The organism is Rhodococcus sp. P4_C10, assembly GCF_056402135.1.
Genome location: NZ_JBFUHZ010000005.1, coordinates 111,941 through 167,929, shown reverse-complemented (window position 1 = coordinate 167,929; position 55,989 = coordinate 111,941). Strand labels below are relative to the sequence as shown.

Sequence of the window (55,989 nt, the reverse complement as noted above, 5' to 3'; positions counted from 1 at the left end):
GATGTCGCGCATGTCCGGGATGCCGTTGCGGAACTGCAGGGTGCGCTCGAGGCCCATGCCGAACGCGAAGCCCGAGTACTCCTCGGGGTCGATTCCGCTGGCGCGCAGCACCTTCGGGTTGACCATGCCGCAGCCGCCCCACTCCACCCAGCCGGCGCCGCCCTTCTTGCCGGGGAACCACACGTCCACCTCGGCGGACGGCTCGGTGAACGGGAAGTAGTTGGGCCGCATCCGGGTCCGGGTCTCGGGCCCGAACAGGGCCCGCGCGAAGGCGTCGAGGGTGCCACGCAGGTGCGCCATGGTCAGACCCTTGTCCACGGCCAGGCCCTCCACCTGGGAGAAGACCGGGGTGTGCGTGGCGTCGAGTTCGTCGGTCCGGAAGGTCCGCCCCGGGCACACCACGTAGATCGGCACCTCGCGCGAGAGCATCGTGCGGACCTGCACCGGGGAGGTGTGGGTCCGCAGCACCTGACGCGAGCCCTCGGGCGCGACGTGGAAGGTGTCCTGCATGGTGCGGGCCGGGTGGTCCGGCAGGAAGTTCAGCGCGTCGAAGTTGAAATGCTCGGTCTCGACCTCGGGACCCTCCGCCACCTCCCAGCCCATCGCGACGAACACGTCCGAGACCTGCTCGGAGATGATCGTGATCGGGTGCCGGGCGCCCACCGGCCGGCGGCCGGCCGGCAGCGTCACGTCGATCGCCTCCGCGACGAGGACGGCGGCGTCACGCTCGGCCAGCAGCACCTCGCGGCGCGCATCGTACGCGGCCGTGGCCCGGGTACGGGCGGCGTTGACGCGCTTGCCCGCCTCGGCCTTCTCCTTGCCGGGCAGCGCACCGAGCGCCCGCCGGACCAGCGAGAGCGGCGCCTTGTCGCCGAGGAACTCGATCTTGGCCTTGGCCAGGGCATCGAGATCCGCGGCCGCGGCGAACCCCTGCTCCGCCTGCGCGGCGGACGCGTCGAGCGCCGCCTCGGTGAGTGCGTCGGCGTCGATGGACGCTGAACTGTCGGGCTCGTTCTTTGCCACGGCTTGTGAATCTCCTCGTCGATGGTCAGTGCGTCGCGGGTTGCAACGATCCTAGGTTGCGGGCCCGACAGGTCGGTGCTGCACCCGGGCGCTGGCGTACAGACAGATGGCGGCGGCGGTGGCCAGGTTGAGGCTCTCGGCGCGGCCACGGATGGGAATCCGGACGCGGTGGTCCGCGCGGGCCGCGATCGCCGGGTCGAGCCCGTGCGCCTCGTTGCCGAACAGCCACGCGGTCGGGCGGGCCAACAACTCGTCCGCCTCGTCGAGGTCCACCTCGCCGTCGGCGGCGGTCGCCAGGATCTGCACCCCGGCCGCGGCCACCCGTTCGAGCACGAGGTCCACGTCCCGCTCGCGGGCGACCGGCAGGTGGAACACGCTGCCCGCCGACGACCGCACGCACTTGCCGTTGTGCGGATCGACGCTGTCGCCGGCCAGGATCGCGGCGTCCGCACCGACCGCGTCCGCGACCCGGATTACGGTGCCCGCGTTGCCCGGCTCCGACACCGCCACCGGCACGGCCAGCAGCCGCGGACTCGGCCCGAGCGCGACTTCCAGCGGCACGTCGAGCAGTCCGCACACCGCGACGAGCCCGGGCGGCGTGACGGTGTCGCTGAGCGCGCGGGCCGCGCGCTCGGTGATCGGCGAGGTACGGACGCCCGCGGCCTCCGCGGCGGCCAACAGGTCGCCGTACCGGCTCGCCGCGTCCTCGGTGACGAACAGCTCCTGGACCCGCCCGGTGGCCAGCGCCTCGGTCACCGAGTTGGACCCCTCGGCGAGGAACCGGCCGGTCTTCCTGCGCTCGGCGCCGCGCAGCAGCTTGACAGCAGAAACGACCCGTGGCGTCCGCTCGGTGAACGGGTCCACGGGTCGTTCCTGGAACAACTTGCTCAGGCTGCGTCCCCGGCAGGGGCGTTCACGTCGGCCGGCAGTGCGGCCTTCGCGATGGCCACCAGGCCGGCAAACGCCTCGGCGTCGGAGACGGCCAGCTCGGCGAGGATCTTGCGGTCGACCTCGACACCCGCGGCGCCCAGGCCCTGGATGAAGCGGTTGTAGGTCATGTCGTTCGCGCGGGCGGCAGCGTTGATACGCGTGATCCACAGCTTGCGGAAGTCACCCTTGCGCGCGCGGCGGTCCCGGTACGCGTAGCTGAGCGAGTGGAGCTGCTGCTCCTTGGCCTTGGTGTAGAGGCGCGAGCGCTGTCCACGGTAGCCCTTGGAGGCCTCGAGAATTGAACGACGCTTCTTCTGGGCGTTGACCGCCCTCTTTACGCGTGCCACTGGGAAATCCTGTCGATCTCGGGGCGCGACGCGCGCCCCTGGTTGGTCAAATAGTGCAGGTCAACGATCAGATGCCGAGCAGGCGCTTGATGCGGGGAACGTCCGCCTTGGCGACAACCGCAACACCGTCGAGGCGACGGGTCACCTTGCTGGCCTTGTGCTCGAGCAGGTGGCGACGGCCGGCCTTCTGGCGCAGGATCTTCCCGCTGCCGGACACCTTGAATCGCTTCGAGGTGCCGCTGTGGCTCTTCATCTTGGGCATGGAGTCCTCAGTTCTGTGTTCTTCGATACTGCGTACGGTCGTGCTGATCTGGTGGCCGGTGACGGCTAGCTTGCCGGCGTCTCCGGGGCAGAGCCCTCGGTCGGTGCCGGGGTGGGCTCCGCAGGCGCAGGTGCCGGTGCCGGCGCAGCCGGGGCCGGCGCCGAGGCGGGCCTCGGGACGACGACCGCGGGGGCCTGCGCGCTCTCCTGAGCCTTGACGCGGGTCTTCGCGCCCTTGTGCGGGGCGAGGACCATCGTCATGTTGCGGCCGTCCTGCTTGGCAGAGGTCTCGACGAAGCCGAGATCGGCGACATCCGCACCCAGGCGCTGCAGCAGACGGAATCCCAGCTCGGGGCGGGACTGCTCACGTCCACGGAACATGATCGTGACCTTGACCTTGGACCCGGCCTCGAGGAAGCGAACGACGTTGCGCTTCTTGGTCTCGTAGTCGTGGGCGTCGATCTTCGGCCGGAGCTTCTGCTCCTTGATCACGGTCAGCTGCTGGTTCTTGCGCGATTCGCGCGCCTTCTGCGCGTTCTCGTACTTGAACTTGCCGTAGTCCATGATCTTGCACACCGGCGGGCGGGCGTCCGGCGCCACCTCGACGAGGTCGAGATCGGCTTCGAGCGCCAAGCGGAGTGCATCTTCAACACGCACGATCCCGACCTGCTCACCGCCTGGTCCGACGAGTCGGACCTCGGGTACGCGGATGCGATCGTTGATGCGGGTCTCAGTGCTGATGGGGCCTCCTAGGTTGAGCGGCAGGTCGTCCTGACCGCCGGCAGCCCGTAGCCCGTTTCCCCAACAAAAGAACCCCGCGACGGTGAACATTCACCATGCGGGGTCCGATGCCGACCGATACGATGTCGACGCGACCACGTCGCGACACATCCCCTCAACAAAGAGGGAGCCGGCCCTCGGATGACCTCGGAGCATCAACTGCTCGTCCGTGCATCACCAGAACCGGCGACCGGGACCGTCTACCAGCGGTTTTGATGCGCCGAGAAACGGTGGGAGTCGGACTCCACTTGCTGCCCCCAACATCGTCGGGGGCGGTCGTGTATGGAAGTCTAGCAGGCATGACAGAGGATGCCCACACGGACGACGTTCGAGAGCTCGCCGACGTTCCGGCGGTCGAGGTCATCAGCCGCGCCGCAGTGATGTTGATGAGTTCCGCCGCAGAGAAGCTCGGGCTCGGCGACCCCAACCCCGACGAGAGTGACCACCTCGACCTGGACGAGGCCCGCCGGGTGATCACCGCCCTCGCGGGCCTGGTCACCGCGTCGGTGGAGTACCTGGGCCCGCATGCCGGCCCGATCCGCGAGGGGCTGCAGGCCCTGCAGCCCCCCCCCCCCCCCCCCCCCACGGTGCCGACGCCCCGGCGTCCGGCCATACTGACCCGATGGCGACCAAGACCGGCCCGACCGATGCCAGCGTCGACGAGTTCCTCGGCGCGCTCACCGACCCGGCCAAGCGCGCGGACAGTGAACGACTGGTCGAGCTGATGCGAGCCGCCACCGGCGAACCACCGGTGCTGTGGGGCTCGAGCATCGTCGGCTTCGGCAGCAGGCACTACCGCTACGCGAGCGGACACGAGGGCGACACCGCACTGATCGGGTTCTCCCCCCGGGCCGCGGCGCTGACCCTGTACCTGTCGCTCGACCACGACGAGTTCGCCGCAACGTTCGACCGACTCGGCAAACACAAGCTCGGCAAGGGCTGCCTGTACGTCAAGCGCCTCGCCGACGTCGACGAGACCGTCCTCGGCGCGCTGATCGAGGCGTCGGTCGCCGCGGCCCGCGCGCTGGAGTCGCAGCCCTGAACCGGCCGAACCCCGCCCTGGAGGTGCGTCGGCGGGAATCCTGAAGCAGGCTGGAGACGTGCCTGTACACATTCTCCTGGTTCCCGGATTCTGGCTCGGCGCCTGGGCGTGGGACGACGTCGCCGCCGAACTGACCCGCCTCGGCGACGACTGCACCGCGCTGACGCTGCCCGGACTCGACTCCCCCGACACCGACCGCTCGTCGATCAGCCTCGCCGACCACGCCCGGGCGATCGTCGCGGCCGCCCACACCACCGCCGACGAACACGCCACCGTCCTGGTGGCGCACAGCGGTGCCTGTGCTGCGGCGTACGCCGCCACCGACCTGGACCCGGGCCTGTTCGCCCGGGTCGTCTACGTCGACAGCGGGCCGGTCGCCGACGGACATGCGCTGCTCGGCGACCTCCCCCGATCGACGATGGAGATCCCGCTCCCCGACTGGGCGGGCCTCGAGGCCGAGGGCAACAGCCTCGAGGGCCTCGACGACGACGCGCTGGCCCGGTTCCGCCGGCGCGCGGTGCCGCAACCGGCCGGCCCCGCCCGCGATCGCATGCAGTTGACGGACCCGGCACGGCTGCGGATTCCCACCACGGTGATCAGCAGCAGCTTCCCGGCCGAGGCGGTCGCGCAGTTGGCGGCGTCGGGTCATCCGATGGCCGCCGAGCTGACGAAGCTACCCGCCGACTACGTCGACCTGCCGACCGGCCACTGGCCGATGTGGTCGCGCCCCGTCGAACTCGCTGCCGCGATCCATTCCGCGGCTGCTCGCTGAGCCGCCGCACCGGAAACACCGCCGCCCGCAGTCATGTGAGGCACATCACTGTCGCGGGCTCGAGATCAATTCGTGATTCCCGGACGCTCGACTCGCGCGCTCGTGTACAAAGGTCCCGACTGCAGTGATTGGCAACACACCGGATCCGGCCACCTGCGATGCAGCAAGGGCGGGCGGTCTCGGCGGGGGTCGCACTGCAATCGGGGGATCAACATCCTGCCGGGGCCGCCCGCGGCCCCGGTTTGCCAGAACACTCGACACAAGGAGATTCACATGCCTGCACCCGGCGACATCGACAGCCGGCCGGGGCCCCCCCCCCCCCCCGGCCCTCCTTTGCGCTGCCGTCGCAGCGTGCGGCCGTCGGGCCTGTCCGGATGCCACCACCCGGCACACCCGCCTCACGTCAGACGGCAGCGGCGGCCTTACGAGGCGCCCGCTTGCGCTTGGCCGTCCCACCGACGACCGCCTTCGGTTCGGCGACTGACTGTGCCAGCACCTCACGCAGGAACCGACCGGTGTAGCTCTCCGGCGCCGCCGCAATCACCTCCGGCGTGCCCTCCGCGACGACGGTGCCGCCGCCGGACCCGCCCTCCGGGCCCATGTCGACGATCCAGTCCGAGGTCTTGATGACGTCGAGGTTGTGCTCGATCACGATCACCGTGTTGCCCTTGTCCACCAGCCCGTTGACCACACCGAGCAGCTTGCGGATGTCCTCGAAGTGCAGACCCGTCGTCGGCTCGTCGAGCACGTAGACCGTCCGGCCCGTCGACCGCTTCTGCAGCTCCGCCGCCAGCTTGACGCGCTGCGCCTCGCCGCCGGACAGCGTCGGCGCCGGCTGGCCCAGCCGCACGTAGCCGAGGCCCACCTCGACCAGGGTCTTGAGGTAGCGGTGGATGGAGGTGATCGCCTCGAAGAAGCCGGCGGCCTCCTCGATCGACATGTCCAGCACCTCGGCGATGGTCTTGCCCTTGTAGTGCACCTCGAGGGTCTCCCGGTTGTACCGGGCGCCGTGGCACACCTCGCACGGGACGTACACGTCGGGCAGGAAGTTCATCTCGATCTTGAGGGTGCCGTCGCCGGAGCAGGCCTCGCACCGGCCGCCCTTGACGTTGAACGAGAACCGTCCCGGCTGGTAGCCGCGCACCTTGGCCTCGGTCGTCGCCGCGAACAGGGTGCGGATCTTGTCGAACACGCCGGTGTACGTGGCGGCGTTGGACCGCGGCGTGCGACCGATCGGCGACTGGTCCACCTGCACCAGCTTGTCGAGCTGGTCGAGCCCGTTGATCCGGGTGTGCCGGCCGGGCACCTGACGCGCCCCGTTCAGCTTGTTCGCCATCACCGTCGCGAGGATGTCGTTGACCAGCGTGGACTTGCCGGAACCGGACACACCGGTGACCGAGGTGAGCACCCCCAGCGGGAAGCTCACGTCGATGCCGGCGAGGTTGTTCTCCTTGGCCCCGACCACGGTGACCTGGCGCTTCTTGTCCACCGTCCGGCGAACCGCCGGGACGGGAATCGACGCGCGGCCGGACAGGTAGGCCCCCGTCAGGGACTCCTCGCAGGTGAGCAGTTCCTGGTAGGGGCCGCTGTGGACCACCCTGCCGCCGTGCTCACCGGCGAGCGGACCGATGTCCACCACCCAGTCGGAGGTACGGATGGTGTCCTCGTCGTGCTCGACGACGATGAGGGTGTTGCCCAGGTCGCGCAGCCGGGTCAGCGTCTCGATGAGCCGCCGGTTGTCGCGCTGGTGCAGCCCGATGGACGGCTCGTCGAGCACGTACAGGACGCCGACGAGGCCGGACCCGATCTGGGTGGCCAGCCGGATCCGCTGCGCCTCGCCGCCGGAGAGCGTGCCGGCCGCCCGGGAGAGCGAGAGGTACTCGAGGCCGACGTCGAGCAGGAAGCCGAGCCGGGCCTGCACCTCCTTGAGCACCTGACCCGCGATCGCCTCCTCGCGGCTGCCGAGGGTCAGGCTGTTCAGGAACCGGGCGCAGTCCGCGATGGACAGCTCTGCCACCTCGGCGATCGACTTCTTGCCGTGCGTGCCGGCCGAGATCGTCACCGAGAGGATCTCGGGGCGCAGGCGGGCGCCGTTGCAGGCCGGGCAGGGCACGTCGCGCATGTACCCGTCGTAGCGTTCCTTCATCTGCTCCGACTCGGTCTGCTCGAGCCGACGGTGCAGGAACGGCATGACGCCCTCGAACTCGGCGTAGTAGGAGCGGGTGCGCCCGTACCGGTTCTTGTACTTGACGTGGACCTGGTCGGCGCTGCCCTCGAGCACCGCCTTGCGCACCTTGGCCGGCAGCTTCTGCCAGGGCGTCGCCATGTCGAAGCCCATGATGTCGGCGAGGCCGGAGAGGAGGCGGCCGAAGTACTCGGCGGTCTGCCCCATCGACCAGGGGGCGATGGCGCCGTCCGCGAGGCTCAGCTCCGGGTCCGGCACCACCAGGTCGGGGTCGACCTCCTTGCGGATCCCGAGTCCGGTGCACTCCGGGCAGGCGCCGTACGGCGAGTTGAACGAGAACGCCCGCGGCTCGAGGTCGTCGATGGACAGGGCGTGCCCGTTGGGGCAGGCCAGCGACTCGGAGAAGCGGCGTTCCCGGTCGGCCGCGGACTCCTCCCGGTCGACGAAGTCGAGGACCACGATGCCGTCGGCGAGCCGCAGCGCGGTCTCCACCGAGTCGGTGAGGCGCTGCTTCGAACTCGCCTTCACCGTCAGCCGGTCGATCACGACCTCGATGTCGTGCTTCTCCTGCTTCTTCAGCGTCGGGGGGTCGGTGAGCTGGTGGACCACCCCGTCCACCCGCACCCGGGCGTAGCCCTGGGAGTTGAGCTGCTCGAACAGGTCGACGAACTCGCCCTTGCGGGTGCGCACCACGGGCGCGAGCACCTGGAAACGGGTGCCCTCCTCCATCGCGAGGACCTGGTCGACGATCTGCTGCGGGCTCTGCTTCGCGATCTGCTCCCCGCAGACCGGGCAGTGCGGCGTGCCGGCGCGGGCGTAGAGCAGACGCAGGTAGTCGTACACCTCGGTGATGGTGCCGACGGTCGAGCGCGGATTGCGGTTGGTCGACTTCTGGTCGATGGACACCGCGGGCGAGAGTCCCTCGATGAAGTCGACGTCGGGCTTGTCCATCTGGCCGAGGAACTGGCGCGCGTAGGCCGAGAGGGACTCGACGTAGCGGCGCTGGCCCTCGGCGAAGATGGTGTCGAACGCGAGCGAGGACTTTCCTGAACCGGACAACCCGGTGAAGACGATGAGGCTGTCCCGCGGCAGATCGATGTCGATGCCCCGCAGGTTGTGCTCACGCGCTCCGCGCACGATCAGGCGGTCCGCCACTGATTGTCCCTTCTCGGCTGTTCTCGGGGAAACGTCCCCGGACGCAGCACATGGTATGTCGGGGCTCCGACACGTTCGGTGGACACGACTGCGTCCAACCCGTCACGAGCCCCCATTCGACGGTAGCGTCCCAGTAATGGACGGGCAGCAGATGACAATCGACGACCACTACACCGGCGAGCTGAAGCAGGGGTCCGCCCCGCAACGCCGCACCATTGCCGGCGCCACGATCACCAAGATCTCGGTCGGCCCGATGGACAACAACTCCTACCTGGTGGTGTGTTCCGAGACGGGCAAGTCCCTGCTCATCGACGCGGCGAACGAGGCCGACCGACTGGCGCTGCTGCTGGAGGCCGGCGCTCCGACGTTGGCGTCGATCGTCACCACCCACCAGCACCCCGATCACTGGCTGGCACTCGCGGACGTGGTCAAGCTCACCGGTGTGCCGACGCTCGCACACCCGCTCGACGCCGAGAAGCTGCCGGTCACCCCGGACCGCACGGTCACCGACGGCGACCTCGTCGAGGTGGGCCGGCTCACACTGGAGGTCATCCACCTGGCCGGCCACACCCCGGGCTCCATCGCGCTCGCGCTGACCGACCCCGCGTCCGGGCAGGTGCACCTGTTCACCGGCGACTCCCTGTTCCCGGGCGGCGTCGGCAAGACCGCCGACCCGGAGCAGTTCGCGTCCCTGCTGCGCGACGTGACCACCAAGCTGTTCGAACGCTTCCCCGACGACACCGCGGTCTACCCGGGTCACGGCAAGGACACCACGCTCGGCGCCGAGCGGCCGTTCCTCGCGGAGTGGCAGGAGCGCGGCTGGTGACTTCTCGCGAGGAGTGACGACAGATCCGGCCTGCTGTCGCGGTGAGCGCCGCCCGACGTCCAGCGCCGGCTGCGACCCCGCGCCAGGGACGGCCACCGTCGCCAGGCCCGCTCGGGGCAAAGGCATGAACTTATGCCTGCCCCGAGCGAGCCAGTCCTCACGCCCGCGTCGCCGAGCGCGGCTGATGACCATCAGGACTTCCGTCTCCCGGCCTGCCGCACCAGAGCCTCCTCGTTCACCTCGATGACGCGCACCGCGGCCTGGTGGGCCTCCCGCGCACGGGCCAATGCGGCCAGCACCGCCGGGATGTTGCCGCCCGACTCCAACAGCGTTTCCGCGTCGGCTGCGTGACCGCGCGCCGACCCCGAGTGCTCGAGCACCTTGCGGGTACGCGCATGGGCACGCCGACGGACCCGCTCGGCGGCGGCCGCCACCGCGACCGCCGACGCTCTGGACCGAGTTCCCTTGCGCCCCTTTGCGGTCCGCCGCAGTTCGCGGTCGTACTCACGCTGGATGTTCCTCATCCGCGCCCATTCGCTCGGTTCGGGCGCGGCGCCCGTCTCCGCTTCGATGCACACCCGGGTGTCGTCGATCGACTTGAAGGCTGCGACGAGGGAGTTCGCGCCCGCCCAGCGCCGGCGCCACTCATTGTGCCCACGGTCCGGTCACCGTTGCACGCCGCGGAGCACCAGGCCCACCAGGTACTGCACCAGCTGTTCCTCCTGGCCTGGCGGGCGGGTCAGGGTGTGCATCATGACCGCGCCGCGCAGGGTGTCCATCACCGCGGCCCCGTCCGCGTCGGGCCGCACCTCGCCGTCGGCGATCGCCCGCGCGAACACCTCGCCGTAGTGGGCGCGTACCGGTGCGATGAACCGACGCTCGGCACGCTCCTGCAGTTCCGGCTCGGCCACCATGTCCGCGATCAGGCCGGGCAGGCCGCGCCGGTACTCCGGCCGCGACTGCAGCTCCACCATGTCCCGAACCAGGGCGGTCAGCGTCTCGGCGAACCCCGCGCCCGCCGGCACCCGGGTCGCGGCGCGCGGCGCGCGCCGGAAGAGCGCCTCCTGCACCAGCGCCGCCTTCGATCCCCACCACTGGTAGAGCAGCGGGCGCCCCACCCCCGCCCTGCGCGCCACCACACTGAAAGTGACTCCGTCGTAGCCGAGTTCGACCAGCAACTCGACGGTCGCCGCCAGCACCGCCCGATGCCGACCCGGGTCCCGCGGCCGCCCGCGGCCCGTGCCACTGTCGTCGTCGCCGGTGGCCACCGCATCTCCTCGCCGTCGGATCTCTCATTAGCCGGACACACATACCTTACAGAGTGTATGGATATTGAATGTCGCTGATCGAACTCAGACACCACTCGCCCGCCGTCGCGGTGCTCACGCTCAACCGGCCCGAGCGGCTCAACGCACTGAGCTTCGCCCTCGTCGAGGAGTTGCACGCCGCGCTCGACGCGCTCGAGCGCGACAACGCCTGCCGGGTCGTGGTGCTCACCGGGGCCGGCCGCGGCTTCTGTTCCGGCCTGGACCTCAAGGACGACACCCACGTCGCGCCCACCGCGGCGGGCCTGTCCGGTCCCGCCGCCGCGATGCGCACCCAGGAGTACATCGCCTCGCTGGTCCCGCGGATCCAGCGGCTCCCGCAGACGGTGATCGCCGCCGTCAACGGCCCGGCCTTCGGCGGCGGGCTCGCCCTGGCCGCCGCCTGCGACCTCCGGATCGCCTCGCACTCGGCCCGGTTCGGCGTGCAGTTCATCCGGATCGGCATCTCCGGCTGCGACATCGGGATCAGCTACACCCTCCCCCGGCTGATCGGCACGGGCCGCGCGACCGAACTGATCACCACAGCCCGGGAGTTCGACGCCGCCGAGGCCGAACGGATCGGCCTGGTGACCTGTCTGGTGCCGGACGCCGAGCTGCTCCGCGCCGCAACCGAACTCGCCGAGACGCTGTGTGCCCACAGTCCGTTCGCCCTGGCCATGACGAAACAGGTCCTCATCGCCAACGCGACCGCGGCAACCGTCGACGCCGCCGTCGCCCTCGAGAACCGCACCCAGATCCTCGCCGGCACCGGCGGCGAATTCGCCGAGGCCACCGCCGCTTTCGTCGAACGCCGCACGCCCAACTGGGCCAACTGAGGAGATCCGCGTGAACCGCACCAAGCTCACCGCACTGTTCGACCTGCGCGGCCGGACCGCCGTCGTCACCGGCGGCACCCGCGGCATCGGGCTGGCGATCGCCGAGGGCTTCGCCGCCGCCGGCGCCGACGTGGTGGTCGCGAGCCGCAAGGCCGAGGCCTGCCGGTCCGCCGAAGCACACCTGAGGTCGATGGGCGGAAACGCCGTCGGCGTGCCCACCCACACCGGCGACCTCGGCGACCTCACCACCCTGGTGGACCGGACCGTCGGCGAGTTCGGCGGCATCGACATCCTGGTCAACGCCGCCGCCAACCCGCTGACCCAACCGCTCGGCTCGTTCACCCCCGAGGCCTGGGCCAAGTCCTACGACGTCAACCTGCGTGGCCCGGTGTTCCTCACCCAGGCCGCCCTGCCGCACCTCGACAAGAGCCCGCACGCCGCGGTGCTCAACGTGGTCTCCGTCGGCGCCTTCATGTTCTCGCCCCAGGTGGCGATGTACGCGGCGGGCAAGGCCGCGCTGATGTCGTACACCCGATCCATGGCCGCCGAATTCGCCCCGCGCGGCATCCGGGTGAACGCGCTCGCCCCCGGCTCGGTCGACACCGACATGGTCCGGAACAACCCACCCGAGGTGGTCGACGCGATGGCGCAGATGCCGCTGCAGAGGCGGATCGCCCACCCCGACGAGATGGTCGGGCCCGCGCTGCTGCTCACCTCGGACGCCGGCAGTTACATCACCGGGCAGGTGATCGTCGCCGACGGCGGACTGGTCGCCTACTGATCTGGGCGCCGTCCCGACCGACGCGGCCCCGTCCCGCTGACCTGGCGCTTCTGCACCCGCCGCACCCAGCCACTAGACTCGCTTGGCCCATTTGGACCCATTCCGGCCGAGGAGATCACTTGCCCGACAAGGCACTGCAACACGGCGACCTGGACCGTGAGCAGGAGTACGTGTCGATGCTGTACGACCGGCTAGACGGCCTGCGCTCGTACGCCGCGACCCGGCTGTCGAAGGTTCTGTTGCAGACCGGCGGCACCCCGCAGGCACGCAGCGAGCGCGAGTCGTTCAGCCAGATGTACACCGAAGACATCGCCAAGTACGACGCCGCCGAGAACGGTCTCTGCTTCGGCCGCATCGACCTGGACGGCGAGGCCGCGGACGGAGACGCGCTGCGGTACATCGGCCGGGTCGGCATCCTCGACGAGGCCAACGACTACGAGACGCTGCTGCTCGACTGGCGCGCACCGCTGGCCCGTCCGTTCTACCTGGCCACCCCGGCGCAACCGGAGGGCGTGACGCGACGCCGCCACATCCGTACCCGCAGCCGCCGGGTCACCGGCCTGGGCGACGAGTACCTCGACCTCGCCGCCGCAAAGCGCGCCGGCGTGGTGGACGGCACCGACGGCGTCGCCGGCGAGAGCGCCCTGCTCACCGCGCTCAACGCGGCCCGGACCGGACACATGAACGACATCGTCGAGACCATCCAGTCCGAGCAGGACGCCATCATCCGGTCCAGCCACAAGTCGGTGATGGTGGTGCAGGGCGGACCGGGCACGGGCAAGACGGCCGTCGCGCTGCACCGCGCCGCGTACCTGCTCTACACCTACCGGCAGCAGCTGGCGAAGAGCGGCGTGCTGATCGTCGGCCCCAACGCGACGTTCCTCGACTACATCGGCCAGGTGCTGCCGTCGCTCGGCGAGACCGGGGTGCTGCTCTCCACCATCGGCGACCTGTACCCCGGAGTCATTGCCACCGTGCACGACTCGCTCGAGTGCGGCGAGGTGAAGGGCTCGCTCGAGATGGTGGAGGTGCTCAAGCAGGCAGTGCGCGACCGGCAGCTGACCCCGCCGGAACCGGTCACCATCACCTTCGACACCTACCCGATCACCCTCGACCGCAAGACCGTCACCCGGGCCCGCGGCCGCGCGCGGTCCTCCCGCCGGCCGCACAACCTGGCCCGGCCGATCTTCGTCTCCGCGGTGATCGAGTCCCTCGCCGACCAGTTCGCCGCACGCCTCGGGTCGAACGTCCTCGGCGGCGCGAATCTGCTCAGCCGCGACGACGTCGCCGACATCCGCGACGAGATGCGCGAGGACCCGGACCTGATGGACGCGATCGACGCGCTGTGGCCGCAGCTGACGCCGCAGCGGGTCCTCGCCGACCTGCTGACCTCGCGGTCCCGGCTGGACACCGCGGCCCGCGACCTGACCGAGCGCCAGCGCGCCCTCCTGCACCGCACCAGGATGACCGGGTTCAGCGCGGCCGACGCACCCCTGCTCGACGAGCTGGCCGAACTGCTGGGCGTGGACGACGCCGCGGAACGTGACCGCGCACAACGCGAGTGGCGAGCGCAGATCGCGGACGCGCAGGGTGCGCTCGACATCCTCACCGGCTCCGCGCCGCAGGACCTCGAGGACGAACTCGACCCCGAGATCCTGATGGCGTACGACCTGATCGACGCGGATCAGCTTGCCCAACGCCAGGATCTGGGCCACCGGCTCACCGCCGCGGAGCGGGCGGCGGCCGACCGCACCTGGACCTACGGGCACGTCATCGTCGACGAGGCCCAGGAGCTCTCGGCGATGGCCTGGCGAATGCTGATGCGCCGCATCCCGAATCGGTGGATGACCCTGGTCGGGGACACCGCCCAGACCGGCGACCCGGCCGGCAGCTCGTCCTGGCAGACGGTGCTCGAGCCGTACGTGGCCCGGCGCTGGAAGCTGACCGAGCTGACCGTCAACTACCGCACCCCCGCGGAGATCATGGCCGTGGCGCAGGACGTGCTCGCGGCGATCGACCCGACCCAGACGGCGCCCCGGTCGGTGCGCGAGAGCGGGAACGTGCCCTGGGCACACCGGGTTCCGGCGGCGTCGGTGGCCGACGAGGTCCGTCGGCGGGTGGCATCCCACACCGGGCCCGGGCTCACCGTGGTGATCGCGGCCGAGGAGTCGGTCGGCGAGTTCACGGACCTGGCATCGGATTCGGTGAGCGTGCTGGCCGTCCGGGAGGTGAAGGGGCTCGAGTTCGACTCGGTCCTGATCGTCGAGCCGCAGCGGATCCTCGACGAGTCACCGCGGGGACTCAACGACCTGTGGCCCGGTGTGGCACCGGGCCGGGACAGTGGGTGAGGTCAGCGGACGGTGTGAACGATCAGTACGTCGGTGGTGGACTTGCGGGCGGCGTCGGAGGGCACCGAGCCGAGCAGTCGGCCGGTGAGCGTGTTCAGTCCGCGGTTGCCGATCACCAGCAGGTCGGCCGAGACCTCGGCGATCAGGGTGAGCAGCGAGTCGACGGGTGCCCCGACGATCGCCCGCTCCTCGATGTCCTTGGCGCCCACGGCCTGCGCGCGCTCACGCGCGGTCCGCAGGATGTCGTACGTCGGCGCGGAGCCGGTGATCTGGTATGCGTCCTCGCGAAGGGTGTCGGCCGCCGCCTCGATGTCCTTCGGGTCGGTCGGGTAGTAGGCGCAGGCGAGGACCAGCTTCGCCCCGGCGTCGGTGGCCAGTGCCGCGGCCTTCTCGACTGCCTTCAAGGACGAGTCCGAGCCATCGGTTCCGACGACGATGGTGCGGTAGGCGGTCATTGCTTCCTCCAGAGTGCAGGTGGGTCGTCAGTGCGGGTGGATCCTCGGTGCGATGGATCCTGCTGCACTGTCTCGTGGTGCATTGCGTCGTAGTGCATTGCGTCGTAGTGCATTCTTCCTCACCGGGGCATGCACGGAATCTCACGGTTGACACCCCAGCCGCTGCGCAAAACCCTAGTCGGACGGCCGCCGGGGTAGTGGGAATTGCGTTACAACGCACATCCGCGCCACATGGCTAGATTGGGTCTCATGTACCTACCGCGACCGCGAAGTCTCCGGGCGTGGGCAGCCGTGGCCGCGGTCGCGCTGCTTCTCGTCGTGGCGGCGGCAGTGACCTGGACGTCCAGGTCGGCGCCGGCGGTCACCACGGAGGACGTCCAGTTCGCGCTGCCGGAGGGTCCCGGCTCCGCCGATCAGGTCAATCTCGATGCCCGCCTGTACGTTCCGGAGCAGACCCCGGCCCCCGCGGTGCTGTTGGCGCACGGATTCGGCGGCAGCAAGGACTCGGTGGCTGCGCAGGCGCGCGATCTCGCCGAGGACGGCTTCGTGGTGCTGGCCTACAGCGCCCGTGGATTCGGGCGCAGCACCGGGCAGATCTCGTTGAACGACCCGGACCGGGAGGTGGCGGACGCCCGCGCCATGGTGGACTGGCTGGCGGGCCGCACCGAGGTCCGCCAGGACGGCCCGCACGATCCGCGGGTGGGCGTGACCGGCGGTTCCTACGGCGGGGCGCTCGCCCTGACACTCGGCGGCACCGACCAGCGGATCGACGCGATCGCCGCGTCGATCACCTGGAATGACCTGGGCCAGGCACTGTTTCCCAACTTCGGGACGCCCGGGCCGGTGGCGCGCACCACACCCGCCGCCGCCGGGTACGGCGGACCCGGTGTGCTCAAGCGGGGCTGGGCCGGCATCTTCTTCGGGGCCGGCGCGGGCGGTGCGTCGGATGCGGGCGCGGGGCCCGCGCCCGGTTCCGGGCCGTGCGGCCGGTTCCTCGCCACCATCTGCCAGGCCTACGCCGCAGCCGCCGAGACGGGCCGCCCCAGCCCGGAACTGCTGGCCATGCTCACCGCGCACTCCCCCGCCGCCGTCATCGGCGCCGTCACCGCGCCCACGTTGCTGGTCCAGGGCGAACAGGACACCCTGTTCGGGCTGGACCAGGCCGACGCGAACGCCCGGCAGATCGCGGCGGCGGGCGCCCCCGTCCAGGTCCGCTGGTTTCCCGGCGGCCACGACGCCGGTGGCGACTCCGCGCCCAGCCAGCGCGCGGTGGCCGCCTTCCTGTCCGACCGCCTCGGCGACGGCGAGCCCGACACACGGTTCGTCTTCACCCTGCCCGGCGCACCGACGGACCAGGGTGCACCGGCGCAGCGCCGGATGACCGCCCCCGACTACCCCGGGCTCGGCGCGGTCCCCACCGACCCCACCCCGACGGTCTCGTTGCCGATGATCGGCTCCGAGCAGACCCTGGTCCGCCCGCCCGGCGCCTCGCCCGCCGGCCTGTCGTCGGTGCCGGGACTCGGCGCATCGGTCTCGAACCTGGCGTCTGCGGCCGGGCCGGCCCTCGACCTGGCAGCCGATCCGCCCGGCCAGTCGGCGCGTTTCGCCACGGCGCCGCTCGAGCATCCGCTGACGGTCACCGGCACCAGCACGGTCACGGTCGAGGTGTCCACGCTCGCCGCCCCCGCTGAGGCGGTGCTGTTCGCCAAGCTCTACGACGTCAGCCCGCAGGGCCGGCGCACCCTGCCGGGCGGGGCGGTCGCCGCGATCCGGCTGCCGGACGCGCCTGCCGGACAACCGGTCCCGCTGACCGTCACGCTGCCCGGAATCGCCCACCAGGTGCCGGAGGGGCACCACCTCGAACTCGTGCTCGCCGCCACCGACCAGGCCTACGCGAACCCGCTCTCCCCGGCCCAGTTCACCGTCGCGCTCACGGACCCGGCGATCACCGTCCCGAGTGTCCCCGCGACGACGAACCGCCGGGCCCTGCCGGTCGCGCCGCTGGTGGGGATCGGCGCGATCCTCACCGTGGTGGTGCTCCTCGGCATCGTCGGCGCGGTCCGGTCGCGGCGGCGCGCGGTCGCCGCGGTGGACCCGGCCCTGCTCGACACCCCGCTCGTGGTCACCGACCTGCACAAGTCGTACGACAACGGCTTCCGCGCGGTCGACGGGGTGAGCTTCACCGTGCGCCGCGGCCAGGTGCTCGGGCTCCTCGGCCCCAACGGCGCGGGCAAGACCACCACCCTGCGGATGCTGATGGGCCTGATCACGCCGTCGAGCGGCGAGCTGAGGGTGTTCGGGCACCTGGTGACCCCCGGCGCGCCGGTGCTCTCACGGCTCGGCTCGTTCGTCGAGGGCTCCGGGCTGCTGCCGCACCTGAGCGGTCTCGACAACTTGCGCCTGTACTGGGAGGCCACCGGCCGGCCCGCCGCCGAGGCCCGGATGGACGAGGCCCTCGAGATCGCGGACCTCGGCGACGCCGTCCACCGGAAGGTCCGCTCCTACAGTCAGGGGATGCGCCAGCGCCTGGCCCTCGCGCAGGCGATGCTCGGGCTGCCGGACCTGATGGTCCTCGACGAACCCACCAACGGACTCGACCCGCCGCAGATCCGGACCATGCGCGAGGTCCTGGTCGCCTACGCACGCACCGGGCGGACCGTCCTGGTGTCCAGCCACCTGCTCGCGGAGGTGGAGCAGACCTGCACCGACGTGGTGGTGATGAACCACGGACGGGTGATCGCGGCCGGCACCGTCGAGGCGCTCACCTCGGCGGAGGGCGCCACCGAACTGCGGGTCGACGACGCGGCGCGGGCCCTCGAGGTGCTCGACGGCCTCGACGGCCCGACCGGCGTGCACGTGGTCGAGGGCGAGACCCCCACGGTCCGGCTCGACCTCGGCGCCACGGACCCGACCGTGGTGGTACGCGCGCTGGTCGAGTCGGGCGTCGGGGTCCGCGGGCTGAGCGGGACCACCCGCCTCGAGGACGTCTTCCTGAGGTTGGTCCACGTCTCCGACCATCGCGAGCACGACGCGGCGATGCCCCGACCACGGAGATCCGCAACGTCGGACTCCCCCGAGCAGGAGGTGCAGGCGACGTGACGTCGACAGATCGTGGCGGTGACGCGGCGGCCGCCGACGGCCGTGGTGACGCGGCGGCCGCGGACGGCCGGGCGCCCGGCTACCGGCCGCACTCGACCCTGCCGCTGCGCACCGAACTGACCCGCCAGTTCCTGCGCAGGCGCACCCACCTGGCGCTCGGGCTGCTGGCGCTGCTGCCGGTGATCCTGGCCGCGGCCTTCGCGATCGGCGGTTCCGGTTCGTCGTCCCCGGGCGCGGTGAACCTGATCGACCTGGGCACCCGGGGCGGCGTGAACTTCACCGTGTTCTGCCTGTTCATGTCCGTCGGGTTCCTGCTGATCGTGGTGGTGGCGCTGTTCTTCGGCGACTCGGTGGCCAGCGAGGCGTCGTGGTCGTCGCTGCGGTACCTGCTGGCCATCCCGGTCCCCCGCGGCCGGCTGCTGCGGCAGAAGGCGATCGTGTCCGCGGCACTGTCCGTGCTGGCCCTGCTGCTGCTGTTCGGCGTGGGCCTGGCACTGGGCACGGCCCTGTACGGGACCGGACCACTGGTGACCCCGTTCGGCGACTCGCTGGGCTACGGCGACGCGGTCGGGCGGCTGACACTGGCACTGGCGTACATCGCGGTGAACCTGACCTGGGTGGCCGGGCTGGCGATGCTGCTGTCGGTGCTCACCGACGCGCCGCTCGGCGCGGTCGGCGGCACCGTGATGGTCTCGATCCTCGTGCAGATCCTGGACCAGATCACCGCACTGGGCGGCTGGCGGGACCTGCTGCCCGGACACTTCTCCTTCGCCTGGACCAGGTTCCTCGCCCCCACCGTCGACTGGCACGACATCGTCGTCGGGTCGTTCTCCGCCCTGGCCTACGCCGCGGTGTTCGGGGTGCTGGCCTGGCAGCGCTTCGCGGTCAAGGACATCACCAGCTGAGGCTCACCACTTGCCCCAGCGCTGGCCGAAGAGGTTCGGCGGGTAGGTGCCCGCGTCGAGGATCGCGGCCCGCATCGGCGTCAGCAGCTCGGCGAGCCGGTCGAGCCCGGCGTCACCCAGCTCGGCCCACGGCGCGAAGGCCAGGTCGTCGGTGACGTCCTCGGTCACCTCCCGGATCTCCGTGCCCAGCTCGGTGAGGGTTCCGTTGTCGGCGAGCAGACCACGGTCGCGCAGGTCCGCGCTCGCGGCGTCCCACTGTTCGCGGCTCCAGCCGCGACGCGAGAGGGCGGCCTTCTCGGTGAAGCCGGTGCCGGTCGCGGTGTGCGTGACCAGGGCCTCGATCCCGGACAGCCCGGCCGCCTGCAGCGCCACGGTGTGACCGTCGCCGCGGTACTCCCGCAACAGCGTCAACGAGTGCCACAGCGACAGGTGCGGCTCGGCCGGCTGCTCCACGGCGGCGTGCGCGGCGAACAGCGGCCGCCCCTCGGGGCGCGTCGCACGCGCGGCGATGGCCGCGATGTCCGCGGCCTCCGCCATCTCGACCGACCCGACGACGGCATCGCCCAGCAGTCGGCGCAGTGCCGCATCCGCACCCATGTAGCGCGCCGCGACGATCTCCGTCGGGTTCGCCAGTTCCCAGGCCCGCGGCAGGTAGGTGGCCACCAACTCCGGGTTGAAGGTGTAGAACGTCGCCGCGACGACCGGCGCCGTGACCCGGCCCATCGCCGCGGACCGTCCGGCGAAGTAGGTCATCCCGCCGGGTTCGAGGCCGGCCGCGACGAGCGCGTCGGACACCTCCGGCACGAAATAGCACATGCTGTGGAAGGCGTCGAAGGTCTTCGCGTACCGGCCTGCGGTCTGGGCGTCCATCCCGCAACCGTAGCGGGGAGCTACTGGAGCCCGGCCGCGTCCATCCCCCGCAGCTCCTTCTTCAGGTCCTGGATCTCGTCGCGCAGCCGGCCGGCCAGCTCGAACTGCAGGTCGCGCGCGGCGTTCATCATCTGGTCGGTGAGTTCCTTGACGAGGTCGGCGAGTTCGGCTCGCGGCATCGACTTCACGTCGCGGCCCTCGAACACCCCGGCGCTGACCGCGCGTCCGGGCTCGCCCTGCGCCCTCCTGCCGCGGCTCGCGTTGCGTCCGGACCCGCCGACGTCCACCCCGGCCGCGGTGTCCTCGGCCTCCTCGTAGACCTGGTCGAGGATGTCGGCGATCTTCTTGCGCAGCGGCTGCGGGTCGACGCCCCGCTCCTTGTTGTAGGCGATCTGCTTCTCCCGGCGCCGGTCGGTCTCCTCGATCGCGTGCTGCATCGAGTCCGTGATCCGGTCGGCGTACATGTGCACCTGGCCGGAGACGTTGCGCGCCGCGCGGCCGATGGTCTGGATGAGGCTGGTCGAGCTGCGCAGGAAGCCCTCCTTGTCCGCGTCGAGGATCGCGACCAGGGACACCTCGGGCAGGTCGAGTCCCTCGCGGAGCAGGTTGATGCCGACGAGCACGTCGTACTCGCCCAGCCGCAGCTGACGGAGCAGTTCCACCCGGCGCAGCGTGTCGATGTCCGAGTGCAGGTAGCGCACCCGGATGCCCAGTTCCAGCAGGTAGTCGGTGAGGTCCTCGGCCATCTTCTTGGTCAGGGTGGTAACCAGGACCCGCTCGTCCTTGTCGGTGCGCTGCCGGATCTCGTGCACCAGGTCGTCGATCTGACCCTTCGTGGGCTTGACGACCACCTCCGGGTCCACCAGGCCGGTCGGCCGGATCACCTGCTCGACGAACTCGCCGCCCGACTGGCCGAGTTCGTACTTGCCGGGGGTGGCCGACAGGTAGACGGTCTGGCCGATCCGCTGGCTGAACTCCTCCCAGGTGAGCGGGCGGTTGTCGGTGGCCGACGGCAGCCGGAACCCGAACTCCACCAGGTTGCGCTTGCGCGACATGTCGCCCTCGTACATGGCGCCGATCTGCGGGACGGTCACGTGCGACTCGTCGATGACCAGCAGGAAGTCCTCGGGGAAGTAGTCGATCAGGGTGGCCGGCGCCGAACCCGCGGGCCGGCCGTCGATGTGCCGCGAGTAGTTCTCGATGCCCGAGCAGAAACCGACCTGCTTGATCATCTCGAGGTCGTAGTTGGTGCGCATCCGCAACCGCTGCGCCTCGAGCAGCTTGCCCCGGCCCTCCAGGTCCGCAAGCCGCGCCTCGAGTTCGGCCTCGATGTCCTTGACCGCGCGTTCCATCCGCTCCGGACCGGCCACGTAGTGGGTGGCCGGGAAGATCCGCACCGAGTCCACCTGCCGGACCACCTCGCCGGTCAGCGGATGCAGGTAGTACAGCGCCTCGATCTCGTCGCCGAAGAACTCGATCCGGACGGCGAGCTCCTCGTAGGACGGGATGATCTCGACGGTGTCGCCGCGGACCCGGAACGACCCGCGGGTGAACGCGACGTCGTTGCGGTTGTACTGGACGTCGACCAGCAGCCGCAGCAGCGCGTCGCGCGGGACCTCCACGCCGACGTCCAGCTCGATGGACCGGTCCAGGTACGACTGCGGGGTGCCGAGGCCGTAGATGCACGAGACGGAGGCGACCACCACCACGTCGCGGCGCGAGAGCAGGCTCGACGTCGCGGAGTGCCGCAGCCTCTCGACGTCGTCGTTGACCGACGAGTCCTTCTCGATGTAGGTGTCCGTCTGCGCGATGTACGCCTCGGGCTGGTAGTAGTCGTAGTACGAGACGAAGTACTCGACGGCGTTGTTCGGCAACATCTCCCGCAACTCGTTGGCGAGCTGGGCGGCGAGGGTCTTGTTCGGCGCCATAAGCAGCGTCGGCCGCTGCAGCTTCTCGATCAGCCAGGCCGTGGTGGCCGACTTACCGGTGCCGGTGGCGCCGAGCAGGACCACGTTCTCCTCGCCCGCCTGGATCCGGCGTTCCAACTCGGCGATCGCGGTCGGCTGGTCGCCCGCGGGCCGGTGGTCGCTGACCACCTCGAAGCGGCCGTCGGACCGTTCGATCTCGCCGACGGGCCGGAACTCGGAGTGAGCCACCACGGGATGCTCGGATGCAAACGCCATGGAACCAGGGTAGGCCGGGGGTCCGACATGCTCGTCGCCGATCCGCGCGCGGAGGATGCGCTTGGTAGCTTCTGCAGCTATGGACGCCGCGGTGCACGCCCCGAAGATCGAGTCCTTCAGCCTCGACGACCGGACGAACACGGACCCCAAGGGATTCGTCCGGCCGGTCGACCACTACCACGCCGAGCCGTGGGGCCTGTACATGGCCCGGCCGTCGGACCACCCGCACTTCCACTACCTGGAGTCGTGGCTGCTGCCCGAGCTCGGCCTGCGCGCGTCGATCTTCCACTACCACCCATTCCACGCCCGTGACCAGGACCGCTACGTCGACATCGGCGAGTACACGGACGGCGGCGCGGTGTGGCGCTCGCAGGACCACTACCTGGACCTGGTGGTGCGGACCGGCCGCGACACCGAACTCCTCGACGTCGACGAACTGGTCGCAGCGCACGCCGCCGGCATGCTCGACGCCGCCACCACCGACCGGGCCATCACCCGGGCCGTGGTGGCGGTGGACGGCATCGCCAGCCACGGCCACGACCTCGACGCGTGGCTGGCCTCACGCGGGATGCCGGTCAGCTGGCGCTGACGCCGGTCACCCGGCGGTCCACCCGGCGTCGCGTGCCCACTGCTCGGCGCGCACCGCGGCACCGTCGAACCACGGCGTCGTCGCCGTCGCGTACCGGTCGGCGGCCGTCGCCAGGTCCGGAGCGCCGAGTGCCTGCGCCGCCGCCGCACGCTTGACCGCCAGGTACTCGGCGCGCGCCTGCGGATCCGCGGTGAGCCAGTCCCGGAACACCAGCGCGAACCGCTGACCGGGCCAGCCGTCGACGCGCACGTGCACATCGACCGGCCGCCCGGGATCGGCGGCGCCGTGGAACCGCTTGTCCCACAGCGCCGGATCTGCCTCGCCGCCGATGTCGTACGCCGGCTTCGGATCGTCCGCGGTGACCGACTCCACTCGCGGGAACCCGGCGGCGGCGAGGGGCCCGGCCAACTCGTCCGCGACGGCCAGGCTCGGCACGGTCACCTGGAAGTCGAGCACGTCCTTGGCGTCGAGGCCCGGCACCGCGGTCGAGCCGATGTGGTCGACGCGCACGGCCGCGGCCCCGCACACCGCCCGCAGCCGGTCGGTCAGCCGGCGCGCCTGGTCCGGCCACGACGGGTCCGCGGGCACCAGCACCGGCGGCGTGCGGACCACCGTGGCGGTTCGGATGTTCTCCGCGTACCGCGTCAACCGCTCCCACAGGGCCCTGACCTCGACGTCCAGGTCGCCCTCCGGGCCGTTGTTGTCGAGCCACACGTCGGCCGCGGCCCTACGCTGCTCGTCGGTGGCCTGTGCTGCCATCCGGGCTCGGGCGTCGGCCTCCGGCATGCCGCGCAACTCGACCAGGCGTCGGACCCGTTCCTCCGCCTCCACGTGCACCACCACGACGAGGTGGAACAGCGGGCCCATTCGACCCTCGACGAGCAACGGAATGTCCTGCAGCACCACGGAATCCGAGGGTGCCGAGTCGACGATCGCATTGGTGCGACTGCCGATCAGCGGGTGCACGATCGCGTTGAGCCGACCGCGTGCCTCGTCGTCGCCGAATGCCTTGGCAGCCAGAGCCGGACGATCCAGCTCCCCGTCGGCTAGGATGTCGTTGCCGAATTCAGCTACCAGAGCGGCCAATCCGGGAGTACCGGGCTCTACGACCTCACGGGCGATTTTGTCAGCGTCGACGATCACCGCCCCGAGCTCGCCGAGAATCCTCGACACAGTGGACTTTCCTGCTCCAATGCCTCCGGTGAGGCCGATTCGCAACACCGCAACAGTCTGTCACCAAACACGCCAAAGCACATCCAGCCCAAATACACCAGGTTTTCTGCGTTTTCGGATATCTTCGTCCGTGACGACCAGGCCTCTTTTCAATCAGAAGGATCACCATGCGAAGCAGCCTCACTCACCCCGGTCGGCACCGTCTCGGCATGGTCGACGGAGTGCACTGCATCCTGATCCCGGAGGTCGCGCTGGCATTGGCCGACCACCGCCGCAACTGGTTCACCCAGATGCTCAGCCCGGCCCGCCACAGCTTCGCATCGATGCGCAAGCGCACGACGGAGATGCAGGGCTCCTGGTCGCCGACCGCCGCCGTCGCCAACTGACCAGGTGAGCTGACCGCCACCCACCGACACGGTGAACGAGAGTGACCCCGCCCGACAGTCCCGGGCGGGGTCACTCTCGTTCGTGTACGCAACGAGGGATGCGAGCGCGGCGCAACGGTCCTAGCGTGAAGACATGACCGTCACAGCGAACGACCTCCGACAGCTCCTCGGCAGCACTCTCCCGGCACCGACCCTGGTGCTCGAGGAGGGATCGCTCAAGATCTTCTCCGGCGAGGAGGTCACGCGGCAGTCGCCCTGGGTGGTCACCACCCGCGACGACCTCCTCGCGGAGTTGCCCGACGCCGACAACCCGACAGAACACGACCTCGTGGAGAAGGCCGCCCTGCTCGACGAGCTGGTGTCGAGCAACGGGGCCTGAACCGCAACCGCCCGCACACCCGACACCCGGACACCAGAAAGCCCCGGTCCTTTTTGCAAGGGCCGGGGCTCTCGGGTCGGACCCGACTAGCGGGTCGTCAGACTATGCGTTGCCGGACAGCTTCTCCCGCAGCGCAGCGAGCTGTGCATCGCTGGCCAGGGATCCGCTTGCCTCGGACGAAGCCGCGACAGCCTCGCCGCTCTCGTCCGCACCGGTCTCGGAGGAGTAGTTGGTGCCGGCAGCGCCGGCAGCAGCCTCGGCGGCCTCGTCGGCAGCCGTCTTCTCCATCTGAGCGGTGTGCATCTTGTGGCGACGCTCCGCCTCGGCGTAGCGGGACTCCCACTCTTCACGCTGCTTGTCGAAGCCCTCGAGCCATTCGTTGGTCTCGGAGTCGAAGCCCTCGGGGAAGATGTAGTTGCCCTGCTCGTCGTACGAGTCGGCCATGCCGTACTTGGACGGGTCGAACTCGGCGCTGTAGTCCTCGTTCGCCTGCTTCAGCGACAGCGAGATCCGGCGACGCTCGAGGTCGATGTCGATGACCTTGACGAGAGCATCGTCGCCGACGCCGACAACCTGGTCCGGAACCTCCACGTGGCGCTCGGCCAGCTCGGAGATGTGGACGAGGCCTTCGATTCCCTCTTCGACGCGCACGAAGGCACCGAACGGAACCAGCTTGGTGACCTTACCGGGCACGATCTGGCCGATGGCGTGCGTGCGGGCGAACTGACGCCACGGGTCTTCCTGCGTCGCCTTGAGCGAGAGGGAGACGCGCTCGCGGTCGAGATCGACGTCGAGAACCTCGACGGTGACCTCGGTGCCGACCTCGACAACCTCGGACGGGTGGTCGATGTGCTTCCAGGACAGCTCGGAGACGTGCACCAGGCCGTCGACGCCACCCAGGTCCACGAAGGCACCGAAGTTGACGATGGAGGACACGACGCCCTTGCGGACCTGGCCCTTCTGGAGCTGGTGCAGGAACTCGCTGCGGACCTCGGACTGGGTCTGCTCGAGCCACGCGCGACGCGACAGGACCACGTTGTTGCGGTTCTTGTCGAGCTCGATGATCTTGGCCTCGATCTCCTTGCCGACGTACGGCTGGAGGTCGCGGACACGACGCATCTCGACGAGCGAGGCGGGCAGGAAGCCACGGAGACCGATGTCGAGGATCAGGCCGCCCTTGACGACCTCGATGACGGTGCCCTTGACGGCCTCGTCCTTCTCCTTGAGCTCCTCGATGGTGCCCCAGGCGCGCTCGTACTGTGCGCGCTTCTTCGACAGGATCAGTCGACCTTCCTTGTCCTCCTTGGTGAGAACAAGAGCCTCGACGGCGTCGCCGACGGAAACGACCTCGTTGGGGTCGACGTCGTGCTTGATCGAGAGCTCGCGGGAAGGGATGACGCCTTCGGTCTTGTAACCGATGTCGAGTAGAACCTCGTCACGGTCGACCTTGACGATGGTGCCTTCGACGATGTCGCCATCGTTGAAGTACTTGATCGTGGCGTCGATCGCGGCGAGGAAGTCCTCGGCGGAGCCGATGTCGTTGACGGCTACCTGCGGCGAGGTATGAGTGGTTGTGGGCATTTGGTGAGTTGCTCCGGAGGGATAGGTGTCGGTTGATGGTGTTCTGTCGGACCTACGAGCAGACGACTGCGCTCCAAACTTCGGTGCGCGACCGCGGACACTCGCGTGGATTAGGGTACGCGGCCGGTAGCTAGCTGGGCAAACCCGGGTCGGATACGACCGCATTCGCGACCGGTCACCGCCGACCGGACTCAGCGATCCCTCAGGGGGACTCGGTACCGTCGACAGTGACAGAAGTCACACGAGGAGTACCGACATGACCGCTCCGGATCAGAATCCTCAACCCTTCCAACCAGCAACACCCGCCCCACCCGCCGACACCCCCGACGCGCCGCGACCGGCCGGCCCCGACCGCCGCACGCGGCCGCCGAGCAACGTCGGCTGGGCCGTGGCGTCGCTGGTCTTCTTCTGGCCGCTGGCGTTCGCCGCGTTCACCCACTCGTTCAACGTCTACCCCCTGTGGGCGGACGGCGACGTCGAGGGATCCACGGACGCGTCCGACCGTGCCCGCCGCCTCGGCCAGATCTCGCTCTGGCTGTTCGGGGCACTCGCACTGCTGTTCGTCGTCGTCTACTCGATCATGGCGGTCGTGTGGATGTCGCAGGGCGTCGACCACGAGTTCGTGCACCCCCGGATGCACTAGCCCCCCTGCCCCGCCGCGCCGGCCCGACGTTGGATGATTGGCGTCCGACCGCACACCTGCCAGGGGCTGAACACATGACGCAACCACCCGTTCCCGACGACCGGCACGCCGCCGCCAATGCCGTCCTCGGCACCACCGGGGTCAGCCGCACCCGCGTCGGTTCCGCCGACAGCGAGCGCGCCAGCCGCGCCTGGTGGGACGCGGACGCCGACGACTACCACCGCACCCACGGCGACTTCCTCGGCGTCGAGTCCGCGGGCGGCGAGTTCGTCTGGTGCCCGGAGGGCCTGCACGAGGGCGACGTGCACCTGCTCGGTGACGTCGCGGGCAAGGACGTGCTGGAGATCGGCTGCGGTTCTGCGCCCTGCGCGCGCTGGCTGGCCGGCCAGGGCGCCCGGGCGGTGGGCCTGGACCTGTCGAAGGGGATGCTCGCGCGCGGACTCGACGCGATGGCCGCGGGCGGGCCGCGGGTGCCGCTGGTTCAGGCCGGCGCCGAGTCGCTGCCGTTCGCGGACGCGAGTTTCGACATCGCCTGCTCGGCCTTCGGCGGCGTCCCGTTCGTCGCCGACTCCGCGCTGGTGATGCGCGAGGTGGCCCGGGTGCTCCGGCCCGGCGGGCTCTGGGTTTTCTCCGTCAACCACCCGATGCGCTGGATCTTCCCCGACGACCCCGGCCCCAAGGGGCTCACCGCGACGATTCCGTACTTCGACCGCACCCCCTACGTCGAGGTCGACGACGACGGGGTGCCGACCTACGTGGAGCACCACCGGACGATCGGCGACCGGGTGCGCGAGATCGTCGCGGCGGGACTCGCCCCCCCCCCCCCCCCCCCCCCCCCCCCCCCCCCCCCCCCCCCCCCCCCGACGTGACGCTCAGAGGCGACGCTCGCGCCGGTAGAGCGAGCGCGCCCACGCGTATCCGGCGACGCCGATCGCCACGGTCCAGCCGACCGCCTGCGCAACCACCGCGCCCTCGAGCCCCGCGCCGCCGGCGAGCAGCCCGCGCACGGTCTCGATGATCGGCGTGAACGGCTGGTACTCCGCGAACCAGCGCACCGCCGTCGGCATGGTCTCGACCGGCACGAACCCGCTGCCCAGGAACGGCAGCAGCAGGAGGATCATCGGGGTGTTGCTGGCGGTCTCGACGCTCCGAGCGTTCAGCCCCATGGCGACGCACAGCCAGCTGAGGGCGAGCCCCAGCAGCACGAACAGACCCAGCAGCGCGAGCCAGTCGAGCACGTCGGCGTCGGGACGGTAGCCCATCGCGAGTGCCGCGCCGAGCACGAGGACGAGCGCTGCCAGCGACTGGAGCACCGTGCCGAGCACCTGCCCGGAGAGCACGGACCCCGGCGAGATCGCCATGGTCTTGAACCGCGCCATGATCCCGCTCGCGGCGTCCATGGCGGCGCTGATGGCCACGGACTGTCCCGCGCCCACGATGGTGAGGATGAACAGAGTGGGCGTGATGTAGTCCAGGTACGCCGCCCGCCCGTCGGCACCGGGGGCGACCCCGGGCATGACGCCTGCGCCGAGGGCGCCGCCGAAGACGTACACGAACAGCACGAGCATCACCAGCGGGCCGGCGACGAGGAACATGGTGAGCCCCGGGTAGCGCACCGCGCGTAAGAGGTTGCGGCGCAGCATGGTAACGACGTCGGCGACCGGGCTGGGGCTCGGGGTTGCAGCGAGCGGGGTGGCGGCGAGGGTGGTCATCGGACGATCTCCTTGTCCTGCGTCGTGTCGGTCTCGGTCTCGGTTGGCGGCTCGGTCAGGGCGAGGAACACGTCGTCGAGTGAGCCGGTGTCGTGCGCGGCCTTGAGCTCGGCGGGCGTGCCCTCGGCGACGATGCGGCCGCCGTTCAGGACGGCGACCGAGTCGGCGAGCTTGTCTGCCTCCTCGAGGTACTGCGTGGTGAGCAGGATCGTGGTGCCCGCGGCGACGAGCGTCCGCACCTCGTCCCACAGGGTGCGGCGACTGCGCGGGTCGAGGCCCGTCGTGGGCTCGTCGAGGAAGACCACGGACGGTGACCCGACGAGGGTCATCGCGAGGTCGAGCTTGCGCTTCATGCCGCCGGAGAAGGTCGCCACGGGCTTGCGCGCGGCGTCGGCGAGGCCGAAGCGCTCGAGCAGTTCGGTGATCCGGCGGCGCCCCCCGGCGCGGCCGAGGTGATTGAGGTCGGCCATGAGCCGCAGGTTCTCGGTGGCGTTGAGCAGTTCGTCGACGGCGGTGATCTGGCCGGTCACGCCGATCGATGCGCGGACCGCCTCGGGCTCACGCGCCACGTCGTGGCCCGCGATGCGGACCGTGCCCGCGTCGGCGGCGAGCAGGGTGGACATGACGCCGACGGCAGTGGTCTTGCCTGCCCCGTTGGGGCCGAGCAGTGCGGTCACGGTCCCGGCCGGCACGACCAGGTCGACGCCGTCGAGCACGAGTTGCTCGCCCCCCTTCGACCGGTACGACTTGCGCAGGCCGGCGACCTCGATCGCGGGACCGCGGACGGTGGTGGTCATGGGTTCTCCTTCGATGGTGGGTTGTCAGGGCCTGGGTCAGGCGTGCGGACGTCGGACGACGATGTCGCCGTAGCTGGTGCCGGCGCGCACCTCGACTGTCCGGTCGCTCTCGTCGGGGCCGGCGGCGCCGCGCAGGAGGTTGCGGACCTTGCCGTGCTGCGCGGTGGCGTCGACCCAGGCGGCGGTGCCCTCCGGCACCCCGACCTCGATCGCGCCGGTCGAGCTCTCGAGCTGGACCCGGCCGCCGACGGCCTGCTCGACGCGGATGTTTCCGTGCGCGGTCCGGGCGGTGGTGTCACCGAGCGACCGGTCGATCGAGATGGGACCGTGGGCGCCGTTCACGCGCAGGGTGCCGGTCGCCGCGCCGATCTCGGTGGAACCGTTCGTGTTCTTGATGGTGGCGTCTCCGTCGAGCTCGCGGATCCGCACGCCGCCGGCAGTGACGACGATCTCGGTGGAGCCGAGGGCGCGCCCCACGACGACGGAACCCGCGCTCGCGCGGAGGTCGAGCCGACCGGCCTCGTCGATCCGGATGTCGCCGGCGCGGCTCGTGAACGAGCAGGTGCCGAGCGCGCCCTGGACGAACAGGGGGCCCAGCGCGCTGCCCCGCAGGGCGGAGCCGGCCGGAAGCTCGATCGTGAGCTCGACGGAGGACTTGGTGAGGTACTTCCACCTGGTGCTCGTCTGCACGGTCAGGGTGCCGTCGTGGAAGTCGACGCGCGTCTCCGCCGCGGCCTTGACGTCGCCGGACTTGCTCGGGTCGCCGGGGTGGACGGTGACCACGGTGTCGGCGCGATCGCTCGCGACGAGGTTGACGGCGCCAACGGCGATGTCGACGGAGACCGTGATCGGTTCGGGGGTCGCGAAAGTGGGCATGGTGGGTCCTCCGGGTCTGGTGTCTGCCACTGCTTGCAGGGCGCGGGACTGCGGTTGGGCGGTGTGGGTCAACGCACCCAGCCGGTCAGCCGACCGGAGGTGCTGGAGTTGCGCGCTGCCGCGCGGGACGGTGCGGCGGGTACGAGCGCGGCAGCGACCGCGCGCACGAGCCACGTGTTGACGGACACGCCCTCACGAGCCGCCGCCGCCTCGGCCTGGGACTTGAGTTGGTCGGGGAGGCGGAGCGTGGTGCGGGACGTGCTGACGTCGTCGGGGTCGAGAACCGTGGGCCGGACCGGTTCTTCGGCCGCGGGCTCCGGGGCCTCGAACGTCGGGGCCGGGGCGGGGGTGACGACGAACTCCGGGTCGCGGCCCCGGAGGCGCACATCGACAGACCCCGGGGCGAGCTCGGCCGTGATCTCGTTCGCCGCCGTCGAGAGGGCTTCGAGCAGCACGAGTCGGACGGCGGCGTCCAGCGGGGCCGTCATGCGGGCGGCGAGCTCACGTGCCTCGTCCCCGCCCGCGGCGGCTGCGGTGGCGAGCTGGTGCTGCAGCTCGTCGACGTATCTTGTCAGGTCCATGACACCACTATGACACCACTCGAATGCCATAGCAATAGGTAGCGCGTCATTGTTGGTGTCAAAGTGGTGCCAGCACGGCGCTGCGCAGACGAAAGCACAGGTCACAGCGGCCGACGGCGCGGGTGGGCGAACGCGAAGATGCGCCACGCTGGAGCGCTCCCGGGGAGATCCGGGGCATGACAACGTCGCCGGCGGCCACGACGACACCACCGGCAACCAGCTGTCGCGGGGCATGGCGTCGGTGGCGGCCACCGCCCTGGTTGACCTTCAGGTAGGTCGAAGCCCAATGATGTCGGGGTGGCGGATTTCGGGTTGATGTCGATCGGGTCGTTCGCGAGTCGGAGCGGTCTGACGGCGAGCGCATTGCGTTTCTACGCCGATGCAAGGCTGCTACTGCCTGCGGAGGTCGACCCGGTCTCCGGATACCGGCTCTACGGGGAAGACCAGCTCGAGCGGGCCGTTCTGCTCCGGCAACTGCGCGAGATCGGTATGCCGCTCGCAACCGCGAAATCCGTCCTCAACGCTGGACGCGACGAGGCAGTTCGCCTGGTCGACCAGCATGTCGACGCAGTGGTCAGCGGCGCGACGGCCGCACGACAGCAGGCCGCCGTCATCAAGGCAGCCTTGGCCGCGGAGCCCGCAGTGGTAGTCGTTGCGCTGAGCGGGCCGGTGTTGGCGGCGGCGATCGAGCAGGTTCTGACTGCCACCACCGATGAACCGGACATCGCCGTTCTCGGCGGTGTCCGGTTCGAGTCCGATACCGGTGCGGTGACCGTGACCGCCACTGATCGCTACCGTCTGTCCACCCGCACCCTCGCGACCGCCGATCCGACTGCTGCGACGTGGGCGGCGACGGTGAACGGCGACGATCTACGCAGTTGCCTCGGCGACCTGCGGCGCACACCTCTGGCTCGGATCGAAGCGACCGAGCACGGGATGTGGATACGGCTGCCGGACCGGGGTGACCGGCATTGCCGGCTACTGCCCGAGCCGTTTCCCGACTACCGGTCGATGCTCGACTCGCTACCAGCGGTGACGACCCGCGTCGAGGCCTCGAAGTCATTGCTCCTGCGGGCCCTCGAGGAGCGACCAGCTGACCGGATCTCGATGCACGTCACCGAGGCCGGGGTCACGGTGCTGGACGACCACGGCGGACCGGACACGGGCGTCCACCTGCCGGCCCGCGTGAGTGGGCCCTCGATCGAGGCCTGGTTCGAGATGACCACGCTCTATCCCGCTGTCAGCACCGCGATCGGCGCAGACGTGCTGCTCGACCTCAGGGGCCCCGCACAGCCCGCCACCGTCCGCTCGGCCGACCACGGCGATCTCACCACCCTTGCCATGCCCACCAAACCCCATCCGAGAGAAAACACCACAAACCCGAAGGGGAAGGACACATGACGGAACCCACCAGCGCGGACCCGATGATGGACGCGATCGGCAAGGCCATCACCGAGGGTCGCAGCGGAAACACGGACCGGGCCCGCGGCCAACTCCTGGACCTGTGGAAGGTGATCGGAGTCAGCGGCGATCCCTTGCACCGCTGCACACTCGCGCATTACCTTGCCGACCTCTGCGGCGATCCGGCGCAGGCACTGGCCTGGGATGTGCGCGCACTCGATGCCGCCGACGCCGTCACCGAGCGGCGCGTCCAAGAACATCACGCCAGCCTGCACATCGCCGGCTTCTATCCCTCGCTTCACCTCAACCTCGCCGACAACTATCGCCGGCTGGGATCCTTCGAAGCCGCCCGGGAACACATCGACGCCGCCCGGGAGCGCTCGTCTGCGCTGCCCCCCGATTCATATGGGGAACTCATTCGTACGGCGATCGACGAGGTGACCACGGCCGTCGAGAATCAGGACACCGCGGTCCGGGCTTCGGCCCCAGGCGCGACCGCGTGACCCACAAGGACGCGCCGCTCACCACGAAGGGCACCGAGGCCTCGTCGAGCGGTGCCGCACCACCTCACACGACTACCCGGAACCGCGCGGCGGCCGGCCGGCCTCGTCCAACGCCCGGCGCAGCGCGTACTCCAGCTGCGCGTTGACGCTGCGCAGGTCGTCGGCGGCCCACTTCGCGATCGCGTCGTAGACGGCCGGGTCCAGCCGCAGCAGCACCTTCTTGCGTTCGGTCATCGGATGTCCGGTCGGCTCAGGCGTACAGGGTGCCGGTGTTGACCACCGGCTGCGTCGCCTTGTCGCCACACAGGACCACCAGCAGGTTGGAGACCATCGCGGCCTTGCGTTCCTCGTCGAGTTCGACGACGCCCTGCTCGGCGAGCCGCTCCAGCGCCAGGCCGACCATGCCGACCGCGCCCTCGACGATCTTGGTGCGGGCGGCGACGACCTGCGCGGCCTGCTGACGGACCAGCATCGACTGGGCGATCTCCGGCGCGTACGCCAGGTGCGTGATGCGCGCCTCGACCACCTCGACGCCGGCCAGGTCGGTCCGCTCCCCCAGTTCGGCGGTCAGTTCGGCGGCCACCTCGCTGCCGTCACGCAGGCTGGTGCGGCCCGCCTCGTGCGAGTCGTAGGGGTGAGTGGTCGCGAGGTGACGCACCGCCGCCTCGGACTGGATCGCGACGTACTCCTCGTAGTCGTCCACCGCGAACGACGCCTTGCCGCTGTCGACGACCTTGTAGACCACCACGGCCGCGATCTCCACCGGGTTGCCGTCCGCGTCGTTGACCTTCAGCTTCGCGGTCTCGAAGTTGCGCACCCGCAACGTGATCCGCCGCTTGGTGGTCAGCGGGAGGACCCACTGGAAGCCGTCCTGCGAGACCGAACCGACGTAGCGGCCGAAGAACTGGATCACGCGGGCCTCGTTCGGGTTGATCACCGTGAACCCGGTCAGCCCGACGGCCACCACCACCGCCACAACCACGCCCACAGCGATGCCGCCGACACCGGCGGTCAGCGCGAGCGCCGCCCCCGCGAGTGCCGCCACGACCAGTCCGAGCAGCACCCCGAACCCGTTCAGCCGAAACGCCCGTCGCTCCATTTGCTCCCCCAACCTCGTTGATTGCAAAGTGATATCACTACGATATCAGCAATGGAGGAGGCGCAGCAGCCCCGACGACCGTCAGAGCAGGTTCGACAGGAACAGCTTGGTCCGGTCGTGCTGCGGATTGGCCAGCAGTTCACGGGGATTGCCCGACTCGACGACCACCCCGCCGTCCATGAACACCAACTCGTCGGCCACCTCGCGGGCGAAGCCCATCTCGTGGGTGACGACGACCATCGTCATGCCCTCCTTGGCGAGGTTCTGCATGACCGTGAGCACCTCACCGACCAACTCCGGGTCCAGCGCGGAGGTCGGCTCGTCGAAGAGCATCAGCTTCGGGTCCATCGCCAGAGCCCGGGCGATCGCGACGCGCTGCTGCTGGCCGCCCGAGAGCTGCGCCGGGTATGCGTCGGCCTTCGCGCTCAGGCCCACCTGGTCGAGCAGGTCCCGGGCCCGGGCGACGGCGTCCTTCTTGGGCACCCGCTTGACCTGGGTGGGCGCCTCGATGATGTTCTCCAGCGCGGTCCGGTGCGGGAACAGGTTGAAGTGCTGGAAGACCATGCCGATGTCGCGGCGCTGCCGGGCCGCGGCCCGCGGGTGCAGCTCGTAGAGCTTGCCGCCGCGCTCCTCGTAGCCCACCAGCTCGCCGTCCACGTACAGCCGGCCCGCGTTGACCACCTCGAGGTGGTTGATGCAGCGCAGGAAGGTGGACTTGCCGGACCCCGACGGCCCGACCAGGCACAGCACCTGGCCGCGGTCGATCTCCAGGGACACGCCCTTGAGCACCTGCAGCGCGCCGTAGTTCTTGCAGACCCGGTCCGCCTTCACCATCGCGGTCATTTGCGTTCGCCTCCGGGTGCGTCGGGCAGGGTGCCGGTGGACGGCTCGATCACGACGGGCTTGCCCTGTGCGTCGGCCAGGGCCTGCAACTGCCGGGCGGTCAGGGTGCGCGAGGCCCCCTTCGAGTAGTAACGCTCGAGGTAGTACTGCCCGACCATCAGCACGCTGGTGATCGCCAGGTACCAGGTCGCGGCCACCAACAGCAGCGGGATGGGTTGGAAGTTCGCGCCCGCGATGTCCCCCTGGCGGCCGTAGAGTTCCAGGCTGAACGGGATCGCGGACACCAGCGAGGTGGTCTTGAGCATGCTGATCAGCTCGTTGCCGGTCGGCGGGATGATCACCCGCATCGCCTGCGGCAGCACCGTGCGGCGCATGGTCTGCGACCAGGTCATGCCCAGCGCGGTCGAGGCCTCGGTCTGCCCCTCGTTGACCGAGCCGACACCGGCCCGGACGATCTCCGCCATGTACGCGGCCTCGTTCAGCCCGAGACCGATGATCGCGAACAGGAATGCGGCCTCGAGACCCTGCACCTCGATGTGGACGAACTGGTGCACGAACGGGATGCCCAGGTCGATCGACTTGTAGATCGACGGGAACAGCCCCCAGAACACCAACTGCACGTACACCGGCGTGCCACGGAAGATCCACAGGTACCCCCACGCGGTGGAGCGCAGCACCGGGTTCGGCGAAAGCCGCATCACCGCGATGATCACCCCGAGGACCACCGCCAACGCCATCGCCAGCACCGTCAACTGCACCGTCACCCAGGCGGCCTCGGTGATCCGGCGGTCGAACAGGTAGCGCCCGTACACGTCCCAGCCGAAGGCCTCGTTGGTTGCCGCTCCGTAGACGAACAGCGCGAGCAACACGACCACGCCGGCGGCAGCGATCCACCGTCCGGGCCGCCGCAGCGGCACCGCCTTGATCGGCAGCGGCTCCCCCGCGTCGGCGCCGGCGGCCGCCGCGGCGCTGGTCTGGTTCTCTGACATGGTCTCGCCCCTCTACCCGGCTGCGCCGTTGATCTGCGACGTCGTGATGGTGCCTGCTGCGACGCCCCAGTTTTCGGCGATCTGCTGGTAAACGCCGGTGTCGATCAGGTGCTGCAACGCCTGCTGCAGCGCGGGCGCCAGCGGCGAGCCCTTCTTGACCGGCCAACCGTAGGGCGCCGAATCGAAGAGCTCACCGGCGGGCACCAGTCGTCCGTTGCTGCGTTTGATCGCGTAGGCGGTCACCGGCGAATCCGCGGACAGCGCGTCCACGCGCCCGAGGATCAGCGCGTTCGCCACGGCGTCCTGACTGTCGTACTTGACCTTCGAGATCGGGGGTTTGCCCGCGGCGACACAGGCGTCGCTCTTTGCGGGTACCTCGTCGATGTCCTCGGTGGTGGTGGTCTGCACCCCGACCCGCAGCCCGCAGGCGTCGTCGGGGTCGATCGAGTCGCCCGCCCGCTGGGCCCACTGGATGCCGGCCCGGTAGTAGGTGACGAAGTCGACGGATTCCTCGCGTTCCTTCGTGTCGGTGAACGACGACGCGCCCATGTTGAAGGTCCCGGCCTGGACGGCGGGGATGATCTTGGCGAAGTCCGCCTGCTTGAAGTCCGCGGTCAGCCCCATGACCCCCGCGACGGCCGTCATCAGATCCACGTCGAATCCGACGATCTCACCGGACTCGTCCTTGAATTCGTTGGGCGCATAGGGGACGTTGACGCCGATCACCAGCCGGCCGGTCGACGCGATGTCGGGCGGCACCAGCGCGGCGATCTCGTCGACCCGGTCCACCTTCACCTGCTCGGCGGGGACCAGTCCCTCGTTGTTCGTGACGCATCCGGTCAGCACGGACCCGAGCAACAGCGCCGCGAGAACCGTCCCGAAAACTCTGGCCCGTCGCAGCCGACGCGGGCTCCGAGACTGCTGCACCCGTCTTGACCACACCTGCAGAAGACTACTGGTTCACCTGCGGTTCACCCGAATCCTCGGGCCGCCGTCCCAGCCGCGTCAGCGACGCAGGATCCGCGCGCCCACCGTCTCGGTGAACTCGGCGGTCGAGGCCAGCCCGCCGAGGTCCGTCGTGGCCACCCCCGCGGCGAGGGTGCCGGTGACCCCGAGGCGGATCCGGTCCGCGGCCAGTCCGAGGAGGTCGTCGGCCCGCCGGGCCGACATCCAGTCCAGCAGCATCGCGGACGAGAGCATCATCGCGGTCGGGTTGGCCCGGTTGCGCCCGGCGATGTCGGGGGCGGCGCCGTGCGCTGCCTGCGCCATCGCCTTGGTCTCCGACGCGTTGAGCGACGGCGCGGTGCCCAGCGACCCGGCCAACTCGCCGGCCAGGTCCGAGAGGATGTCGCCGAACATGTTCTCCGTCACCACGACGTCGAAGTCGGCGCCGCGCCGCACCAGGTGCGCGGCCATCGCGTCGACGTGCTCGGTGCGGATCTCGACTCCCGGGTACTGCCGCCCCACCTCGAGGCACACGTCCCGGAACAGGCCCGTGGTGAGGGCGAGCACATTCGCCTTGTGCACCACGGTCACCCGGCGCCGGCGCCCGGCGGCCAACGCGAATGCCGTGTGCGCGATGCGTTCACACGCCCGTCGGGTGACGACGGCGACCGCCATCGCCACGTCGGGCGTCGGCATGAACTCGCCGCTGCCGGTGAACATGTTGCGGTCGGCGTAGAAGCCCTCGGTGTTCTCCCGCACGATCACCAGGTCCATGTCCGGCGCGGTCGCCCGCACCCCGGAGAACGCCTGGGCGGGGCGGATGTTCGCGAACAGGTCGAAGCGTTTGCGGATGGCGCCACCGGGGGTGAGCTGCCCGCGGAACTGCGGCGGGTAGGCGGCGCTGTCGTGCGGGCCGAGAATCCAGCCGTCGAGTCCGTCGAGCGCGTCGAGGGTCGAGTCCGGAATCGGGTTCCCGTGCTCGGCGATCGCGTCGAACCCGACCGGCACGTCGACCCACGCCACCGCGGGCGCGCCGACCGCGCTCATCGCGGCGTCCACGGTCGCCTGGGCCGCGGGCACGATCTCGTGCCCGATACCGTCGCCGACCAACAGTCCGATCCGGGGCGTCGTTGCGTTGGCTGGGTTCACCCGACCATCATTACTCACCATGGTGCAGTCCGTGGAGTTGCTGCTGGACGCCGAGCTCGACGCCGCCGTCCGACGGCAGTGGGCGCGGCTGTCCGCCGAGGCCCTGCCCAGCCAGGACGTGGTGCGCAAGTCCACGAACCGCCCGCACATCACCCTCGCGGTCGCCCGGCACATCGACCCCGAGACCGAGCTGATCCTGCAGCAGGGGTTGATCGCACCGAAGCTGCGGATCACCCTCGGCGGACTGGTGGTGTTCGGCGGCCAGCGAAAGACGCTGTCGTACCTGGTGATTCCCACCGCCGGCCTGCTTGCATTGCAGCGGACCGTCTTCCGGCTGATACATGCCAGCCCCGGGATCCCCGCACACACCCATCCGGGCGAGTGGACGCCGCACGTCACCCTCGCCCGGCGCGTGTTCCCCGACGAGATCGGCCCGGCGATCAATGCGCTCACGCCGCGAGAACTGACCGGCTCCGTCGACGGGATCCGGCGCTGGGACGGCGACGCCAAAAGGGAATGGCGCATAGCCTGAGGAAGAATCGGGCACGCCGAGGCGTTGAACCGGCGAGACAAGCAGCGACGAGAGGACCTTCATGGCCACGCAGACCCTGACCCAGCAGAACTTCGACGAGATCATCGGCGGGAACGACGTCGTCCTCGTCGACTTCTGGGCCGCCTGGTGCGGACCGTGCCGCGCCTTCGCACCGACCTTCGAGGCCTCGTCCGATCAGCACCCCGACGTGGTGCACGCCAAGGTGGACACCGAGGCCGAGCAGGGTCTCGCCGCCGCGGCGAACATCCGGTCCATCCCGACCATCATGGCGTTCCGCGAGGGCATCCTGGTCTACTCGCAGCCCGGCGCGATGCCCGCGGCCCAGCTCGACGACCTGCTCACGCAGGTCAAGGCGCTGGACATGGACAAGGTCCGCGAGCAGGCCGCCGCGCAGCAGCAGGCCTGACCGCGGGGCCGGGACCTGCCGTCAGAGCGGCAGGCCGGTCTCGGCCAGGCCGTCGGGGGCGCCGTGCCGCCGGAACCACTCCTGACCGAAGGCGGCGCGCAGCTGCTCGTCCGGCATCTGCAGGAACGGCCCGAAGTCCCCGACCTGGGTGGCGTGCGCGAGCATCGCGGCACGCTTGGCCGCCATCACCTCGCTCACGTCGACCACCGTGGTGATCTCGGAGGCCGGCAGGCCGAGGGTGTCGAGTTCCGGCGGCTGCGCGTCCGCCGACCACTCCGGGTTCGCGGCGATCAGCGCGCGGAGGTGGTCGCGGTTGAGCGTCGACTCGTACACGTGCGAGACCCCCGCCAGCTCCGCGGCGCGCACGCCCACCCGGTGCACCTGCACGTGGTCGGGGTGTCCGTAGCCGCCGTTGCGGTCGTACACCGTGACCACGTCCGCCGACTCCTCGACGAGGATCTCCGCCAGCCGTGCGGCCGCGTCCTCCACGTCGACGTTGCAGAAGGCCTCGGGGTTCGCGTTCTCCGGCGTCCCGGCCATCCCCGAATCCGCGTAGTGCAGCTGCACCACCCGGTGCGCGCCGAGCACCCGGGTGGACTCCTCCAGCTCACGCCGACGCCGCTCGGCGAGCGTCTCGCCCGCCGCGAGCAGGCCCTCCGGCACCTCCCCCAGCGCGCCGTCGGTGGCCGTGACCACCACGACACGGTGCCCCGCGTCCGCCGCCTGCCGCATCACCCCGCCGGTGCCGAAGACCTCGTCGTCGGGATGCGCGTGGAAGCAGACCAGAACACTCATGCCGTGATGGTTTCACAACCCGCGTCAGTGCGCGGCCGCGTCCCAACTTCGCCCGGTGCCGACCGAGACCTCCAACGGGACCGACAGCTCGATCGCGCCGGCCATCTTCTCCCGCACCAGCGTCTCGACCTGCTCGCGCTCGGACTCGACCACCTCGAGCACCAGCTCGTCGTGCACCTGCAGCAGCATCCGTGACTTCAGTCCCGTCGCCGCCAGCGCGTTCTGCACGTCGATCATCGCGACCTTGATGATGTCCGCGGCGGTGCCCTGGATCGGCGCGTTGAGCGCGGCCCGCTCGGCCACCTCGCGGCGCTGACGGTTGTCGCTGTTGAGGTCCGGCAGGTACCGGCGCCGGCCGTACAGGGTGGAGGTGTAGCCGTCCTTGCGGGCCTGCTCGACCACCTCGTGGAGGTAGTCCCGCACACCGCCGAAGCGGGCGAAGTAGGCGTCCATCTGCCCCTTGGCCTCCTCGGTGGAGATCTTCAGCTGCGAGGCCAGTCCATACGCGCTGAGCCCGTAGGCCAGGCCGTACGACATGGCCTTGACCCGGCGGCGCAGTTCGGGCGTGACCTCCTCGATCGGCACCCCGAAGGCCCGGGACCCGACGAAGCTGTGCAGGTCCTCGCCCGTGTTGAAGGCCTCGATCAGGCCCTCGTCGCGGGAGAGGTGCGCCATGATCCGCATCTCGATCTGGCTGTAGTCGGCGGTGAGCAGGTAGTCGTACCCCGCGCCGACGACGAAGCCGTCGCGGATCTGCCGTCCGGCGTCGGTGCGGACCGGGATGTTCTGCAGGTTCGGCTCGGTCGAGGACAGCCGACCCGTGGCCGCGACGGTCTGGTTGAAGGTGGTGTGGATCCGGTCGTCGTCGGCGACCGCCTTGAGCAGTCCGTCCACCGTCACCTTCAGCCGGGTGGCGTCGCGGTGCGCGAGCAGGTGCTCGAGGAACGGGTGGCCGGTCTTCTCGAACAACGACTGCAGGGCGTCCGCGTCGGTGGTGTAGCCGGTCTTGGTCTTCTTGGTCTTCGGCATGCCGAGGTCCTCGAACAGCACCACCTGGAGCTGCTTGGGCGAGCCGAGGTTGATCTGCTTGTCGATCACCGCGTACGCCGCGTTCGCGGCCTGGTTGATCTCGTCGGCGAAGCGGGACTGCAGGTCGCTGAAGTGCGCGGTGTCGACCGCGATACCGGTGGACTCGACGGTGGCGAGCACCCCGAGCAGCGGCAGTTCCATGTCCGCGAGCAGGCCGGTGGACTCGATCGTCTCCAGCTCCCCGTCCAGCGCGGCGGCCAGGTCCAGCACGGCCCGGGCCCGCAGGATCTGCGCCTCGGCGGCGGCCGCGTCGGCCTGGTCCTCGGTGTCGAGCAGCGACAGCTGACCCTGCTCGGACTCCTCGACCCGCAGCTCCCGCTTGAGGTAGCGCAGCGACAGGTCGTCGAGGTTGAAGGTGCGCTGACCGGGCCGGACCAGGTACGCCGCGAGGGCGGTGTCGCTGGTCAGTCCGCCGAGCACCCAGCCGCGGCCGCGCAACGCGTGCACCGCCGCCTTGGCCTCGTGCAGCGCCTTCGGCGCCGACGGGTCGGCGAGCCAGTCGCCGAGCGCCTGCTCGTCCTCCGGGGTGGCCGAGGTGGCGACGATGTAGGCGCCCTCGCCGTCGGCGGCCGCGATGGTCACCGCGGTGACGTCGCCCGCGTACGGGGTGCCGGCGCCGACCACGGACACGCCGCTGCGCGCCCCGGTGCGCGCGTGCTCGGCGAGCCAGGCGCTCACCTCGCCGGGTGCCAGCGCGCCGCCGCGCACCTCGAAGCCCTCCTCTGCCTCCGGTTCCGCGGAGCTGAGGGTGTCGAACAGCCGGTCCCGCAGCACCCGGAACTCGAGGTCGTCGAAGAGCATGTGGATCTTGTCGCGGTCCCACGGCGCCAGCATCAGCTGGTCCGGCGTGTACGGCAGCGGGACGTCGCGGACCATCTCGGTGAGCTGACGGTTGAGCACCACCGCCGACAGGTTCGCGCGCAACGAGTCGCCGACCTTGCCGCGGACCTCGTCGACGCGGTCGACGAGCTGGTCCAGCGAGCCGTACTCGCGGATCCACTTGGCGGCGGTCTTCTCCCCCACACCGGGGATGCCGGGCAGGTTGTCGCTCGGGTCGCCGCGCAGCGCCGCGTAGTCCGGGTACTGGCGCGGGGTGAGTCCGTACTTGCCCTCGACCTCCTCCGGGGTGAACCGGGTGAGCTCGGAGACGCCGCGCTTGGGGTAGAGCACGGTCACGTCGGGGGTGACCAGCTGCAGGGCGTCGCGGTCGCCGGTGCAGACCAGCACCCGGTAGCCGAGCGCGGTGGCCTGGGTGGTGAGGGTGGCGATGATGTCGTCCGCCTCGAAACCGGCCTCGGCCATCACCGGGATGCCCATCGCGCCGAGCACGTCCTTGGTGATCTCCACCTGCCCCTTGAACTCGTCGGGGGTCTTCGCGCGGTTCGCCTTGTACTCGGGGAACGCCTCGGCCCGGAAGGTCTGCCGGGACACGTCGAACGCCGCCGCCACGTGGGTGGGCTGCTCGTCGCGCAGCAGGTTGATCAGCATCGAGGTGAAGCCGTACACCGCGTTGGTGGTCTGACCGCTGTGGGTCTTGAAGTTCTCCGCGGGCAGCGCGAAGAACGCCCGGTAGGCCAGGGAGTGCCCGTCGAGCAGCAGCAGCGTCGGCTGCGGGCCCGCGGTGTCGCCGTCGGTTCGGGTGGTGGACCGTTCATCGGTTGCTGGGCTCACCGCAGTGAGTCTAGGGAGCGACACCGACAGTGTGGAACCAACCTGGCCGACGGCGGTCAGCCCACCCCGAGGTAGGCGTGCTTGACGGCCGGGTCGGCCAGCAGGTCCCGGCCGGTCCCGGTCTTGGTCACCTCGCCGGTCTCGAGGATGTACGCCCGGTCGGTGCGGGTCAGCGCCTGCTGGGCGTTCTGCTCGACCAGCAGGATGGTGGTGCCCTGCGCGTTGATCTCGGAGATGATCCGGAAGATCTGCTGGATCACCATGGGCGCCAGCCCCATCGACGGCTCGTCGAGCATCAGCAGCCGCGGCCGCGACATCAGCGCCCGGCCGATCGCCAACATCTGCTGCTCGCCGCCCGACATGGTGCCGCCGAGCTGGGTGCGCCGCTCGCCGAGCCGTGGGAACAGGTCGAACACCCAGTCCAGCCGCTGCGCGTAGTCCGCCTTGGTCTCGAACTTGCGGGCGTAGCAGCCCATGTCGAGGTTCTCCTGCACGCTCATGCCGGGGAACACGCCGCGCCCCTCGGGCGCCTGCACCACCCCGAGCCGCACCCGTTCGTGGGCCTTGACCCGGGTGAGGTCCTGGCCGTCGAAGACGATCCGGCCGGTGGTCAGCGGCAGCAGGCCGGACAGCGCCCGCATCGTGGTGGACTTGCCGGCCCCGTTGGCACCGAGCAGCGTCACCAGTTCGCCGCGCTCGACGCGCAGCGAGATCCCGTGCAGCGCCCGGATCCGCCCGTAGTCGACGACCATGTCCGTCACCTCGAGCAGCGGGGTGGGCTCAGTCTCAGGCACTGGCATCGTCGGGCACCCCCAGGTAGGCGGCGATCACGGCCGGGTTCGCCCGGATCGCGGCGGGCAGGTCGTCGGCGATCTTGCGGCCGAACTCGAGCACCACGATGCGGTCCGTCACCCCCATCACCAGGCGCATGTCGTGCTCGATGAGCAGCACGGTGAAGCCGTCGTCGCGGATCTTGCGGATCAGGTCCATCAGCGCCGCCTTCTCGCTGGGGTTGAACCCGGCGGCCGGCTCGTCGAGGCAGAGCAGCTTCGGCTCGGTGGCCAGCGCGCGGGCGATCTCCAGCCGCCGCTGGTCGCCGTAGGAGAGGTTGCGGGCCTTCTCCACCGCGCGGGGGGCGATCCCGACGAACTCGAGCAGCGCCATCCCCCGGTCGACGGCGTCGCGTTCCTCCCGCCGGTGCCGGGCGGTCCGGAAGATCGCGCCCGGCACGGAGGTCCGGTGCCGGGCGTCGGTGCCGACGACGACGTTCTCGAGCGCCGTCATCTCCCCGAACAGCCGGATGTTCTGGAAGGTCCGCGCGATGCCGAGCCGGGTGATCTCGTTGCGCTTCGTTTTCGCGAGCAGCTTGCCGTCGAACGTCACCGACCCCGACGACGGCGTGTAGACGCCCGTGAGCGCGTTGAAGCAGGTGGTCTTGCCGGCGCCGTTGGGCCCGATCAGCCCGAGGATCTCGCCGCGGCGGATCTCGAAGGACACCGCATCCAGCGCCACCAGCCCGCCGAACTGCACGGACAGTTCCTCGGTCCGCAGCAGCACCTCGCCCTCGCCGGTGTCGATCTCGCGCTGCGGGGCGACCACCTCCGCGACCACGTCCGGGTCCGCGAGGGCCGGGTCGATCGCGGACACGTCGACCACGCCGGCGGTCGGGATGTCGACCTCCGGCGCGAGGTCGGCGGCCATGTCCTCGTTGTCGAACATCGCGTCGCCCGGCCCGGGCCCCGCCGTCATCGCCGGTCCGCCGGGGTCGTGGCGTCGGCCGCCGCGCTCGGACGGACCGCCTGGTACACCTGCCTGCCGTAGGTCAGCAGCTTCTGTCGCGCCGGGAAGAGCCCCTGCGGGCGGAAGATCATCAGCACCACCAGGGCCAGTCCGAAGAAGAGGTACTTGTAGTCGCCGAGGGACTGGCCGCCGACCTCGATCGACATCGCCCGGTTGGGCAGGTACACGATGATGAAGGCGCCGACGATCACGCCGAGCTTGTTGCCCTGCCCGCCGATCACCACCGCGCACAGGAACAGCATCGAGTTGATGACGTTGAAGCCGGTCGGGTTGATGAACTGCACCTGGCCCGCGTACAGCGCCCCGGACAGTCCGCCGATGGACGCACCGATCGTGAACGCCCACAGCTTGAACTTGAAGGTGGGCACCCCCATGATCTCGGCGGCGTCCTCGTCCTCGCGGATCGCCACCCACGCCCGGCCGACGCGGCTGCGCTCGAGGTTCCCGACGATCAGCAGCACCGCGATGACCAGGACCATGCCGACCCAGTACCACCACACACCGGAGTTGATGTCGCCCGCGGAGTTGCCCGCGGAGAAGACGCCGAAGGGCTTGTCCTCGGAGACCCCGATCCGAGGGTAGGCGATCTCGGCCAGGCCCTGGCCGCCGTTGGTGACGTCGGTGAGGTTGTCCGCGAGCAGCCGCACGATCTCGCCGAAGCCGAGGGTGACGATGGCCAGGTAGTCCCCGCGCAGGCGCAGCGTCGGGGTGCCGAGTATCAGCCCGGTGAACGCGGTGATCGCCACCGCGATCGGCAGGCAGGACAGCCACGCCCAGTCGGTCGAGAAGAAGCCGTCGGCGGTCATTTTGCTCCACGGGCTGTTCGGGCTGGTGAGCAGCGCGACGGTGTACGCGCCGACGGCGTAGAAGCCGACGTACCCGAGGTCGAGCMGGCCGGCCTGCCCGACCACCACGTTGAGCCCGACCGCGATCAGCGCGTACATGGCGAACTGCGCCATCACGCCGCCGAAGTCGGTGCCCGGGGTGTCCAGCAGCGGCGGGCGCCACACCGGCAGGATCGCGATCAGCGCGATCAGCGGGACCCCGACGAGCCACTGCATCGGCCGGGCCAGGCCGTTCCACCAGCCCCGGATCGCGTCGCCGACACCGCGGCGCGGCGGACCGGGCTCGGTCGGGAACCCGCTCGGGTCGCGGCGTCCGGTGCTGGTGTCGGTGGTGCTCATACCCGCGCCCTCCCCAGGGACTCGCCGAGGATGCCGGTGGGGCGGAACATCAGCACCACCACGAGCAGCACGAACGCGACCACGTCGCGCCACTCGCTGCCGAACACCACCTGGCCGTAGTTCTCCATCACGCCGAGCGCGAGTCCGCCGAGCAGCGCGCCGCGGAGGTTGCCGATGCCGCCGAGCACGGCCGCCGCAAACGCCTTGATGCCCAGGATGAATCCGCCGTTGTAGATGATCCCGGACGGGATCTTCAGGGTGTAGAGCAGCGCGGCGGCGCCGGCGAGGACGCCGCCGAGCAGGAAGGTCAGCATGATGATCCGCTCCCGCGAGATCCCCATCAGGGTCGCGGTGTCCGGGTCCTGCGCGACCGCGCGGATGCCGCGGCCGAACCGGGTGCGGTTGATGATCATGTCGGTGAGCAGCGTGAGCAGCAGCGCCGCCACGATGATCACGACCGTCACGTTGGTGACCACCGCGCCGCCGATCGTGAACACCTCGACCGGTTGGACCAGTTTGATCGGCTGCTGCGCGTTGGTGCCGCCGAGTCCGGGCCAGATCTTCGGCAGCACGTAGTGCACGAATTCCTGGAGCACGAACGACATCCCGATCGCCGTGATCAGGAAGACCAGCGGTTTCGCGCCGCGCCGGCGCAGCGGCCGGTAGGCGACGCGTTCGAGGCCGACGGCCGCGGCCCCGGAGACGGCCATGCCGAACAGCATGGCCAGCCCCAGGAACACGACCGTCGCGACGACCCCCTCGTTGTAGGCGTTGCCGCTGGGGGTGAACCCCATCAGCTCCAGCGCCACGTACTGACCGAACATGCCAAGCATGAAGACCTCGGAGTGCGCGAAGTTGATCAGCCTCAACACCCCGTAGACCAGCGTGTACCCGATGGCCACCAACGCGTAGATGGCGCCGTAGCTCAGCCCGTCGACGGTGAGCTGCCAGAAGCTACGGGTCAGCGCCTCGACGTTGAAGTCGATGTTGCCGGCGTACAGGGTCGCCGTCTCGGCGAGGGCGATCGCACTCATCGGGCCTCTCTCGGACCGTCGCGGTGGGTCAGTTGACCTTGTAGATCTCGATCAAGGCGTTCGACAGCTCGCCCTGCGGGTTCCACTGGTACCGCTTGCCGACGCCCTGGCCGTCGTAGGCCTTGACGAACTCCAGCATCGCGGCGCGGTCCTTCACGCCGGAGTCGATGGCCGTGAGCATGATCGTGGTGAGGTCGTAGCCCTCCACCGAGTACACGCCCGGGGCCTGGCCGTTGAACTCCTGGTACTCGGTGGCCAGTGCGGGCGGCGCCGGGATGCAGGGGCAGGTCAGGACGGCATCCTGCGCCGCGCTGCCGGCCTGCTTGACGAACTCGGGGTCGTTGGAGCCGTCGCCGGAGCTGAAGGTCGCGGTGACGCCGCCCTCGCGCAGCTGGGTCACGAACGGCGCGGCCTCGGCGTAGTAGCCGGAGTACCAGATCGCGTCCGGGGCGGCCGCCTTGATCTGCGAGACGGTGGCCGAGAAGTCCTTCTGGCCGCTCTTCACGCTGGCCGCGCAGCCGGGGTCGGCGACGGCGCCGAGCTCGGCGGTCACCACCTTCGCGAGGCCGACGCCGTAGTCGGTGTCGTCCTGCACCACGCACACCCTCTTGGCGTCGAGGGTGCCGGTGAGGTACTTGGCGACGACGGAACCCTGGCTGTTGTCGTTGCCCAGGCCGCGGAAGAAGGTGGTCCAGCCGTTCTCGGTGAGGGTCGGGTTGGTGGCCGACGCGGTGAGGAACGGCAGGCCTGCCTGGTTGAAGATCGATCCGGTGGCCTTGGTCTCGCCGGAGAACGCGGGCCCGAGGAGCCCGATGACGGACTGGTCGCCGACGATGTTCGGCGCCACCTGGGTGGCCTTCTGGGGGTCGCCCTCGGTGTCGAACTGACGCATCTCGACCTGGCAGTTCGGGTTGGCCTGGTTGTGCTTGTCGAGGGCCAGCTTGGCGCCGTAGAGGATGTTCTGGCCGAGCGCGGCGTTCGGCCCGGTGAGCGCCCCCGCCATCGCCAGGGTGACGCCGGAGCAGGTCGCGTTGCCGCTGCCGGCCGGGTTGACCGCGTCGGTGACGTCCGCGGTGGGCACCTCGCTGCCCTGGGCGTCCAGGAGCACCTGCGGCTGGATGCTCAGTGCGCTCGAGGAGGAATCCGAGGACGTGCCGCCGGCGGATCCGCCGTCGGTCGACTTGCTGCTACATCCCGCGACCACCAGTGTCGCGGCCACTCCCACGATCAATGCGCCCTTCGCTGCACGACGATGCACGTCCCACCTCCGAAATAGGTGCTCCCCGGTCGCGCCGGAGGGGCCGACCACGCCAGCCCGGGGAAAACATATCCCCGCGGGAATCACCGTGCATCACAATGGAATGTCCACGGCGTTTCGCGTTTCCGTGCGCACAATTACGTGGCAGCGAGGTACGAAACATGCCGGAAACGCCCCGGTCACCGCCGGGGCGTTTCCCGCGGCCGGGTTTCTGCTCCGAGGAGCGGTCAGCCGGCGCCGAGGGTATCGAGGATCACCGTCGCGACGACCTTCATGCTGGTGCGGCCGTCCATCGCGGCGCGCTGGATCCACTTGAACGCCTCGGGCTCGGTCAGCGACTGCGAGGTCATCAGCGCGCTCTTGGCCCGCTCGACCAGCTTGCGGGTCTCGATGCGGTCCGTCAGGTTGACCACCTCGGTCTCGAGGGCGGAGAGCTCCGCGAACCGGCTCACGGCCAGCTCGACGGCCGGCACCAGGTCCGCCTTGGAGAACGGCTTGACCAGGTACGCCATCGCACCGGCGTCACGGGCCCGCTCGACCAGCTCGCGCTGACTGAACGCGGTCAGGATCACCACCGGCGCAATGCGTTTCACGGCGATCTCCGACGCGGCGTCGATCCCGTCGCGGCGAGGCATCTTCACGTCCATGATCACCAGGTCGGGCAGCAGCTCCTCGGCGAGCTCGACGGCGCGCTGGCCGTCCCCGGCCTCGCCGACCACGTCGTAGCCCTCCTCGCGGAGCATCTCGACCAGGTCCATGCGGATCAGGACCTCGTCCTCGGCGACCACCACACGGCGTGGGGCGGGTCCTTCTCCCTGCGTGACAGGAGCGTTCATCGTTGCCTTCCTCTACTGCCGGCCACCCCGGAAACGTGGCGCAAGCCTTTTGAAGGGTACCGGTGCTTGACCCTGCCACCCGATCTTCTAGAGTGGGTAACCGCACCAGCCCTCGTATCCCAATTGGCAGAGGAAACGGATTCAAAACCCGTGCAGTGTGAGTTCGAGTCTCACCGAGGGCACCAGTAAGGCCAGATCAGAGCAAGTTTCCTGACAGATACCCGCTAGGGGTACGTCAGTTCTCACTCGCAGTCACTCGCAGCAGCCCCTAATCCTCCTGCGCATCGGGCGCGTCGAGGAGATCGAGCGCCGTCAGCGCGCCGCCCTTCTTGCCGGGGACCTTGCCCGTCAGCGCGGCCGTCCGGTCGCCGTCGAGGCGGGTCGCGAGCGCGTCCAGCTCGCCAGGGAACAGGTGACCGTACCGGTCGAGGGTGAGCGTGACCGTCTTGTGCCCCAACATCTTCTGAATCACCTTGATGCCCGCCCCCGACCGGATCGCCAGGGACGCCGCCGTATGCCGCAGCTCGTGAGGCACGAGACCGTCCACGCCGGCCGCCGTCGCCACCGGGTCGAACTTCCACCGGAACTCCCCCGTCGTCATCCACTCCCCGCCCTTGCCAGGGAAGACGAGTCACGTCCTCCCACGTCGGCAGCACGAGCCCGTCGAGCAGCGACCGGTAACTTGCCACCGTCTTCGGCTCGCGGTGCTCGCGGTGCTTCATCCACTCCCCTGCCACCCGTGCCGCGTGAGTGGTCGTGGATCGAGCGACGACGTTGGGAGGATCACCGGTGAGCACCCAGACCAACAACATGTCGACCCTCCCCGCTCGCTGCCCGCGAGGGCACGAGCTGACCGCCAGGACGACGACGATCGCCGTCACGGCCGGGGCCGACTCGCAGCCGGCCGGGCGGACGTGCGTTCGGTGCCTGCGGGCCGCGTGCCGGCAGGCGCACTACGACCGGCACAGCGACCCGGTCGAGCGGGGGAAGGCGCTACACGCCGACGAGCTGGCCGAGACCCGGTTCACCCGCCAGGCGAGTTGGCGCGCCGGCCGGCAGGCCGCCGGGTGGACCAAGCGGGTGCACTTCGTCAGCGGGTGGGGGTACGACCGGGAGGACTCGACGCCGGAACCGCGTGCCACCCGCAGCGCATCAACGAGCAGCCAGTGGCACCGCTGATAGCTTCCAGTGCATGACAAAGGGTTATGTCCGGGCAATCGTGATACCACTCGGCCTCATCCTTGGAGCCGCCTTCTGGTGGTGTTTCGTGGTGGGGCTGATCGTCTTTGGCCTCCTCAGCGCCGATGGCTGGACGAACTGGGCTTTGCCCTTCCTCGTCCCACTCATCGCGGTAGTACTGATCGCGGTAGCGATACAACGGTTCGCGCCGAAACTTCGGTTACTTGGCTGGTCTTTCGCAGCGGGTGTCCCCGCGTGCTGGATCGCACTCATGCTGACGGACTTCCAGTTCGCCATTAGCGTGTAAACGTCACTTCGACTCCGCCGACCCCCGATCACCCGACAGCGGCGGGGAGAGCTGCCGTTCAGTTTCACTCGCAGTCACTCGCAGTGATCCCGGATAGCCTTGTGCGTCGAGGCTGACAGCTTCGGTCCAGAAGTGACAGAAGTATGCGAATTACCTGCACATATCAACCGAGATTCTGTCAGCAACGGCGCTCAAGCCTGACCAGGGGAAACGCTTTTGCACGGATTCAAAACCCGTGCAGTGTGAGTTCGAGTCTCACCGAGGGCACCAGTAAGGCCAGATCAGAGCGGGTATTCGAGCGGGCACCCCTATGGGGGTATGCCCCGAGAAGCTCGCAGTGGCTCGCAGGCATCCCCATTCGTCCGGCACGGTCGGCGCGTCGGGCCCGCATCGAGCAAGTTCTGCGCACCCGGAGCCGTGCCCGCCGGCGCCGCCGTCCGGTCACCGTCGAGGCGGGTAGCGAGCGCGTCCGGCTCGTCGGGAACACGTGGCCGGCACGGGATCGACCTGCGTGACGACCCCCACGGGTGAGCCACTGTCCGAAAGCGGGTTCGCCTGTCCCGCAACGAGATCGGAGACTTCCGACCAAGCGTGGTGACGCACCCCGGCGAAGTGGCGGCCTCGGCGGCCCCACGCTCGTGGACGGCGCAGGCAATTTGCCGACTTCCCCGCAGACGCATTGTGAATGCCATTACTGTCTCCTGGCTCACACCACAACGACGAGGAGAACCACCGTGCGTAGAACCGCAGGAATCACCGGCGCCGCCATCGCCGCCATCGGCCTCACCATCGGCACCGCCGGCATCGCCGGCGCGGCCCCCGTGAGCATCCCCGGCACGACGAGTCAGTCCTACGTGGCGGGCGTCGACATGGAGCCCGGGGCGTACTACTCCCGTATTACGGACAACACGCGCTGGACCTGCGATTACACCATCACCCCCGGTGGCGACAATCAGCCGGGCGAGAGTTTCACCACGGAGTACCGCATCATCGACCTGGAGATCGGCGACCGGCTCGACTCCGTCGGCTGCACCACCTGGCACCGGCAGGGAAGCCCCCTCGGCTCGGCAGGCTCGACGGACTTCGGCTTCATCGGCATGACAGGCTCGGACGACCTGATCTTCGGTCTCCTGCCGCTCGGTTCCTGACCCACCGGCCCGTCTCTCACGGCCTCCCGCACCAAGAAGCCCCCATCTCGTCGAGGTGGGGGCTTCGTCCTGTCCGACAGTGAGATTGACGACTCGGCGGGCGACTCCATTTCGAGTTCGGGACGATCCTCGCCCGCTAGCCAAGGTCGACGACGGCGACGGCGTAGGAGTCCGCCGCCCTGCGGAACTGCTCCTCGAGGCGCGACCAACGGGGCTCTGCACCGAAGCGGGCGCGCGCTCGCAGGTACTGCTCGCGCGCACCGGACACCTCGCCCGTGGCGAGCCGGTAGCGGAGGACGTCGAAGTCTATGTCCGACCCCACCGATTCGGCGACGTCGTCGGGGCCACAAACCTGCCCCATCACCGCCAACGCACCGGTGAGTGCCGCGCACAGCTGGTCGGCGACGGCGGGAACATCGATGTCCGCGTTCACGGTCACGTGCGGCCCGATCCCGGCCGCAATGCTCTCGATCCGGCGCCGGTACTGGCAGTCGACCTCGGCCGGATGCTGCTGGGGTGACCGTCCGATGACCCGGTCGAACTCCGCCGAGTAGACACCGCAGTTGACGTAGAACCGAATCGACTCGTAACTGTTCCCCGCCGACCGCTGCAGGTTGACGACGTCGACCAGACCATCCCGCTCCCGCGTGAAAGTCAGTCTTCGCTTCCGGAATCCTTGCTCCTTCAGGAGCGGAACCACACTCTCGCCGAGCAGGGTCGTGAACACTTCCTCGGCCGACGGATGCTCCATCCGACCATGATTGCAGACCCGTGTCGCTACCGGATGACAGGCAACGGCCCTCCAGCGCGAGCCGGCCGACGCACCACAACAGCCGGCGCACCCGAACAGGGCGCAAGAGCAACTCCAGTCGTGCGTCAGGTCAACTGTTCGGCCGGCGACTCCACCCATGCATCTCCGGTCCACGAGATGTCGATGGCGTACTCACTGTTGACCCCGGTGGCCCAGTAGTCGATGATGCCGTGACGCGCAGAGTCGAGTTCGATCCAGCCAATCGAGAACTCGCCGCGCAGCATGCGTTGGGCGCGGCGGTCTATCTCGCCCAGCGACGCGAAGAGCCCGCGAAGTCGCGACTCGATCCAGTCCGCCGAGGGATCGACGACCGTGATCTCCAAGGTGCTCTCGTCACCGAGCGGGATAGCGATCAGCAGTTCGCCGGAGGCCGGCCGCACCTCTCGCGTCGCGTGACACTCATAGGCGCGCAACAAGTCTCGCGGACCATAGGTACCCAAGCCCCACTCCTCCGCCATAACGCAGCAATCGTAGTCGAGGCCGGCGCGGCCGTCGTCGGGTCTACCGTCGACATCGGTTGACGTGTTACGCCCGGCACCCCGGTGCACCACCCTGAGGTCGCGGCGCAGCGAGCCACCGGGTGTCCTTCCAGTACCCACCGCGGGTTGCACCCACCCGAGTCCCGACGCGACGTTTCAACTCGTGCCCGGTGGGCAATCCTCCCGTGGTGAGCCTGACCGAGGCCGACGGTCGCGGCGTGTGCCCACCTGGTCACCGAACACCACTCGTGACAATCAAATCCGGTGACCCCAGAATCAAGGAGCCGACATGGACACCACCACCATCTGGATCATCGTCGCTGTCGTCGTTGTTCTCGTCGTTGTCGCGCTCATCTGGACGCTGACGCGCCGGCGCGCGGAGCAGCGCCGCGCCCAAGCCGATGACATCCGCAGCAAGGCGACGAAGCAGTCGCACAAGGTCGGACAGGACGAGGCACTCGCCAACGAGACCGCGGCCAAGGCCCGCGCGGCTGCCGCGGAGGCGGACGCAAAGTCGGCCGAGGCGGCGCGATTGCAGGAGCGTGCCGCCGCGCGGACCAGCGAAGCAGCCTCGGCCCGTCAAGACCTGAACAAGGAATGGGACCGGGCGGACCAGATCGACCCTGACTACGACCCCGAGAATTCTGACGGAAAGCCCGACCGCGAGGGTAGGTCTCGTCCGGGCCACGAGGGATAGGGCGCGCGGAGGCTCACCCCGATGCCACGGGTTGTCGCGGTGTTTCCCGAGGCCGGGGAACGGGTATGTCGGACACCTACCGGAAGTTGCAGAGAGCGACGTTCGAGATATCGAAGGAGCACACCATGGGAGCCGTCGACAAGGCGAAGAACAAGGCAGAAGAGTTGGCAGGCAAGGCCAAGGAGAACGTCGGCGAGGCCACCGGCGACAAGGACACCGAGGCAGAAGGACGCAAGGACCAGGCCAAGGGGAATCTCAAGCAGGCGGGCGAGAAGGTCAAGGACGCGTTCAAGGGCTGACCGGGTGTCCTGAGGAATTCCCCGCACTCTCGAATACCAACGCCCGGATCCACCGACTGCCGGACCGCGTCCGGCGTGGCGGACTGTCAGCCGCGATATCGGACGGTCCCTTCGATCTGGTACTCGCCAATCCCCCGTACGGTTCCTGTCCGGCAGGAGGGATCCTCGGCGGGCAATGCACTCGGCGGGATGCCGGAATCGACGGCGGCGCAGTTCTCGGCCCACTGTGCCGGCGACCTTCTCGTGCCCCGCGGCCGCATTCTCGTCGTCCAGTCACAATTCGCGAACCCGGAACGCACCGTGGCGGCGTTGAACTACATCGGTCTGTCCGCGTCTGTGTGCGCCCGCGTCGACATCCCGTTCGGTCCGATCATTCGGCGCCGAACCGCCTATCCGAGAGCCCGCGGGCTCTCGGCCCCGGGGCAGTCACATGAGGAGTTGGTCGTTGTCCGTGGGGGAAAGGGTTGTCGCCTGGCACCTGCCAAGTCTGTGACCTGCCCGCCCACTTACATTGACATCGACGAAGACCTTGAAATCCTTTCGCCGCACAATGTTTCAATGATCAACCACATCCCCCACTGGACGGCGCCACAGCAAATCCAGACACGGTGCGGGCCGCGGCCAGATCCCATCCACGAGTCCGACCCGCCCCACTACATGTAACCGCAGGTACTGGACATTCCAGAGCATGTCGCCACGCTCGGAACCCCGGGACCTCGGTTCACTGTGTACATTCCTCGGCGCGGAGGTAGGCGGGGGTGAGAACCTACTCCGAGCGGATCCAGACACTCCACATGCCCGCCGCGCCCGGTTCGCGGAAACTTCGTGGAGCACTGGTGTTTTCGCGCCCAATCGTTGCTGTCCGGTTGCTCGACCCAGCTGAGGAGAATTCATTGGCCCATTCACGATTCGAGGCGATCGGCGCCTACCTTCCGGTCGACGTCCTCACCACCGAAGATCTGATCGAGCAACTCGCCCAGAAGCCGTCCTTCGACTTCGCGGCGGTCACCGGCGTGCAGGAACGACGGGTCCGGGACAAGTCGCCCGAAAACTACGAGGACTCCTTCGCGCTCGCGATGAAGGCCGCGCGCGACTGCCTCTCGCGCTCGCGCTACGGCGCGGACGACCTCGACGTGGTCATCTCGGTGTCCATCACCCGCAGCAAGGAGCGCACGAAGACCTACTTCGAGCCCTCCTTCGCCTCGGCGATCGCCAAGGAACTCGGCGCGCGGCGGGCCATCCACTTCGACCTGTCCAACGCCTGCGCGGGCATGCTCACCGGCGCCTACCTGCTCGACCGGATGATCCGGGCCGGCACGGTCCGCAACGGGATGGTGGTCAGCGGCGAGGCAATCACCCCGATCGCCGAGACCGCCGTCCAGGAACTCGCCGGCGGCTACGACCCGCAGTTCGCCTCGCTCTCCGTCGGCGACTCCGGGTGTGCGCTGGTCATCGACCGGTCCGAGGACGAGGGCGACCGCATCGACTACATCGAGCTGATGACCGCCTCCGAGTACGCCGACGCCTGCCTGGGCATGCCCAGCGACCGGACCGCGGGCGTCGCGCTGTACACCGACAACCGGCGGATGCACAACGAGGACCGGTTCAAGCTCTGGACCGACACCCAGCGCAATCACCTGGCCCGCCAGGGGCGCACCTTCGCCGACGAAGAGTTCGACTACATCATTCATCACCAGTTCGGCGCGTCCGCAGTGACGTTCATGAACGCGCTCGGCGAACGCGAGTTCGGCACGCCGATGCCCGAGGCGCTCAACGTGGTCGAGAAGTACGGCAACACGTCCACCACCTCGCACTTCATCGTCCTGCACGACCAGCTGCGGCAGTCCAACATTCCCGCCGGCTCGAAGATCCTGATGGTGCCGGCGGCGTCCGGCATCGTCACCGGGTTCCTGTCCGCCACCGTCTCGTCTCTGGAGGCCTGAAATGGGTATCGTCATCACGGCAACCGGCGCCAGCCACGACACGGACACCGCGAGCAGCATCGAGCACGCCGGCCGCGCCGTGCGTGCGGTGCTCACCGACGCCGCCGTCGCCCCCGAGAGCATCGGGGTGCTCATCAACACCGGCATCTACCGGGACTCGAACACCGTCGAACCGGCGATCGGCGCGCTGATCCAGAAGGCCGCCGGGATCGGGCTCGAGTACGACGAACACGACCCCCGGTCGTTCTCGTTCGACCTGATGAACGGCGCCTGCGGCGTCCTCAACGCCGTCCAGGTCGCGTCCGCGCTGCTCACCACCGGCAGCGCCGGCCGCGTGCTGGTTGTCTCCGGCGACACCCATCCGTCGATGACCGGACCCGACGCCCCGGCGGACTTCCCGTACGCCACCGCCGGTGCGGCGCTCCTGCTCGAACACACCGACGGGGCAGACGGTTTCGGCCCCCTGCATGTCGAGCTGGCCGACGGCCCGGCCGCCGTCGAGGGCTTCGTCGACACCGACACGATGGGCGTCACCGGCCGCAGCGCGATGACCGTCCGGCGGTCCGACGACTTCGAGGCCCGCGTCCTCGACGTCGCGCTGTCCGCGGCGACCGCCGCCCTGGACGCCACCGACTGCGATCCGGCCACCACCGTGCTGATCTCCTCGCGGCCGACGCCGGGATTCCGCGCCGCGCTGTCCGCGAAGGTCGGCATCCGCGCCGTCGACGACGCCGGCACCGCGGACCACGTCA

56 protein-coding genes, 1 tRNA gene and 3 pseudogenes (2 of these 60 only partly in view) are annotated in these 55,989 nt (G+C 69.7%); 26 read left to right on the top strand and 34 right to left on the bottom strand.

Going from position 1 to position 55,989, the window contains the following annotated elements:
• The 5 genes from pheS to infC all read right to left on the bottom strand — a co-directional run.
• Positions 1-1,023, bottom strand: the 5' portion of a protein-coding gene (gene pheS / locus AC1DWC_RS04400) for a phenylalanine--tRNA ligase subunit alpha (protein WP_477906331.1). 48 nt of this gene lie to the left of the window's left edge; 1,023 of the gene's 1,071 nt are visible here — the first part of the coding sequence; its start codon is at positions 1,021-1,023; its stop codon lies beyond the left edge, outside the window.
• A gap of 51 nt (positions 1,024-1,074) precedes the next feature.
• The gene (locus AC1DWC_RS04395; protein ID WP_477906330.1) at positions 1,075-1,887 is read right to left on the bottom strand and encodes a TrmH family RNA methyltransferase; all 813 of its coding nucleotides are present in this window, start codon (positions 1,885-1,887) and stop codon (positions 1,075-1,077) included.
• Between the two features lie 23 nt (positions 1,888-1,910).
• Entirely contained in the window at positions 1,911-2,300 is a 390-nt protein-coding gene (gene rplT, locus AC1DWC_RS04390) for a 50S ribosomal protein L20 (protein WP_477906329.1), read from the bottom strand.
• 67 nt (positions 2,301-2,367) lie between these two features.
• Positions 2,368-2,562 carry a 50S ribosomal protein L35 gene (rpmI, locus tag AC1DWC_RS04385; protein ID WP_072845585.1) on the bottom strand — a complete coding sequence of 65 codons (195 nt, stop codon included), beginning with the start codon at positions 2,560-2,562 and terminating at the stop codon, positions 2,368-2,370.
• A gap of 65 nt (positions 2,563-2,627) precedes the next feature.
• The gene (infC, locus tag AC1DWC_RS04380) at positions 2,628-3,302 is read right to left on the bottom strand and encodes a translation initiation factor IF-3 (protein WP_477843587.1); all 675 of its coding nucleotides are present in this window, start codon (positions 3,300-3,302) and stop codon (positions 2,628-2,630) included.
• A 338-nt stretch (positions 3,303-3,640) separates the two neighbouring features.
• Between infC and AC1DWC_RS04375 the strand changes: the two are divergent.
• From AC1DWC_RS04375 to AC1DWC_RS04365, 3 genes and pseudogenes are all read left to right on the top strand, one after another.
• Positions 3,641-3,904, top strand: a pseudogene (locus AC1DWC_RS04375) (recombinase RecA); the annotation flags it as partial.
• Positions 3,905-3,963: 59 nt separating this feature from the next.
• Positions 3,964-4,383: a DUF1801 domain-containing protein gene (locus tag AC1DWC_RS04370; protein WP_477906328.1), complete on the top strand. Its 420-nt coding sequence runs from the start codon at positions 3,964-3,966 to the stop codon at positions 4,381-4,383.
• 58 nt (positions 4,384-4,441) lie between these two features.
• Positions 4,442-5,155 carry an alpha/beta fold hydrolase gene (locus AC1DWC_RS04365; RefSeq protein ID WP_477906327.1) on the top strand — a complete coding sequence of 238 codons (714 nt, stop codon included), beginning with the start codon at positions 4,442-4,444 and terminating at the stop codon, positions 5,153-5,155.
• 403 nt (positions 5,156-5,558) lie between these two features.
• Here the strand turns inward: AC1DWC_RS04365 and uvrA are convergent, their stop codons facing one another.
• Positions 5,559-8,495, bottom strand: a complete 2,937-nt coding sequence (uvrA, locus tag AC1DWC_RS04360; RefSeq protein ID WP_477906326.1) for an excinuclease ABC subunit UvrA — start codon at positions 8,493-8,495, stop codon at positions 5,559-5,561.
• A 136-nt stretch (positions 8,496-8,631) separates the two neighbouring features.
• Here uvrA and AC1DWC_RS04355 point away from each other — a divergent pair, with 136 nt between their 5' ends.
• A complete protein-coding gene (locus AC1DWC_RS04355; RefSeq protein WP_072845591.1) occupies positions 8,632-9,321 on the top strand; it encodes an MBL fold metallo-hydrolase in 690 nt (229 codons plus the stop codon).
• A gap of 191 nt (positions 9,322-9,512) precedes the next feature.
• Here AC1DWC_RS04355 and AC1DWC_RS04350 read toward each other — a convergent pair whose 3' ends face one another.
• Both AC1DWC_RS04350 and AC1DWC_RS04345 read right to left on the bottom strand, forming a co-directional pair.
• Positions 9,513-9,845 carry a hypothetical protein gene (locus AC1DWC_RS04350; RefSeq protein ID WP_477906325.1) on the bottom strand — a complete coding sequence of 111 codons (333 nt, stop codon included), beginning with the start codon at positions 9,843-9,845 and terminating at the stop codon, positions 9,513-9,515.
• 141 nt (positions 9,846-9,986) lie between these two features.
• Positions 9,987-10,589: a TetR/AcrR family transcriptional regulator gene (locus AC1DWC_RS04345; RefSeq protein ID WP_477906324.1), complete on the bottom strand. Its 603-nt coding sequence runs from the start codon at positions 10,587-10,589 to the stop codon at positions 9,987-9,989.
• Between the two features lie 68 nt (positions 10,590-10,657).
• On the opposite strand from AC1DWC_RS04345, the gene AC1DWC_RS04340 reads away from it, so the two are divergent.
• The 3 genes from AC1DWC_RS04340 (at position 10,658) to AC1DWC_RS04330 (ending at position 14,590) form a co-directional block, all read left to right on the top strand.
• Positions 10,658-11,461: an enoyl-CoA hydratase/isomerase family protein gene (locus AC1DWC_RS04340; protein ID WP_477906323.1), complete on the top strand. Its 804-nt coding sequence runs from the start codon at positions 10,658-10,660 to the stop codon at positions 11,459-11,461.
• Between the two features lie 10 nt (positions 11,462-11,471).
• Positions 11,472-12,242 carry an SDR family NAD(P)-dependent oxidoreductase gene (locus AC1DWC_RS04335; protein WP_477906322.1) on the top strand — a complete coding sequence of 257 codons (771 nt, stop codon included), beginning with the start codon at positions 11,472-11,474 and terminating at the stop codon, positions 12,240-12,242.
• A gap of 176 nt (positions 12,243-12,418) precedes the next feature.
• On the top strand, positions 12,419-14,590 hold the full coding sequence (locus tag AC1DWC_RS04330; RefSeq protein WP_477906351.1) for a HelD family protein: 2,172 nt from the start codon (positions 12,419-12,421) through the stop codon (positions 14,588-14,590).
• 2 nt (positions 14,591-14,592) lie between these two features.
• Here AC1DWC_RS04330 and AC1DWC_RS04325 read toward each other — a convergent pair whose 3' ends face one another.
• Positions 14,593-15,045 (bottom strand): universal stress protein, encoded by a 453-nt coding sequence (locus AC1DWC_RS04325; RefSeq protein WP_072845600.1) that lies wholly within the window; start codon positions 15,043-15,045, stop codon positions 14,593-14,595.
• 249 nt (positions 15,046-15,294) lie between these two features.
• Here AC1DWC_RS04325 and AC1DWC_RS04320 point away from each other — a divergent pair, with 249 nt between their 5' ends.
• Positions 15,295-18,144 carry an alpha/beta fold hydrolase gene (locus AC1DWC_RS04320; protein ID WP_477906321.1) on the top strand — a complete coding sequence of 950 codons (2,850 nt, stop codon included), beginning with the start codon at positions 15,295-15,297 and terminating at the stop codon, positions 18,142-18,144.
• On the top strand, positions 18,141-19,049 hold the full coding sequence (locus AC1DWC_RS04315; RefSeq protein ID WP_477906320.1) for an ABC transporter permease: 909 nt from the start codon (positions 18,141-18,143) through the stop codon (positions 19,047-19,049). The genes AC1DWC_RS04320 and AC1DWC_RS04315 overlap by 4 nt, the downstream gene beginning before the upstream one ends.
• 3 nt (positions 19,050-19,052) lie before the next feature.
• Here AC1DWC_RS04315 and AC1DWC_RS04310 read toward each other — a convergent pair whose 3' ends face one another.
• Positions 19,053-19,919, bottom strand: coding sequence for an SCO6745 family protein (locus AC1DWC_RS04310; protein ID WP_477906319.1), 867 nt, complete (start codon positions 19,917-19,919; stop codon positions 19,053-19,055).
• A 20-nt stretch (positions 19,920-19,939) separates the two neighbouring features.
• Positions 19,940-22,102, bottom strand: a complete 2,163-nt coding sequence (gene uvrB, locus AC1DWC_RS04305; RefSeq protein WP_477906318.1) for an excinuclease ABC subunit UvrB — start codon at positions 22,100-22,102, stop codon at positions 19,940-19,942.
• 79 nt (positions 22,103-22,181) lie between these two features.
• On the opposite strand from uvrB, the gene AC1DWC_RS04300 reads away from it, so the two are divergent.
• Entirely contained in the window at positions 22,182-22,691 is a 510-nt protein-coding gene (locus tag AC1DWC_RS04300; RefSeq protein WP_477906317.1) for a ribonuclease FAU-1 family protein, read from the top strand.
• 6 nt (positions 22,692-22,697) lie between these two features.
• On the opposite strand, the gene coaE is transcribed toward AC1DWC_RS04300, so the two are convergent.
• A complete protein-coding gene (gene coaE, locus AC1DWC_RS04295) occupies positions 22,698-23,912 on the bottom strand; it encodes a dephospho-CoA kinase (protein WP_477906316.1) in 1,215 nt (404 codons plus the stop codon).
• 119 nt (positions 23,913-24,031) lie between these two features.
• On the opposite strand from coaE, the gene AC1DWC_RS04290 reads away from it, so the two are divergent.
• Complete coding sequence (locus tag AC1DWC_RS04290; protein ID WP_072845606.1) at positions 24,032-24,250, top strand: hypothetical protein; 219 nt, start codon at positions 24,032-24,034, stop codon at positions 24,248-24,250.
• A 133-nt stretch (positions 24,251-24,383) separates the two neighbouring features.
• On the top strand, positions 24,384-24,629 hold the full coding sequence (locus AC1DWC_RS04285; RefSeq protein ID WP_072845607.1) for a hypothetical protein: 246 nt from the start codon (positions 24,384-24,386) through the stop codon (positions 24,627-24,629).
• Between the two features lie 102 nt (positions 24,630-24,731).
• Here AC1DWC_RS04285 and rpsA read toward each other — a convergent pair whose 3' ends face one another.
• The gene (rpsA, locus tag AC1DWC_RS04280; protein ID WP_072845608.1) at positions 24,732-26,210 is read right to left on the bottom strand and encodes a 30S ribosomal protein S1; all 1,479 of its coding nucleotides are present in this window, start codon (positions 26,208-26,210) and stop codon (positions 24,732-24,734) included.
• A gap of 256 nt (positions 26,211-26,466) precedes the next feature.
• Between rpsA and AC1DWC_RS04275 the strand changes: the two genes are divergently transcribed.
• Positions 26,467-26,853, top strand: coding sequence for a CD225/dispanin family protein (locus AC1DWC_RS04275; RefSeq protein WP_477906315.1), 387 nt, complete (start codon positions 26,467-26,469; stop codon positions 26,851-26,853).
• Between the two features lie 74 nt (positions 26,854-26,927).
• Positions 26,928-27,665, top strand: a pseudogene (locus AC1DWC_RS04270) (class I SAM-dependent methyltransferase); the annotation flags it as partial.
• A 60-nt stretch (positions 27,666-27,725) separates the two neighbouring features.
• Here the strand turns inward: AC1DWC_RS04270 and AC1DWC_RS04265 are convergent.
• The 4 genes from AC1DWC_RS04265 to AC1DWC_RS04250 form a co-directional block, all read right to left on the bottom strand.
• A complete protein-coding gene (locus AC1DWC_RS04265; RefSeq protein ID WP_477906314.1) occupies positions 27,726-28,565 on the bottom strand; it encodes an ABC transporter permease in 840 nt (279 codons plus the stop codon).
• On the bottom strand, positions 28,562-29,362 hold the full coding sequence (locus AC1DWC_RS04260; RefSeq protein ID WP_477906313.1) for an ABC transporter ATP-binding protein: 801 nt from the start codon (positions 29,360-29,362) through the stop codon (positions 28,562-28,564). Before AC1DWC_RS04260 ends, AC1DWC_RS04265 begins: the two co-directional genes overlap by 4 nt.
• 36 nt (positions 29,363-29,398) lie before the next feature.
• Positions 29,399-30,238 carry a DUF4097 family beta strand repeat-containing protein gene (locus AC1DWC_RS04255; protein ID WP_477906312.1) on the bottom strand — a complete coding sequence of 280 codons (840 nt, stop codon included), beginning with the start codon at positions 30,236-30,238 and terminating at the stop codon, positions 29,399-29,401.
• Between the two features lie 68 nt (positions 30,239-30,306).
• Complete coding sequence (locus AC1DWC_RS04250; RefSeq protein ID WP_477906311.1) at positions 30,307-30,819, bottom strand: toxin-antitoxin system HicB family antitoxin; 513 nt, start codon at positions 30,817-30,819, stop codon at positions 30,307-30,309.
• Positions 30,820-31,116: 297 nt separating this feature from the next.
• Between AC1DWC_RS04250 and AC1DWC_RS04245 the strand changes: the two genes are divergently transcribed.
• Positions 31,117-32,220 carry a DNA polymerase III subunit beta family protein gene (locus tag AC1DWC_RS04245; RefSeq protein ID WP_477906310.1) on the top strand — a complete coding sequence of 368 codons (1,104 nt, stop codon included), beginning with the start codon at positions 31,117-31,119 and terminating at the stop codon, positions 32,218-32,220.
• On the top strand, positions 32,217-32,723 hold the full coding sequence (locus AC1DWC_RS04240; RefSeq protein WP_477906309.1) for a hypothetical protein: 507 nt from the start codon (positions 32,217-32,219) through the stop codon (positions 32,721-32,723). Before AC1DWC_RS04245 ends, AC1DWC_RS04240 begins: the two co-directional genes overlap by 4 nt.
• Positions 32,724-32,795: 72 nt before the next feature.
• Here AC1DWC_RS04240 and AC1DWC_RS04235 read toward each other — a convergent pair whose 3' ends face one another.
• From AC1DWC_RS04235 to AC1DWC_RS04210, 6 genes are all read right to left on the bottom strand, one after another.
• Entirely contained in the window at positions 32,796-32,957 is a 162-nt protein-coding gene (locus tag AC1DWC_RS04235) for a type II toxin-antitoxin system antitoxin (protein WP_169888380.1), read from the bottom strand.
• A gap of 16 nt (positions 32,958-32,973) precedes the next feature.
• Positions 32,974-33,822, bottom strand: coding sequence for an SPFH domain-containing protein (locus tag AC1DWC_RS04230; RefSeq protein WP_477906308.1), 849 nt, complete (start codon positions 33,820-33,822; stop codon positions 32,974-32,976).
• An 81-nt stretch (positions 33,823-33,903) separates the two neighbouring features.
• A complete protein-coding gene (locus AC1DWC_RS04225; protein WP_092776250.1) occupies positions 33,904-34,665 on the bottom strand; it encodes an amino acid ABC transporter ATP-binding protein in 762 nt (253 codons plus the stop codon).
• Complete coding sequence (locus AC1DWC_RS04220) at positions 34,662-35,654, bottom strand: amino acid ABC transporter permease (RefSeq protein ID WP_477906307.1); 993 nt, start codon at positions 35,652-35,654, stop codon at positions 34,662-34,664. The genes AC1DWC_RS04225 and AC1DWC_RS04220 overlap by 4 nt, the downstream gene beginning before the upstream one ends.
• 12 nt (positions 35,655-35,666) lie before the next feature.
• On the bottom strand, positions 35,667-36,554 hold the full coding sequence (locus tag AC1DWC_RS04215) for an ABC transporter substrate-binding protein (protein WP_477906350.1): 888 nt from the start codon (positions 36,552-36,554) through the stop codon (positions 35,667-35,669).
• Positions 36,555-36,659: 105 nt separating this feature from the next.
• A complete protein-coding gene (locus AC1DWC_RS04210) occupies positions 36,660-37,769 on the bottom strand; it encodes an isocitrate/isopropylmalate dehydrogenase family protein (protein WP_477906306.1) in 1,110 nt (369 codons plus the stop codon).
• Here AC1DWC_RS04210 and AC1DWC_RS04205 point away from each other — a divergent pair.
• Together AC1DWC_RS04205 and trxA are read left to right on the top strand one after the other, a co-directional pair.
• Complete coding sequence (locus tag AC1DWC_RS04205) at positions 37,768-38,280, top strand: 2'-5' RNA ligase family protein (RefSeq protein WP_477906305.1); 513 nt, start codon at positions 37,768-37,770, stop codon at positions 38,278-38,280. The two genes, AC1DWC_RS04210 and AC1DWC_RS04205, sit on opposite strands and share 2 nt — an antisense overlap.
• A gap of 61 nt (positions 38,281-38,341) precedes the next feature.
• Positions 38,342-38,707: a thioredoxin gene (gene trxA / locus AC1DWC_RS04200; protein WP_072845621.1), complete on the top strand. Its 366-nt coding sequence runs from the start codon at positions 38,342-38,344 to the stop codon at positions 38,705-38,707.
• Positions 38,708-38,728: 21 nt separating this feature from the next.
• Here trxA and AC1DWC_RS04195 read toward each other — a convergent pair whose 3' ends face one another.
• The 8 genes from AC1DWC_RS04195 to AC1DWC_RS04160 all read right to left on the bottom strand — a co-directional run bounded on the left by AC1DWC_RS04195 (position 38,729) and on the right by AC1DWC_RS04160 (position 48,374).
• Complete coding sequence (locus tag AC1DWC_RS04195) at positions 38,729-39,502, bottom strand: PIG-L family deacetylase (protein ID WP_072845622.1); 774 nt, start codon at positions 39,500-39,502, stop codon at positions 38,729-38,731.
• A 24-nt stretch (positions 39,503-39,526) separates the two neighbouring features.
• Positions 39,527-42,262, bottom strand: coding sequence for a DNA polymerase I (gene polA / locus AC1DWC_RS04190; RefSeq protein ID WP_477906304.1), 2,736 nt, complete (start codon positions 42,260-42,262; stop codon positions 39,527-39,529).
• 56 nt (positions 42,263-42,318) lie between these two features.
• The gene (locus AC1DWC_RS04185; RefSeq protein ID WP_477906349.1) at positions 42,319-43,014 is read right to left on the bottom strand and encodes an ABC transporter ATP-binding protein; all 696 of its coding nucleotides are present in this window, start codon (positions 43,012-43,014) and stop codon (positions 42,319-42,321) included.
• Positions 43,015-43,048: 34 nt separating this feature from the next.
• Positions 43,049-43,963: an ABC transporter ATP-binding protein gene (locus AC1DWC_RS04180; protein WP_245709441.1), complete on the bottom strand. Its 915-nt coding sequence runs from the start codon at positions 43,961-43,963 to the stop codon at positions 43,049-43,051.
• 44 nt (positions 43,964-44,007) lie between these two features.
• Complete coding sequence (locus AC1DWC_RS04175; protein WP_477906348.1) at positions 44,008-45,123, bottom strand: branched-chain amino acid ABC transporter permease; 1,116 nt, start codon at positions 45,121-45,123, stop codon at positions 44,008-44,010.
• 119 nt (positions 45,124-45,242) lie between these two features.
• Complete coding sequence (locus tag AC1DWC_RS04170) at positions 45,243-46,280, bottom strand: branched-chain amino acid ABC transporter permease (protein ID WP_477906303.1); 1,038 nt, start codon at positions 46,278-46,280, stop codon at positions 45,243-45,245.
• 28 nt (positions 46,281-46,308) lie between these two features.
• Positions 46,309-47,538, bottom strand: a complete 1,230-nt coding sequence (locus tag AC1DWC_RS04165; protein WP_477906302.1) for a branched-chain amino acid ABC transporter substrate-binding protein — start codon at positions 47,536-47,538, stop codon at positions 46,309-46,311.
• A gap of 227 nt (positions 47,539-47,765) precedes the next feature.
• Entirely contained in the window at positions 47,766-48,374 is a 609-nt protein-coding gene (locus AC1DWC_RS04160; RefSeq protein ID WP_477906301.1) for an ANTAR domain-containing response regulator, read from the bottom strand.
• Between the two features lie 108 nt (positions 48,375-48,482).
• Here AC1DWC_RS04160 and AC1DWC_RS04155 point away from each other — a divergent pair.
• Positions 48,483-48,559 (top strand) — tRNA-Leu (locus tag AC1DWC_RS04155).
• A gap of 83 nt (positions 48,560-48,642) precedes the next feature.
• Here the strand turns inward: AC1DWC_RS04155 and AC1DWC_RS04150 are convergent.
• A pseudogene (locus AC1DWC_RS04150) lies at positions 48,643-48,990 on the bottom strand (tyrosine-type recombinase/integrase); the annotation flags it as partial.
• Positions 48,991-49,163: 173 nt separating this feature from the next.
• On the opposite strand from AC1DWC_RS04150, the gene AC1DWC_RS04145 reads away from it, so the two are divergent.
• From AC1DWC_RS04145 to AC1DWC_RS04135, 3 genes are all read left to right on the top strand, one after another.
• The gene (locus AC1DWC_RS04145) at positions 49,164-49,553 is read left to right on the top strand and encodes a hypothetical protein (protein ID WP_477906300.1); all 390 of its coding nucleotides are present in this window, start codon (positions 49,164-49,166) and stop codon (positions 49,551-49,553) included.
• A gap of 13 nt (positions 49,554-49,566) precedes the next feature.
• Positions 49,567-49,860 (top strand): hypothetical protein, encoded by a 294-nt coding sequence (locus AC1DWC_RS04140; RefSeq protein WP_477906299.1) that lies wholly within the window; start codon positions 49,567-49,569, stop codon positions 49,858-49,860.
• Positions 49,861-50,594: 734 nt separating this feature from the next.
• Complete coding sequence (locus AC1DWC_RS04135) at positions 50,595-51,008, top strand: hypothetical protein (RefSeq protein WP_477906298.1); 414 nt, start codon at positions 50,595-50,597, stop codon at positions 51,006-51,008.
• A 136-nt stretch (positions 51,009-51,144) separates the two neighbouring features.
• Here the strand turns inward: AC1DWC_RS04135 and AC1DWC_RS04130 are convergent, their stop codons facing one another.
• The gene (locus AC1DWC_RS04130) at positions 51,145-51,759 is read right to left on the bottom strand and encodes a DUF4304 domain-containing protein (protein ID WP_477906297.1); all 615 of its coding nucleotides are present in this window, start codon (positions 51,757-51,759) and stop codon (positions 51,145-51,147) included.
• Positions 51,760-51,884: 125 nt separating this feature from the next.
• A complete protein-coding gene (locus AC1DWC_RS04125; RefSeq protein WP_477906296.1) occupies positions 51,885-52,259 on the bottom strand; it encodes a hypothetical protein in 375 nt (124 codons plus the stop codon).
• Between the two features lie 328 nt (positions 52,260-52,587).
• On the opposite strand from AC1DWC_RS04125, the gene AC1DWC_RS04120 reads away from it, so the two are divergent.
• From AC1DWC_RS04120 to AC1DWC_RS04105, 4 genes are all read left to right on the top strand, one after another.
• Entirely contained in the window at positions 52,588-52,995 is a 408-nt protein-coding gene (locus tag AC1DWC_RS04120) for a hypothetical protein (RefSeq protein WP_477906295.1), read from the top strand.
• A 125-nt stretch (positions 52,996-53,120) separates the two neighbouring features.
• Positions 53,121-53,294: a CsbD family protein gene (locus AC1DWC_RS04115; protein WP_477906294.1), complete on the top strand. Its 174-nt coding sequence runs from the start codon at positions 53,121-53,123 to the stop codon at positions 53,292-53,294.
• Between the two features lie 893 nt (positions 53,295-54,187).
• Positions 54,188-55,237: a 3-oxoacyl-ACP synthase III family protein gene (locus tag AC1DWC_RS04110; RefSeq protein ID WP_477906293.1), complete on the top strand. Its 1,050-nt coding sequence runs from the start codon at positions 54,188-54,190 to the stop codon at positions 55,235-55,237.
• 1 nt (position 55,238) lies between these two features.
• A protein-coding gene (locus AC1DWC_RS04105; RefSeq protein WP_477906292.1) for a beta-ketoacyl-[acyl-carrier-protein] synthase family protein crosses the window boundary here: on the top strand, positions 55,239-55,989 show its 5' portion. It continues 161 nt past the right edge of the window; only the first 751 of its 912 coding nucleotides appear in the window; the start codon lies at positions 55,239-55,241; the stop codon falls past the right edge of the window.

Coding starts and splice junctions, on each gene's coding strand:
- rpmI (WP_072845585.1), bottom strand. CDS start 2,562: ATGCCCAAGATGAAGAGCCACAGCGGCACCTCGAAGCGATTCAAGGTG.
- AC1DWC_RS04370 (WP_477906328.1), top strand. CDS start 3,964: ATGGCGACCAAGACCGGCCCGACCGATGCCAGCGTCGACGAGTTCCTC.
- AC1DWC_RS04355 (WP_072845591.1), top strand. CDS start 8,632: ATGGACGGGCAGCAGATGACAATCGACGACCACTACACCGGCGAGCTG.
- AC1DWC_RS04350 (WP_477906325.1), bottom strand. CDS start 9,845: ATGAGGAACATCCAGCGTGAGTACGACCGCGAACTGCGGCGGACCGCA.
- AC1DWC_RS04340 (WP_477906323.1), top strand. CDS start 10,658: ATGTCGCTGATCGAACTCAGACACCACTCGCCCGCCGTCGCGGTGCTC.
- AC1DWC_RS04330 (WP_477906351.1), top strand. CDS start 12,419: ATGCTGTACGACCGGCTAGACGGCCTGCGCTCGTACGCCGCGACCCGG.
- AC1DWC_RS04325 (WP_072845600.1), bottom strand. CDS start 15,045: ATGACCGCCTACCGCACCATCGTCGTCGGAACCGATGGCTCGGACTCG.
- AC1DWC_RS04320 (WP_477906321.1), top strand. CDS start 15,295: ATGTACCTACCGCGACCGCGAAGTCTCCGGGCGTGGGCAGCCGTGGCC.
- AC1DWC_RS04310 (WP_477906319.1), bottom strand. CDS start 19,919: ATGGACGCCCAGACCGCAGGCCGGTACGCGAAGACCTTCGACGCCTTC.
- uvrB (WP_477906318.1), bottom strand. CDS start 22,102: ATGGCGTTTGCATCCGAGCATCCCGTGGTGGCTCACTCCGAGTTCCGG.
- AC1DWC_RS04300 (WP_477906317.1), top strand. CDS start 22,182: ATGGACGCCGCGGTGCACGCCCCGAAGATCGAGTCCTTCAGCCTCGAC.
- AC1DWC_RS04290 (WP_072845606.1), top strand. CDS start 24,032: ATGCGAAGCAGCCTCACTCACCCCGGTCGGCACCGTCTCGGCATGGTC.
- AC1DWC_RS04285 (WP_072845607.1), top strand. CDS start 24,384: ATGACCGTCACAGCGAACGACCTCCGACAGCTCCTCGGCAGCACTCTC.
- rpsA (WP_072845608.1), bottom strand. CDS start 26,210: ATGCCCACAACCACTCATACCTCGCCGCAGGTAGCCGTCAACGACATC.
- AC1DWC_RS04275 (WP_477906315.1), top strand. CDS start 26,467: ATGACCGCTCCGGATCAGAATCCTCAACCCTTCCAACCAGCAACACCC.
- AC1DWC_RS04265 (WP_477906314.1), bottom strand. CDS start 28,565: ATGACCACCCTCGCCGCCACCCCGCTCGCTGCAACCCCGAGCCCCAGC.
- AC1DWC_RS04260 (WP_477906313.1), bottom strand. CDS start 29,362: ATGACCACCACCGTCCGCGGTCCCGCGATCGAGGTCGCCGGCCTGCGC.
- AC1DWC_RS04255 (WP_477906312.1), bottom strand. CDS start 30,238: ATGCCCACTTTCGCGACCCCCGAACCGATCACGGTCTCCGTCGACATC.
- AC1DWC_RS04250 (WP_477906311.1), bottom strand. CDS start 30,819: ATGGACCTGACAAGATACGTCGACGAGCTGCAGCACCAGCTCGCCACC.
- AC1DWC_RS04240 (WP_477906309.1), top strand. CDS start 32,217: ATGACGGAACCCACCAGCGCGGACCCGATGATGGACGCGATCGGCAAG.
- AC1DWC_RS04235 (WP_169888380.1), bottom strand. CDS start 32,957: ATGACCGAACGCAAGAAGGTGCTGCTGCGGCTGGACCCGGCCGTCTAC.
- AC1DWC_RS04230 (WP_477906308.1), bottom strand. CDS start 33,822: ATGGAGCGACGGGCGTTTCGGCTGAACGGGTTCGGGGTGCTGCTCGGA.
- AC1DWC_RS04225 (WP_092776250.1), bottom strand. CDS start 34,665: ATGACCGCGATGGTGAAGGCGGACCGGGTCTGCAAGAACTACGGCGCG.
- AC1DWC_RS04220 (WP_477906307.1), bottom strand. CDS start 35,654: ATGTCAGAGAACCAGACCAGCGCCGCGGCGGCCGCCGGCGCCGACGCG.
- AC1DWC_RS04205 (WP_477906305.1), top strand. CDS start 37,768: ATGGTGCAGTCCGTGGAGTTGCTGCTGGACGCCGAGCTCGACGCCGCC.
- AC1DWC_RS04210 (WP_477906306.1), bottom strand. CDS start 37,769: ATGGTGAGTAATGATGGTCGGGTGAACCCAGCCAACGCAACGACGCCC.
- trxA (WP_072845621.1), top strand. CDS start 38,342: ATGGCCACGCAGACCCTGACCCAGCAGAACTTCGACGAGATCATCGGC.
- AC1DWC_RS04195 (WP_072845622.1), bottom strand. CDS start 39,502: ATGAGTGTTCTGGTCTGCTTCCACGCGCATCCCGACGACGAGGTCTTC.
- AC1DWC_RS04185 (WP_477906349.1), bottom strand. CDS start 43,014: ATGGTCGTCGACTACGGGCGGATCCGGGCGCTGCACGGGATCTCGCTG.
- AC1DWC_RS04180 (WP_245709441.1), bottom strand. CDS start 43,963: ATGGCCGCCGACCTCGCGCCGGAGGTCGACATCCCGACCGCCGGCGTG.
- AC1DWC_RS04170 (WP_477906303.1), bottom strand. CDS start 46,280: ATGAGTGCGATCGCCCTCGCCGAGACGGCGACCCTGTACGCCGGCAAC.
- AC1DWC_RS04160 (WP_477906301.1), bottom strand. CDS start 48,374: ATGAACGCTCCTGTCACGCAGGGAGAAGGACCCGCCCCACGCCGTGTG.
- AC1DWC_RS04140 (WP_477906299.1), top strand. CDS start 49,567: ATGACAAAGGGTTATGTCCGGGCAATCGTGATACCACTCGGCCTCATC.
- AC1DWC_RS04130 (WP_477906297.1), bottom strand. CDS start 51,759: ATGGAGCATCCGTCGGCCGAGGAAGTGTTCACGACCCTGCTCGGCGAG.
- AC1DWC_RS04120 (WP_477906295.1), top strand. CDS start 52,588: ATGGACACCACCACCATCTGGATCATCGTCGCTGTCGTCGTTGTTCTC.
- AC1DWC_RS04115 (WP_477906294.1), top strand. CDS start 53,121: ATGGGAGCCGTCGACAAGGCGAAGAACAAGGCAGAAGAGTTGGCAGGC.